Origin of the sequence: Micromonospora sp. NPDC048898, from assembly GCF_043198035.1 — a bacterium.
Taxonomy (GTDB): domain Bacteria; phylum Actinomycetota; class Actinomycetes; order Mycobacteriales; family Micromonosporaceae; genus Micromonospora.
Genome location: NZ_JBICUF010000022.1, coordinates 1 through 57,671 on the forward strand (window position 1 = coordinate 1; position 57,671 = coordinate 57,671).

A 57,671-nucleotide genomic window follows, 5' to 3' on the forward strand; every position below is an offset into this window, starting at 1 on the left:
ACATCCCCAACCACATCGCCGCCATCAACGGACCAAACTCCACCATCATCTCCGGCGACACCACCACCATCACCAACCTCGTCACCCAATACCAAAACCAAGGCATCAACGCCAAACTCATCGACGTCGACTACGCCTCACACAGCCCCCACATCAACACCATCCGCGACCAAATCCTCACCGACCTTGCCGAGGTGGATCCGCAACCGGCCAGCATCGCCTTCTACTCCACCGTCACCGCACAACCCATCGACACCACCACCCTCACCGCCGACTACTGGTACACCAACCTCCGCGAACAAGTCCTCTTCCACCCCACCGTCGAACACCTCATCAACGACGGCTACCGCACCTTCCTCGAATGCTCACCCCACCCCACCCTCACCACCGCCATCGACAACCCCGCCCTCCACATCGCCTCACTCCGCCGCAACGACGACACCCCCCACCGACTCACCACCCAACGCGCCATCCTCCACACCCACCACCACCCCAACACCAACCACCTCACCCCCACACCCACCCGACCGGTCAACCTCCCCACCTACCCCTTCCAACACCAGCGCTACTGGCTCGATCCCACGAAAACCATCCAGGACGCCACCGGACTCGGCCAGGAGACATCCCGCCACCCCTTGCTCAGCGCCACCATTCGGATGGCCGGAACCGGCAACGTCCTCCACACCGGGACGATCAGCCTGCACACCCACCCCTGGCTGGCCGACCACGCCGTCGGCGACACCGTCCTGCTCCCCGGCACCGCCCTGCTCGACATGGCCCTACACGCCGCCGCCCACACCACCACCCCCGCAATCGACGACCTCACCCTCCAGGCGCCCGCGGAGATCCCGCCGGGAGTGACCGTGCAGCTGCAGGCCACCACCACCGAATCGACAGTCACCATCCACTCCCGCAACGGCGACGACGAGCCCTGGGTGCTGCACGCCAGCGGCACGTTGACCGCCGCCGCCCCGGTGCCGCAAGCGCAGCCCGTCTGGCCGCCGGCCGAGGCGATCCCCGTCGACATCACCACCCTCTACGACGACCTCGCCGCCGCCGGCTACCACTACGGACCCGCCTTCACCGCCGTCACCGCCGCCTGGCAACACACCGACCACACCACCTACACCACCATCGCCCTACCCGAAGGCCTCACCACAAACGGCCACACCATCCACCCCGCCCTACTCGACGCCACCCTGCACCCCCTCGCCACCCACACCGGCGACACCATCCACCTACCCTTCGCCTGGACCGGCGTCACCCTGCACGCCACCAACGCCACCGAACTCCACGCCACACTCACCCCCACCGACAACGGCATCACCATCACCGCCTACGACCCCACCGGACAACCCGTCATCACCATCAACCAACTCGCCACCCGCCCCGTCGACCCGGCCACCCTGAGCGTCGCCCGTACCCGGGTCAGCCGGTCCGCCATCGCCTGGCGGGAGGCCGGGCCGGCGGTCCCGGCCGATCCGGCCCGGACCGATGTCTGGCCGGCGCCGGACGGCGACCTCCACCAGGTCACCGAGGCGGCCCTGCGGCAGCTGCAGACCTGGCTCGCCGAGCACGCCGACGACGACCGGCGCCTGGTGGTCCACACCCGGCCCGGCATCCTGGCCCACCGGGCGGTGACCGGCCTGGCCCGCACCGCCGCGAGCGAGAACCCGGAGCGGGTCGTCCTGGTGGAAGCTCCGGACCCGGCCGCAACAGTGCTGGTCGACGGCGAGCCGGAGCTGGCCGTACGCGACGGCCAGGTCCTCGTGCCCCGGCTCACGCGGCTCACCGACGAGCCGGACGGTTCCCGCCCGCTGGATCCGGAGGGGACGGTGCTCATCACCGGTGGCACCGGCGGGCTGGGCCGGCTGCTCGCCCGGCACCTCGCTGAGCGGCACGGGGTGACCCGGCTCGTGCTCGCCTCCCGCACCGGCCCCGCGCACCCCGACGCGGACGACCTGCGGTCGCTGGCCCGGCACGTCGAGCTCGTCGCCTGCGACACCGGGGACCCGGAGCAGATCGCCGCGCTGCTGGCCGACGTGGACCCCGCGCACCCGATCACCGCGGTGATCCATGCGGCCGGTGTGCTCGGCGACGCCACCATCGGCAGCCTGACCCCGGAGCGGCTGCACGCGGTACTGGCGGCGAAGGCCGACGCCGCCCGGCACCTCCACGAGCAGACCCGCGGCCTCGACCTGTCCGCCTTCGTGCTCTTCTCGTCGGCCGCCGGGGTGTTCGGCAATCCGGGGCAGGGCAACTATGCTGCGGCCAACACCTACCTCGACGGGCTGGCCGAGCACCGGCGCTCGCTCGGCCTGCCCGCCGTCTCGATGGCGTGGGGCCAGTGGGCGCAGGAGACCGGCCTCACCGCCCGTCTCGGCCCGTCCGAACGTCGCGGCGGGGCGATGCCCACCGATCTGGGCCTGGCCCTCTTCGACGCGGCGCTCGCGGGCGGCCCGGCGGTGCAGCTGCTTCAGCCGATCACCGGCGGGATGCTGCGCCGGGCGGACCTGCCGGCGCTGCTGCGGGAGCTGGCGCCGCCGGCGCTGCGGACAGCGGCCGACGCGGGCGCCGGCCGCGAGGGCCTGACCGCGCGACTCCAGGCGCTCGATCCGGAGCAGCAGCACCGACACCTGCTGGAGCTGGTCCGGGGCAACGTGGCGGCGGTGCTCGGGCACGCGGATGCCCGGGCGGTGCACGAGCACCGGCCGTTCAGCGAGATCGGGTTCGACTCGCTGACCGCGGTCGAGCTGCGCAACCGGCTCAACGCCGCCACCGGTCTGCGGCTGCCGGCGACGATGGTCTTCGACCACCCGACGCCGGGCGAGCTGACCGAGCGGATCGCCGGCGACCTGCTAGGCGCCCCGCTGACCCCGGCGGAGCGGCTGCTGACCGAGTTGGACGGTCTGGAGCGCACCATGTCTGCCCTGGAGGCGGCGGACGGGGACCGTACGCGGATCACGACCCGCCTCCAGACGCTGCTCGCGGCGTGGACGACCGGCGGGCCGGAACAGCCCGCGGCGGCGACCGGCGAGGAGATCCGCACCGCGTCGACGGCCGAGATCTTCGCCTTCATCGACGAGAAGCTGGGCCGGGCCGCAGCGCGGGAATGAGCGCACGAAAGGGGGCCCGGCCGCCGGCCGGGCCCCTTCTGCTGTCTCGGTCAGCGCGCCAGGACCGCGGCCTCCTGCTCGCTGAGCGGGGCGCGGCTCAGCGGGGGCCGCGTCTCGCCGCTGCGCAGGGCCGTCAGGAACGCGGGGCTCTCCAGCGACGAGACCGGCGCGGTGAGGGTGGTGACGGCGGTCAATGCCCCGCTCACCGCCGGGTTGCGGAGGGCGGCCGCGGCGACCAGGTCCGCGAACGCCTGGCGCCGGCCCGCCTGCACGGTCAGACGGGGGTCGGTGACGTCGATGCGGGCGTCCGGGTAGCAGATGTCCTGCGAGGTGGAGAGCAGCCAGGGCGTGTCCACGACGGCGGCGATGGCCTGCTGGGCGGCGCGGGCCAGGCCGGGCTTGAGGCCGATGTCCCGCAGCGCGTCGGCCAGGGCGGCGGCGCTCTGCGCGGCGGCGCTCATCCCGTGCCCGTGAATCGGGTTCAGCGACACGACGCTGTCGCCGACGGCGACCAGGCCCTCCGGCCAGGCCGGCGCGCGATCGGCGTGCAGGCGGCGATTCACGGTGCTGCGGGTCAGGCGTACGGGCCCCAGCGGCTCACCCACCGCAATCAGGTCGGCGACGAGCGGGTCCCGCAGTGCCCGGGCGAACGGTGCGAAGGCGTCATCGTCCGCGGCCGGCTCGGCGCCCCGGGTCCCGGACAGGGTGATCAGCCAGGTGCCGTCCTCGATGGGCAGCACGAGGCCGTTGCGGCCGGGGGTGCCGGCCCGGTGGTCGGCGTACACGCTGGCCAGCGGGAACCGCTCAGCGCCGGGGGGACGCAGGAAGGGCCGGGTGGCGTAGGTGAGCCCGGTGTCGACGGTCTCGACGGGCGGCGCCGGCACGCCCAGGGCCTCGAGCCAGCGGGGCAGCCGGGAGCCGCGGCCGGACGCGTCGACGACGATGTCGGCGGCCAGCTCGGTCTCGGCGCCGCCGGGTTCGCGCACCCGTACGCCGGTGACCCGGCCGGCGTCGCCGGTCAGGGCGACGGCCTCGGTGCCGGCGCGGACCGTGATACGACCGCTGGCGAGGGCCCGCTCGCGCACCACGGCGTCGAGCAGCGGGCGGGCACACGTGATCGCGTGGTTGTCCGACGGGAACCGGTGCTGCCAGCCGTACGCCGTGTGCAGCAGCATGTCCGCCTTGGCGCTGATCAGATGGGCACCGGCCCGGCTGAGGGCGGCGACGGAGCCGGGCGCCAGCCGGTCGATCGCCCGCGCGCCACCGGACCACAGGATGTGCGCGTGCCGGCCCTGCGGCACCCCCTTGCGCGGTTCGGCCCCGGGCGGGTATTCGTCGCGTTCGACGACCGTGACCTGCTCGACGTGCTCCCGCAGCGCACAGGCCGCGAGGATGCCGCCGAGCCCGCCGCCCACCACGACACCGTGTCCGTTCTCCGCCATGTCGCCTCCGACGTGCCGCCCAAGGGTGGCCGGATGCCGCCCCCCTCACCGTGCCGGATCGGACTTGGGGCCACCTTCCGCTGGTCTAAAGCCGGCTCGCCGGCGGGCCCTGAAGCGGGTCTGAAGCGGGCCTTGAGCTGCGCTGAAGCGCTATCGGCCGAAGCGTGGTGACGCGCCTACGCTACCGGCGACGGCGCGGAGCGCGCTGCGCCCAGCAGGCCCGACGGAGGCGACCGTGCCCATCGAGATCCTTCTCCCGCGATGCGTCTCGAGCGGGATGTGCGCGCTGACCGCCCCCGAGGTGTTCGACCAGGACGACGATCTCGGCCGCGTCGTGCTGCTGCGCCGGGATCCGGGCCCGGACCTGGCCGACGCCGTACGGGACGCCGCCGCGTCCTGCCCGGCCCAGGCCATCCGGCTGCACGACCCGGCCCCCGCAGCCCAGCCCCCCGGCGTTAGCCCTGCTTAAGCCGGGCCGATCAGGGTGGACGGCGAGGGCGTGGCTCGACGGCGTTTACGCATCCCGCCGATCCCGGGCGCGCCGCTGGCACGGTGACGAAGGGAACCGAGATGACCGAGACAGTCCCGGCGCCGGGACGGCTGCCGACGCAGCGGCAGCGCCCCCTGGATCCCCCGGACGAGCTGAGCCGGTTGCGCGCCGAGCAGCCGATCAGCCGCCTGGCCTACCCGGACGGGCACCTCGGCTGGCTGGTGACCAGCCATGCCGCCGGTCGCCGCATCCTCAGCGACCAGCGGTTCAGCGGCCGGGGTGACCTCAAGAAGGTGCCCTTCGACCTGCCCAGCGGCGCGCGGCCATGGACGACGGTGCCGCCCGGCTGGTTCATCCACATGGATCCGCCGGACCACACCAAGTACCGGTCGCTGCTGACCGGGCAGTTCACCGTGCGCCGCATCAAGCAGCTGGAGCCGCGGATCGAGGAGGTGGCCGCCGAGCACCTGGACGCGATGGAACGGCACGGCCCGCCGGTGGATCTGGTCCAGGCGTTCGCGCTGCCGATCCCGTCGCTGGTGATCTGCGAGCTGCTCGGCGTCCCGTACGCCGAACGCCCCCACTTCCAGGGGCACTCCCTGGCCGTGATGCGGCTCGACTCGACCGCCGAGCAGATCGCGGCCGCGTTCCAGGCCATTTCGGCCCTCATCTTCGGGCTCGTGCAGCGCAAGCGGGCCGAGCCGGCCGACGACCTGATGAGCGGCCTGATCTCGACGGGTCAGCTCAACGACCAGGAACTCACCGGCATCGCGATGATGATGCTGATGGCCGGGCACGAGACGACCGCCAGCATGCTCTCGCTCGGCACCTATACCCTGCTGCGCCACCCGGACCAGCTCGCCCGGCTGCGGGAAGATCCGGCGCTGTTCGACGGCGCCGTCGAGGAGCTGATGCGCTTCCTGACCATCGCCCAGTTCGGGGTGCCGCGCACGGCGCTGGAGGACGTGGAGATCGACGGTCAGGTGATCCGGGCCGGCGACGCGGTGACCGTCTCACTGCCGGCGGCGAACCGGGATCCGGAACGGTTCGACGACCCGGACGAGCTCGACGTGACCCGGCGGGCCACCGGCCACATGGCCTTCGGCTACGGCATTCATCAGTGCCTCGGCCAGCAGCTGGCCCGCAGCGAGATGCGGATCGCGTACGCCGCGCTGTTCCGCCGGTTCCCGGCGCTGCGGCTGGCCGTGCCGGCCGAGGAGGTGCCGATGCGCACCGGGGCTTCGATGTACGCCGCGCAGGAACTGCCGGTCACGTGGTGACTCCGGGCGGCACGATCCGGATGGCCGGGATCGGCACCGCCGCACCGGGTCCGCCGATCGACAACGCCACGCTGGGCAAGCGGATGGGCATGGGCCCGATGTGGGAGCAGTGGGTGGAGTCGTTCATCGGCACCAAGTTCCGCCACCTGGCGGTCGACCTGGCGACCGGCGAGCAGCGCCACACGCTGGCCGACCTGGGCGAGGCCGCCGGGCGGCGGGCGCTGGCGGCGGCCGGCCTGGACCCCTCCGACGTGGACCTCATGGTGATGGGCACGGCCATGCCGGACAAGCTCATGCCCACCACGCTCAACGAGATCGCCGACCGGCTGGGCATCGACGGGGTGCCGACGTTCCAGCTCCAGTCCGGGTGCTCGGGCGCGGTGCAGGCGCTGGAGGTGGCGTGCCACATGCTGAGCGCCGGTGCGCACCGGACGGCGCTGGTCCTCGGTGGCGACGTCTCCGCCAAGCTGGTCGACCCGGACATGGACGCCGGCGCGCTGCCCCCGGCCCAGCTGGTGAACCTGGTGCTGTTCGGCGACGGCGCCGGCGCGGTGGTGCTGACCACCGAGGATGGCCCCGGCCCGCTGGTGCGTGGCGTGTTCACCCGGCTCACCGGACGGAACAAGGCCCCCGGGCAGACCCTTGACTGGTTCGGCGGCAACCGGCGCTTCTCCGGCCCGCCGGTCACCGAGGACTACAAGGCGATCGAGGCGGCCGTGCCGGTGATGGCGGTGTCCAGCCTGGCGGAGGTGCTGCGGCGGACCGGCTGGGGGCACTCGGAGGTGTCCTTCGTGCTGCCGCCGCAGCTGTCCGGCCGGATGACCGCGAAGATCGTGGCCGCGCTGGGCGTGCCGAACGCGGTCGAGGTCTCCTGCGTGGAGGAGACCGGCAACAACGGCAACGCGCTCGTCTATTTCCAGCTGGAGCGGCTGCTGCCCCGGATGGCCCCGGGCGACCGGGCCGTCGGCGTGGCCATCGAGTCGAGCAAGTGGATCGAGTCGGGGTTCGCGCTCGAACAGCGGTGAACTCGACCAGCGGTTATCGACGTCGATGCTGTGACCAGCGGCAACTGGTCACAGCATCGACTTCGGGGGGGCGGGGCAAGGTCACATGGCGAGGTCACGCCGGCGGAACAGCACGAAGCCGGCGCCCGTCAGGAGGGCCGCCACGGCGAGCAGCACGACGAGCGGCTGGACCGCCACGTCGGCCACCGGCGCGGGCGGGGTGTGGCTGAACGGCGAGATGTTGAGGATCGCCTGCGGCAGCTTCAGCAGCGCGCCGATCTGGCCGAGCAGCAGGCAGATGCCGAAACCAGCCCAGGCGATCGCGGCAGTCAGCCGGGGCAGCAGCCCGAAGGCCGCCACGACGAACCCGACCAGGGCGAGTGCCGCCGGGGTCTGCACCAGCGCGGCCACCGTGAGGTCGCCGACGTAGCCGCCGACATCGCCGACCACCAGGCCGTAGAACAGGCCGGTGCACGCGCCGGCCAGGGCGAGCAGGAACACGGTGCCCGCCACCACGATCGCGACGTGCGAGGCGAGCCAGCGGGGCCGGCTGACGGCGGTCGCCAGCAACGGTTCGAGCGGGCCGGATTCCTCCGACCGCAGGCGCAGCAGCGCCTGCACGGCGTAGCCGCCGATGGCCAGGCCGAGGAGCCCGAACACCGCGGCGAAGTAGTTGTCGATGAGGTTGGCGCCGCCACCGCCGAGCTGCTCCACGATCTCGGCGACCGTGTCGCTGCTCTCCACCACGTCGCGGACGGCGTCGCCGACCGCGCCGAGGGCCAGGGCGACGACGATCATGCCGACGGACCAGCCGAGCAGGGTGCCCCGCTGCAACCGCCAGGCCAGGCCGAGCGGGCTGAGCAGTCCCGGCGGCGCCTGCGGCGGGCCGGGCCGGGTCTGGGACAGGCCGAAGCCGACGTCCCGGCGGGTCGTGAGGACGAAGGCACCACCGACGGCGAGCGCCGAGAAGCCGAGCATCAGGCCCAGGACCCACCACTTGTCGTCGTCGAAGGGCCGCACCTGCTGGGCCCAGCCGATCGGGGACAGCCAGGACGCCCAGCCGCTGATCACCTTGGTGCCCTGCTCGGTGACGTGCCCGGTGACGTCGCCGATCGAGCGCAGCAGGAAGGCCACCCCGACGAACCCGGCGGCCAGCCCGTTGGCCGAGCGGGCGCCTTCGGGGATCTGTGCGCACACCGCCGCCGCGGATGCGAACGCGATGCCCGCCAGCGCGATGGCGGCGCCCTCGGCGAACGCGCCGGCCGCCGGCAGGTCGGCGGCGATCAGCGCGACCGCATTAAGCAGGCCCAGCACCACGTTGGCCCCGATGACCAGCAACAGAGCGGCGGTGAGGGCCGCGTGCCGGCCCACGACGGCCGAGCCGATCAGCTCGGCGCGGCCGGTCTCCTCGTTCTGCCGGGTGTGCCGGATGATCGCGAACAAGCTCATGAACGCGGCGCCGAGCACCACGATCAGCAGAGTCTGGCTGGCCGCGACCGCGCCCAGGCCGGACCCGGAGATGAGGCCGTTGAAGACCAGCAGCACCGGGCTCTCGGCCGAGGTGACGGTGAAGGCGAGCCGCGCGGCGTCGTCGCGGTAGAGGTCGATGACGCTGACCGTGCTCGCGTACTGCACCAGGGTGAGCACCACGAGCCAGATCGGCAGCTGCAGCCGGTCGCGGCGCAGCGCCAGGCGCAACAGCCGGCCGGTGCCGGTGAAGGGGCTCATCGCACGGCTCCGGCGGGCGTCTGCGCGTTCTGCTCGGCGTTGCTGTAGTGGCGCATGAAGAGCTCCTCGAGCGTGGGCGGGGTGCTGGTCAGCGACCTCAGCCGGAACTGGGTGAGGTGGCGCAGCACGTCGTCGAGGTGGCTGTTGTCCAGGTCGAAGGTGGCGCGGGTGCCGTTCACGCTGAGGTCGTGCACGCCGGCGAGCCGGGCCAGGCCGGTGATCGGCAGCTCGGTCTCGGCGGTGACCGCGGCGCGGCTCAGGTGCCGCATCTCGGAGAGGCTGCCGGTCTCGACCGTGCGCCCCTCGCGGATGATGCTCACCCGGTCGCACAGGCGCTCGATCTCTTCCAGGATGTGGCTGGAGAGCAGGACCGTGCGGCCGGCCGCCTTGGCGTCGCTCACGCAGTCCTGGAAGACCACCTCCATCAGCGGGTCGAGGCCGGAGGACGGCTCGTCGAGGATGAACAGCTCGACGTCGGAGGCGAACGCCGCGACCAGCGCGACCTTCTGCCGGTTGCCCTTGGAGTAGGTGCGGGCCTTTTTGCGGGGGTCGAGGTTGAACCGCTCCAGCAGCTCGTCCCGGCGGCGTTTGTCGATGCCACCGCGCAGCGACGCGAACAGGTCGATCGCCTCGCCGCCGGAGAGGTTGGGCCACAGGTTCACGTCGCCGGGCACGTAGGCCAGCCGGCGGTGCAGCGCCACCGCGTCGTTCCACGGATCGGCGCCGAAGAGCCGGGCCTCGCCCGAGGTGGCGCGCAGCAGACCCAGCAGCACCCGGATGGTGGTCGATTTCCCGGCTCCGTTGGGCCCCAGGAAACCGTGCACCTCTCCCTCCTCGACACGCAGGTCGAGGCCGTCCAAGGCACGGGTGACACCGAACGTCTTGACGAGCTTGGACACATCGATCACGGTAGTCATGACCCCATGGTATAGTTCCTTCATGAACTTGTAAATAAACTACACTCGGTAAAGATAGGCCGCGCCGCGGGCCCGAGCGGGCCCCTTCCTGGCAGAAACAGCGCTACCTGGAAGGATGGGCACATGTTGGATGCCGCAGAAAATGGCGCGAGGCGTCCGCAGCAGGACGAGGTGGCCCAGTTCATCGAGAATTTCGCGCTGAACCTGGCCGGCCTCGGCTTCCCGCGCATGGCCGCCCGCGTGTTCGTGGCCGTCCTGGCCTCCGCCACCGGCACCCGCACCGCCGCTGAGCTGGCCGAGACTCTGCAGATCAGCCCGGCCGCGGTCTCTCAGGCGGTGCGCTACCTCAGCCAGCTCGGCCTGGTCGTCCGCGAGCGGGCGCCGGGCGAACGCCGCGACCACTACCGCCTCTCCCACGGCATGTGGTACGAGATGTTCGCCCGCCGCGACTCGGTCTTCATCAAGCTCGAGAAAGACCTGGAGAGCGGCATCGCCGCGCTAGGCCCGGAGTCCCCGGCCGCCCGGCACCTCGACGAGACCCGGCGCTTCTTCGCGTTCATCCGCACCGAGATCCCGCTGCTGGTGGACAGGTGGCGCGCGCTCAACAGCCCCGCTGCCGGCCAGGAGCAGCCCGGCTGACCGCGGGGCTCACCCGCCGAGCGCCCCCGGCGCGGCGAGCACCTGCTCCGCCAGCCGGGCCGCCAGCAGCGCGCGCACCCGGCCGCCGGACTGGTCCTCGTGCACGAAGAAGTGGTTGCCCGGCACCCCGACCAGCTCGAAGCGCCCACGGGTCAGCCCCGCCCAGGCCAACATGTCGGCCCCCGCGACCACCTCGTCACCGGTGCCGTGCAGCGCGGTCAGCGGCACGGCCGGCAGCGCCTCGCCGGGCTGCGGCCGATGGCTCCACACCAGACGCAGGTCGTGGTACCCGGGACCGTCCGTGGCGGCGTCCACCTTGGTGGCCAGGGCCGCGCCGAACTCGTCCCGCAGTGCCGCCTGGAAGACCTCGGGCCGCTCCCGGCGGGCCCGGGCCACCTCGGCGCCGTCCGGGAGCCCGGCCAGACCGATCGTGTCCAGCACCCGGGACAGCCGCGCGACCAGCGGGTTCGGGCCGTCGGCGGGCGCGCTGAACGCGCCGACGAACACGTGGCGCAGCAGGTCGCCGTACTCCGCGGAGAGCCGGTGAGCCAGCCGGTACGCCAGCAGGCCGCCCATGCTGTGGCCGTAGAACGCGAACGGGCGGTCCAGATGCGGCTTCAGCGCCCGGGTGAGCACGTCGACCGCCTCGTCCAGATCGTCGATCGCCCGCTCGTCGGCCCGGTCCTCGCGACCGGGCAACTGCACGGGGTGCACCGCCACCCCGCCCGGCAGCTGCTCCGGCCAGTGCCGGAAGAGCGACGCGCCGCCACCACCGTAGGGCAGGCAGAACAGCCGGACCGCGTCCGCCGGGCGAACGATCCGCGGCAGCCAGCGCCCGCTTTCCGTCTGGTAGTCCCGGGGTGGCTCGGCCGCACCCGTCCGGCCGGTGTGCGCCAGCACGGCGTCGCGCAGGCCGGTGAGCGACGGCCCGTCGAGCAGCAGCTCCACCGGCAGCTCCACGTCGAGCTCGGCGCGGACCCGGCGGCGCAGCTCCAGCGCCGCCAGCGACTCCATCCCGGCGTCGGCCAGCGGGACGTCGGGGTCCAGCTCACCGGTGGGCAGGCGCACGAGCTCGGCGACCAGGTCGCGCAGGTAGCCGTCGAGCGCCTCGGGCCGCGGCCGGGTGCGGGCGAGGCCCGTCCCGGTCTCCGCCGGCGGCGGGTGCGAGGCGGGGCCGAGCAGCCGGATCTCCGCCCCGCCGACGGTCACCACCGGCGCACCGCCGCTGTCGACCAGCTCGTACGACGCCCGCACGGCGCCGTCCCCCGGCGGGCCGGTCAGGCGGACCCGGCACCACAGCGGTCCCGGGGCGGGCGGCTCGGCGGAGAACCGCACGTCGTCGGCGCGGCTGGTCAGGAACAGCTCGTCGTCGGCCACGGCCGGGCCGGCGACCAAGGCGTACAACTGCATGCAGGCGTCCAGCAGGCCGGGCGGCACGGGCAGCGTCCGCCCGGTGGCCGGCCCGCCGGGCGGGCGGAACCGCGCGAGCACCTCGCCCTCGCCCGTCCACACCTCGTCGGCCCACTCGACGGACGGGCCCAGCGCCACGCCGCGACGGCGCATCCCGGCGTTGAAGGCGGCCCCGTCGAGTCCCCGCCCCGCCGGCGGGCGGGGCGGCGCGACGTCCGGCAGCGCACCGGACGAGCCGGCCCGCAGTCGCCCGGTCACGTGCCGGATCCACCGGGTGTCCCCCGTCCCCCGGCTGTGCGTGGCGAAGGCCGCCCAGCCGTCCACCGGCGGCTCCACCACGATCTGCACCACCCGGTCGCCGTCGACGGGGCGCAGCGCCTGCTGGAACGCGACGTCCGTCAGGCCGAGCGGGGCGTCGAAGGCATCACGGGCCACCGTCGCCAGCAACTCCTGGTGCCAGCCGACGTGCAGCACGCCGGCGGTGTCTGCGAGTTCCGGCAGCGCGCCCGCCACGATCGTGGCCTGGAACAGCCGCTGCGGCAGCGGCGACCCGATCTCCCGCAGCCCGAGCCCAGCGACCCGGGCCAGAGCCGCCGGGGCCAGAGCCGGCTCCGATGGCGCCGGGCGCGGCGAGAGCCGGCGCAACGGATGCGGCGGCAGGGGCAGGCGCCGCCGGGCATGCCCCTCGTCGACCGCTGTCCAGTCGATGTCGCCGCCGGCGGTGTGCCGGGCGGCCAGGGTCTCGAGCAGGCTGAGCCACGGGGCGGACCCGGTCACCACGGACCAGCCGGGCGCGGGCTCGCCGCCGATCCGCAGGTACTGGCCGTACCCGTGGTCCTCGAGCGTCTTGCGGGCGACGTCGGGTGGTGTCGCGCCGTCGGCGGCGACCCAGTCGGCGGCCCGGCTGCCGGCCGGGACGGCGCTCGCCCCGGCCCCGCGCAGCAGGCGCGTGCGGGGCGCCGGGAACGTCGCCTCGGGAACGGCTCCCGTGCTGCGGGCCAGGAGCAGTCGCACGGCCGTGGCCGGATCGAAGATCCCCGCGACGCTCGCAGCCGCGAGCTCACCCGGGCCGGCGCCGGCCACCGCGGCGGGCCCGACACCCCAGCCGCCGAGCATCCGCGCCAGGGCGATCTGGGTGATCACCGCACGCGCGTCCGGTCCGGTCGCGCCCGGCTGATCCGCCACCTCGGCGGCGATCCGGTCCCAGGCGTCGCGGAACGGCGCGCTCACCGGCCGCAGCGCGGCGGCGATCGCGTCGGCCTCGGCCGGGGTGGCGCTCAGGTGCAGCAGCAGCCGGCCCGGCGGGCCGGCCCGGGCCGGCTCCGGCAGGTCGCGCAGCCGGGCGACCGCGTCGGTCACCGACGAGGTGATGAGGGCAACCCGGCACGGGTACGCCGCCCGGCGCGCGTTGACCGTGTGTCCGACGTCGCCCACCGCCACACCGGGGTGCTCGGTGATCCAGTCGGCCAGGCGCGCCGCGACGGTCCGCACCTCGTCAGCGTCGCGGGCCGACAGGGCCAGCACGTGCGCCGGACGGTCCACTGCGGACGGTGCCGGGGGTTCCGGCGGCGCCTCCTGCAGGATCAGGTGGGCGTTGGTGCCACTGAAACCGAACGAGCTGACCGCGGCCACCGCCGGCCCCGGGCGGTCCGGCCACGGCCGGGTACGGTCGCAGAACGCCACCGGCAGCCGCCCGGCGTCCATCCGCGGGTTGAGCTCCGTCAGGTGCAGGTTGCCCGGGACGACCCGGTGGCGCAGGGCGAGCACCGTCTTGATCAGGCCGGCCACGCCGGCGGCTGCCTCCAGGTGACCGATGTTCGACTTGACCGCGCCGATCAGCAGCGGGTCGCCGGGGTCCCGCCCGGCGGCGTACGCCTCGGCCGCGGCCCGGACCTCGATCGGATCGCCGAGCGGGGTGCCGGTGCCGTGCGCCTCCAGGTAGCCGACCTCGGCGCCGGAGGTGCCGGCGGCGGTCAGCGCCGCCGTGATCAGCTCCCGCTGGGCCGGGCCGCTGGGGACCGTCAGGCCACCGGTGCGGCCGTCGTGGTTCACCGCCGAGCCGCGGATCAGAGCGAGCACCGGCGCACCGGCGGCGCGGGCGTCACCGGCCCGCATGAGGGCGACCATTCCGCACCCCTCGGACCGGCCGTAGCCGTCGGCCGTCGCGTCGAAGGTCTTGCAGCGGCCGTCCGCGGCGAGCGCCTCCATCCGGGACAGCGCCACGAAGACGGCCGGCGAGAGCAGCGCGCTGACCCCACCGGCGAGCGCGGCCGTGCACTCGCCCCGGCGCAGACTCTCCACCGCGAGGTGCACCGCGACCAGCGACGACGAGCAGGCCGTGTCGACCGCCAGGACCGGGCCGCGCAGGCCCAGCGCGTGCGCGACGCGCCCGGCCGCGATGCTGATCGCCGATCCGGTGGCGGTGTACGGCCCGGCGGCCGCAGCGGGCCGGGGCAGCAGCGCGTTCTCCGAGCCGGAGATGCCGGCGAACACCGCGATCCGCTCGCCGGCCAGCCGCGGTGACACCAGGCCGCCGGTCTCCAGCGCCTCCCAGCCGCACTGCAGCAACAGGCGCTGCTGGGGGTCCATCTCCGCGGCCTCGGCCACCGAGATGCCGAAGAAGTCGAAATCGAAGGCGTACGGGTCGTCCAGGAAACCGCCGTGCCGGGTGTAGCTGGTGCCGGGCTCGTCGCGGCGGGTCGCGTGGTAGCGGGCCACGTCCCACCGGTCGGCCGGCACCTCGGCGATCGGGTCGGCCCCCTCGGTCAGCAGCCGCCAGAAGCGTTCCGGATCGTCGGCGCCGCCGGGGAACCGGCAGCCGAGTCCGACCACCGCGATCGGCTCGGCCGCCCGGGACCGCAGCGTCTCCACCTCCGAGCGCAGCCGCCGGATCGCCTCGACCGAGCGGGTCAGCAGGGTTGAGTCGCTCATCTCGCCGTCATCCCTTCCACGTCAGCATCCGAGCTGTTCCAACATGTCGCGCAGCTCCCGCTCGACGGCGTCGAGGGACGGCCCGGCCCCGGCGACCGGCGGCTCGATGCGCAGGACCCGGTCCAGCCGGGTCCGGTCGGCGCGGACCACGCCGACCTCCGGGACGCCCAGCCGCAACGCGGCGTCGAAGGTTTCCAGCCCGGTCGCCGTCTCGATCTGTTCCAGCCCGAGCCGGCGGCTGACGAAGCCCTGCGTCTCCTCGTCCACGCGCATGCCGCCGTCCCGCCAGAACGGCCAGGCCACCGCGATGCTGACGCCGCTGCGGGCGCCGTCGCGACGCAACCGCTCGCGCTCGCGGGCGAAGGCGGTGAGGAAGCGGCTGGCGTACGCGTAGTCGCTCTGCCCGGGGTTGCCGGCCAGCCCCGCCAGCGACGAGAACACCATGAAGAAGTCCAGGTCGTCGCCGCGGGTGGCGGCGTCCAGATGCCGCGCCCCGTCGATCTTCCCGGCCAGCACGTCGCCGGTCTCGGCCAGAGTCTTGCTGAGCAGGAGGCCGTCGCGGAGCACGCCGGCGGAGTGCACGATCCCGGTGATGCCACCCCACGCGTCCCGGGCCGCGCCGACCAGGCGGGCCACGTCGTCCGGGTCGGCCACGTCGGCCTGCTCGTAGCGGACGTCGGCGCCCAGCTGACGGATCCGGTCGCAGGCGGCGACGCGGTCCGCCTCCAGCGGCGACCGGCCGGCCAGCAGCAGGCGCACCCCGGCCGCGCGGCGGGCCAGATGCTCGGCGAAGACCAGGCCGAGCCCGCCGGCGCCCCCGGTGATGAGGTAGACGCCGCCGTCGCGGATTCGCACCGCCGGCTCGTCCGGCACCGTCGTCAGCTCGCGCAGCCGGCGCACCCAGCGGCCGTCCTCGTCCTGCCGCACCTCCGGCTCGGCGTCGGCCAGCCGCAGCTCGGCCAGACAGGCGCGCACCGGGTCCACCCCGGCGTGGACGGTGACGACCTGGTAGCGCAACCTCGGGCTCTCGTGGCCGACGGCGCGGGCGAAGCCACCGAACGCCTCGGCCGCCGGTTCCGGCGCCGCACCGGCGTACGTCTGCAACCGCAGCAGCCGCACCGGATCGGCCGGGCGCCGCCGCAGCAGCTCCTGGCTGAGCAGGAACGCGGACCGGAACCCGGCCTCGGCGCCGGACCAGGCGTGCACCACCACCCGCGGCACCCCGCCGAGCCCGTCCAGCAGGGCCGCGTAGTCGTCGGGCTCCTCGGGCCTGATCCACCAGGTGTCGCCATCGCCGGCCGGCCCGATGCCCGGCCGCACCGTGATCACGCGTACGCCCGGCAGCCCGGCAGCCAGATCCGTCAGCTCGCCGTCCTCGGCGAAGACCACGACCGGCCCGGCGATCGCCGCGGAGGCGCCGCCGGCCGGGCCCGGCTCCCAGTCCGCCGCATACCGGACGGTCTCGACCGTCGGGTCCGGCGCCGCGGGCGCGGGCGCGGCCGGCTCGGGCGCCTGCAGGTCCAGGTGGTCGAGCAGGTATCCGGTCAGGTCGTCGATGCACGGATAGTCGAAGGTGACGCTGGCGTACAGGTCCACCCCGAGCGCCTCCTCGAGCAGGTTGCCGAGCCGGACCGCGAGCACCGAATCCAGCCCGAGATCGAAGAAGCCGCGCCGGCGGTCCGGCGGGGCGTCGGCGGGAAACTCCAGCAGCCGGCCCAGTTCGGTCTGCAGGCGTCCGGCGAGCACGTCGAGGCGTTCGCTCTCCGGAGTGGCGGCCAGCAGGGCGGGCAGGTCGGTGGCGGCCGGCGGCAGGGCCGGCTCGGTGCGCTGCTCCGGCTCGTCCAGCCAGTACCGCTCCCGGGCGAACGGGTAGGTGGGCAGCGACACCCGCCGCCCGGCCGGGGCCGCGCCCTCGGCGTTCCCGGCGGTCACCCCGGGGGCCGCCAGCCCCTGGGCCGCGACCGCCGCGAACCGCTGCGCCGCCTCCGCGACGGTGGCCGCCCGGAAGGAGACCGTGCACTCCAGCATCTCCCGGCCGGTGGCCAGCGTGTAGGCGACGTCGGCCAGGTGCAGTCCGGCGCCGCGCCCGCCCAGGTGCTCGGCCATGCGGGCGGCATAGGCCCGCAGGCGCTCCGGATCGCGCGCGGAGAGGGTCAGGATCTGCGGCCGGTCGTCGCGGGCCGGGCTCGCCTGCGGCGGGGCCTCCTCCAGCACCACGTGGACGTTCACCCCGCCGGCGCCGAACGAGCTGATCCCGGCCCGCCGCGGCTGGGAGTTCCGGCGTTCCCAGGGGGCGAGGTCACGCTGCACGTGGAACGGCGTGGCCGGCAGGTCGAGCCGGGGATTCTCCCGGTCGGCGTGCAGCAGGGAGGGCACCAGCTCGCCGTGCGACAGCTGCAGGGCCACCTTGGTGATCTGGGCGATTCCGGCTGCCGCCTCGGCGTGGCCGATGTTCGCCTTCACCGACCCGATCGCGCAGTACCCGCGCTCGGCGGTGTACCGGTCGTGCGCGTCGGTCAGCCCCCGTACCTCGATCGGGTCGCCCAGCGCTGTGCCGGTTCCGTGGGCCTCCACATAGGAGAGCGTGGACGGTTCGACGCCTGAGTCCCGGGCCGCGGCGTGGATGAGCTCGGTCTGCGCGACGGGGTTCGGGACGCTGTAGCCGTACGTCCGGCCGTCGCTGTTGACCGCCGAGCCCTTGATCACCGCGTAGATGTGGTCGCCGTCGGCGACCGCCCGGTCCAGCGGCTTGAGCAGCACCGCGCCGACCGCCTCGGCCGGGACGTAGCCGGTGCCGCCGTCACCGAACGCGTGGCACCGGCCGTCGCTCGCGAGGAAGCCGGCCTCGGCCAGCATCACGTACTTGCTGGGGTGCAGCGAGAGGTTGACCCCGCCGGCGAGCGCCGCCGTGCACTCGCCGCGGCGGATGGCGGCGCAGGCGAGGTGGATCGCGTAGAGCGAGGAGGAGCAGGCGGTGTCCACCGCGACGCTGGGGCCGCCGAGGTTGAACAGGTAGGACACCCGGTTGGCGACCGAGAAGGTCTGCGAGGTGACCGGCCGCCAGGTCCCGCGCTCCAGGTCGCCGCCCGCGAACATCTGATAGTTGTTCCAGGTCACCCCGGCGAAGACGCCCACCGGGCCGCGGCGGTCGCCGGCCTGGTCGTCGCCGAGCCCGGCCCGGGTGTATCCGGCGTCCTCGAGCGTCTCCCACGCCGTCTGGAGGAAGAGCCGCTCCTGCGGGTCGAGGAAGCGGGCCTCGCGCGGGGAGATGTTGAACAGCTGCGGGTCGAACTCGTCGACGCCGTCGAGGAAGCCGCCCCACCGGGGCCAGTCGGCGCCGAAGCGTTCGCGGGCCATCTCCTCGTACCTGTCGTATCCGGGCCGCCCGGCCGGGATCTCGGTGACGCAGTCCCGGCCGGCGCGCAGGTTGTCCCAGAACTCGGCGGTGTTGGCGGCCATCGGATAGCGGCCACCGATCCCGACGATCGCGATGTCCTGAGCGCCGGCCGGTGCGGCCGGGGATGGCGCGACAGGCGCCGGGGCGGGCGCCGCGACGGCCCGCTCGGCCAGGTGCTCGGCGAGCGAACCCAGGTTCTTGTGGACGAAGAGCGTGGTCGCCGGCACCGGGCCGTACTGCTCCTCGAGGCGGCGGCGGAGCTGTTCGAGGACCAGGGAGTTGAGGCCGAGCTCCTCGAAGCCGGCCGCCGGGTCGACCTCGTCGCGCCGCCAGCGCAGCGTGTCGGCCACCGTGTCGATCAGGTGTTCCCGGACCTCGGCGACGCCGCCACCGGCGGGCCGGGAGGGCAGCGCGGACGGCGCCGCCGGCAGGGCCGCGGCGACGGCCCGGCCCGCGGGAACCAGGCGGGTCAGGTCAGTGGGACGGATCCGGCGGGGCTCGAACGGGTACGCCGGGGCCGGCACCCGCCGCGTCCCGCGCTCGGGATACAGCCGGTCCCAGTCGATGTCCGCGCCGGCCGCCCAGAGCAGCGCCACCCGGTCGGGATCGCCCGCGGCGGCGAGCACGTCCATCAGGGCCCGGTGCTCGGCGCCCTCGGCGAACAGCCGGGTCAGGCCGCGGGCGCCGGCCGCGTTGCCGGCATGCCAGCGCCCGGCCTGACCCTCCGCGAAGGCCAGCAGGGTGTCGTGCAGGTCGTCCAGATCCCCCGCCACGACCGCGAGCCGCTCGTCCATGGCCCCGCGGCCGGTCTGCAGCGTCGCGGCCAGCTCGGGCAGCCCGGCCCCGGCCGGCGCGCCGGCCGGGGCGTTCCGGTCCAGCCAGGCGATCATGCTGATGGCGTACGCCCGCAGCGCCTGCGGTGTCCGGGCGGAGAGCGTGACGATCTGCGCGCCGCCGGTCTCCTGCGCCGGGAGCGGGGCGGGCGCCTCCTCCAGCACCACGTGGGCGTTGGTGCCGCCGAAGCCGAAGGAACTGACCCCGCACCGGCGCGGCAGCTCCGCGTCGCTCTCGTCGCGCATCCGCGGCCAGTCCTCGGGTTCCCCGGTGATCCGCAGCGGGCTGCCGTCGAGCCGGATGAACGGGTTCAGCTCGGTGAAGTGGCGCAGCCCGGGAAGCCGGCCGTGCCGCATCGCCAGCACGGCGGCGACTAGGCCGGCCAGGCCGGCGGCGGCCTCGAGGTGACCGATCGCGGTCTTGACCGAGCTGATCCGGCAGTGCGCGGACGTCGGCGCGTCGTGTCCCCACTCCTGATACATCCGGGCGAACGCCTTGCGCAGGCCTTCGACCTCGATCGGGTCGCCCAGGGTCGTCCCGGTGCCGTGCGCCTCGATGTAGCCGACCGTGGCCGGGTCCAGGCCGGCCCGCTGCCAGGCGGTCGCGATGAGGTCCGCCTGGGCCTCGGGGTTCGGGGCGGTCAGCGAGGCGCTCCGGCCCCCGTGGTTGACGGCGGTGCCGCGGATCACCGCGTAGACGTGGTCGCCGTCGGCCTGCGCCCGGTCCAGCGGCTTGAGGACGACCGCGAGGACGCCTTCGCCGCGCACGTAACCGTTCGCGGCGCGGTCGAAGGTCCGGCACCGGCCGTCCGGCGACAGCATCCCGGCCTTCTCGAACGAGACGTACGGCGTCGGGCTCATCAGCAGGCTGGCCCCGCCGACGACCGCGGTGTCGCACTCGGCGTCCCGCAGGCTGCGCACCGCCCGGTGCAGCGCGACCAGGGAGGAGGAGCAGGCGGTGTCGACGGCCTCGCTGGGCCCGCGCAGGTCGAGCAGGTGGGACAGGCGGTTGGGCAGGATCGAGTGCGCCAGGCCGGTGGCGGTGTACGGCCGCGCGCCACCGCTGCTGTGGCTCAGCACCTCGAGGTAGTCCATCGATCCGTGCCCGACGAAGACGCCGGTGCGCGAGCCCGCCAGCGTGCCCGGGTCCCGGCCCGAGTCCTCGATCGCCTGCCAGGCGACCTGCAGGAAGAGCCGCTGGTGCGGGTCCATGAGCTCGGCTTCGGCCGGGGAGATGCCGAAGAAGCCGCAGTCGAAGTCGTCCACCCCGGACACGAAGGCCCCGCGCCGGCTGCCCGGGCCGGGCTCGGTCCAGTCGTCCCAGCGCCCGGCCGGCACCGATCCGACCAGCTCGTCGCCGTCGAGCAGGCGCTGCCAGAACTCGTCGACGCTCGCGGAGCCGGGCAGCACCGCGGCGATCCCGACCACGGCGATGCCGGAGTCGGCGGAGGCGGCCGAGGCGGCGGGCCGAGGTGTGGGAGCGGGCGCCGGCTCCCGCCGGACCGGGGCCGGCGGCGCCGGCGGGGCGTCCGCGTACCGTTTCTCCAGGACGGCGGCGTGGTCGGCGAGCAGATGCCGGAGGAACGCGTCCAGGCTGACGAACTCGAAGAACACCGACGGGCTCAGGTCGACGCCGAGGTCTTCGCGCAGCCGGTCGGCGAAGCGGATCAGCTTCACCGAATCGAAGCCGAGGTCGCTGAGGTCGCTGTCCGGGCTGACCCGTCCGGCCTCGACGCCGAGCACCTCGGCGACCACGGTGACCACGTCGGCGCGCAGCCTCTCGGCGACGCTGCCGATCCGCGGGCGGGACGCGCGGCGCCGCTTCGGGGCAGCGCCGGCCTCCCGCGGCGCCGCCTTCTCCGCGTCCTTCTCCGCGTCGCGGCGGATGGCCCGGACCAGCCCCGCGACCACGCGCCCGGGACCCAGCTGGTCGATGTCGGCCACGCCTCGGCTCAGCAGATAGCGCACCGAGTCCGTCCAGCGCACCGGGCTGGTCAGCTGCCGCACCAGCAGCTCCGCGATGTCGGCGCCGTACGGCTCCGCCGTGACGTTGGCGATGACCGGGAACCGCGGCGGCGACAGGTCCGCGGCGGCCAGCTCGGCGGCGAAGTCGTCGGCGATCGCGGCCATGTACCGGGAATGGAACGGCCCGCTGACCCGCAGCACGGTGTACAGCCCCGCTCCGGCGCGCTCGAACACCTCCCGGGCCCGCTCGAGGGCGTCGGCCGGACCGGCCAGCACCACCTGGGCCGGGTTGTTGTCGTTGGCGATGTCCAGCTCGCTCAGTCCGTGCTCGGCGAGCAGCTCGGCCACCCGGCTCCGGCCGAGGCCCGCGACGGCCGCCATCCCGCCGCCGGTCACGGTGGCCATCAGCGCCCCGCGCCGGCGGACCAGCCGCAGGCCGGTGGCGAAGTCGAAGGCGCCGGCCGCGTGCAGCGCGTTGTACTCGCCGAGGCTGTGCCCGGCCGCGAAGTCCGGCTCCGGACCGCCGTCCCGACGGTCGGCCAGCTGGGAAAGCGCATTGACCACAAACAGCGCCGGCTGTGTGTACTGGGTGTGCCCCAGCAATTCCTCGGGGTCTTCGGCACACAGTCGGGCGAGCGAGAAGCCGAGGATCTCGTCCGCCTCGGCCACCAGTTCCGGGAATTGCTCGAATAGCGACGCGCCCATTCCTCGGCGCTGCGAACCTTGGCCGGGGAATACGATGGCACGCACAGATCCAGCACCTCACGACGATGGAGGCGAGCGGTCGGCCCGCACACGACGAAGCCACCGGGGTGGGTGACCCGACCACGATGACCACTGGCACTAACGTGCCGACAAAGCACTGCTAAACCGTCTCTTGACGCGATGGCGCCCGGCGGTCATGGTCGTTTTTCAGATGCGCCGTGCATTGTTCGAGGAGAGATGATGACCATAGCCACGACCGTCGCCGCCGTGCATCCTGATCGGGCCGGCTTCGAGCTTGTGCCGGTGCCGGGACCGGCGACGATGAGCCAGGCTCCCACCATCGGCGCGGCCCTGCTGGACCTCGCGGACCGGCATCCGGACCGCCCGGTCAGCTACGTCGAGGAGTCCGACGGGCGCCTCGTCCGGCTCACCGCCGCCGATCTGGTCGAGCAGGCCGCCGCCGCGGCGACCACCCTGGCCGAGTACGGCGTCCGGCCGGGCGACCGGGTCGGGGTGTGCATGGACACCAGCGCCGAGGCGCACGCCGCGCTGCACGGCTGCTTCCTGCTCGGCGCCGTACCGTTCGTCTCGGAGCCGCCGCTGGCCACGATGCGCCGGCAGCGCTGGGTGGACCGGCTGCGCCTGCTGATCCGCCGGGCCACGCCCACGGTCATGGTGGTCGAGGCGCGGTTCCGCGACGCGGTTGCCGAGCCCTGCCGGGAGGCCGGCGTCGAGATCGTCGTTCCCCCCTTCGAGGGGGGATATCTCCCGGCCGGCGCGCGGGGCCGGACCGACGACATCGCGCTGCTGCAGTTCACCTCCGGCACCACCGGCGACAGCCGCGGCGTGACCCTCACCCACCGCGCGATCCTGGCCAACGTGCGGTCGATGGGCCAGCACGTCACCCGGGCCGGCGACCTCGCGGTGAGCTGGCTGCCGCTGCACCACGACATGGGCCTGATCGGGCTGCACCTGATGCCGCTGCTGCACGGCATACCCGCCGTCGCGATGCCGCCGATGGCGTTCGCCCTGCGCCCGGAGCGCTGGCTGCACGCCATGCACCGGTTCCGCGGGACGTTCACCTCGGCGCCCAACTTCGCCTACCAGATCTGCGCCACGAAGATCCCGGACAACCGGCTGGAGGGTCTCGACCTCAGCGCGTGGCGGGTGGCGGGCAACGGCGCCGAGGTGGTCAACGCAGCGACGTTGCGCCGCTGGTACGAGCGGATGGCGCCGTTCGGCTTCCGGGAGGAAGCGCTCATGCCGTGTTACGGGATGGCCGAGATCGGCCTCGGGGCCACCATGCACGAGCTGGGCCGGCCGCTGCGGGTGCTGGCCGTACGGCGGGACGCGCTCGCCGCGAGCGGGCAGGTGGTCCCGGCCGGCGCCGACGACCCCGACCGGCAGGAGCTGGTGTCGTCCGGGAACACCCTCGCCGGTGTGGAGGTCACGGTCGTGGACGACGACGGCAACCCCCTGCCGGACCGGGTGCAGGGAAACGTGCTGCTGCGCACCGACTCCATGATGGAGGGCTACTACGGGCAGCCGGACGAGACCGCCAAGGTGCTCACCGACGGCGTGCTGCGCACCGGCGACCAGGGTTTCCTCGACGCGGGCGAGCTGTTCGTCACCGGACGCGTCAAGGACATCATCATCATCGCCGGCCGCAACTACCACCCGTACGTCTTCGAGACGGTCGCGGCGACCGTCGCCGATGCCCGGCCGGGCGGGGTGGCCGCCGTCGGTGTGCCGGCCGGGGAGCTCGGCACCGAGACCCTCGTGCTGGTCGTGGAGTCACAGCAGCACAGCGACCCCGCCTCGGTGGCCCGGCTGCGCGAGGCGGTGACCGCCGCGGTCAGCGCGGAGACCGGGCTGCGGCCCGACCGGGTGGAGATCGTGCCGCGGGGCGCCCTGGCCAAGACACCGAGCGGCAAGCTCCAGCGGCGGCGGATCGCCGCCGCCCTGCGCGAGGGCACACTGGGCTGACCCCGGGTGGTCGACGCCCCGTCAGCCGGCCGGGGCGTCGTCCCCGGCGCCGTCCACCGCCGGCTTCCCGCTCAGCATCTGATCGACGTAGTCACCGAAGAGCCCGACCACGTCGTCCAGGGCCAGCTCGGCGATCGGGCTGGCACAGACGACGTAGCGGGCAGTGACCAGGCCGACCACCAGCGTGCCGACGAGGGCCGCCCGCAGGTGCGAGTCGGGGGCCGAGAGCCGGACGGCCAGCGGCAGGAGCACCTCGCCGCTGACCACCTCCCGGAACATGCGCGAGGCGTCGGCGTGCTCCATCGACGAGCGGAACACGCCGAGCAGCAGCGGCCGGATCGCCGGGTCCTCCCAGCGGACCAGGAACGCCCGCAGGAAGGCCCGGCCGAGCTTCTCCTCGCTGCCGGCCAGCACGTCCGGCAGGAACGACTCGGGACGCATGGATTCGCGGATGACCAGCGAGAAGATGCGGTCCTTGGCCCCGTAGTGATGCATGACCAGGGCCGGGTCCACCTCGGCTCGGTCGGCGATGGCCCGGATGGTGGTGCCCCGGAACCCCCGTTCGGCGAAGAGATCGACGGCGGCGAGCCGGATTCGCTCGCGCCGGTCCACCCCCGGTCCGGGCGACGCGCCCATGAGGCCCCCCTCCTATCGCTGCGGCACACCGCCGGCGACTGCCGGAACCGCCGAGGCCGGGACCAGGACCAGGACCGGCCGATAGGGACGGATGCGCTCCACGACAAGAAAGACTATCCACGCCGCCACCGCCCAGGCGGCCAGGGTCAGCAACGGTGCGCTGATGTTCAGGCCGTCGAAGTACAGAACCCGCCGCAGGAGGGTGACCGAGCTGCCCATCGGCAGGTACTGCGAGACGGCCGCGTGGAAGGCGGGCAGGAAGTGCTGCTCGACCGGCCCGCCCGAGCTGGAGACGCCCAGCGGGAGCACCACGAGTGCGGCGAGCGCGACGCCGAGGATGCCGAACACCGTCTGGCAGGCGGCGACCACGCCGACCACGGTCAGCGACAGCAGGATCGAGATGCCGAGCAGAGCGGCGAAGTTCCCCTCCAGGGCGCCGATCACCGGGCCGGCCAGGACCGCCCCGATCACCCCGGAGACCACCGCATAGGCGAAGCCGAGCAGCAGGCGGTCGCGCGCCGGTCGCCGGCCGGCCAGCAGTGCCAGGGTCGCCTGGAAGAGCAGCGCGCCGACCACCAGCGCGATGCACAGCAGCACGCCGCTGAGGCCGCGCGAGTCGTTGCCGGGCAGTGGCGCCACATCCTCGATCGGCCCGGCCCCACCGGCGGCCTGGGCGATCGCCTGGAAAGCCGTGGTGACGCCCTGCCGCGGCGCGTCGCCGGCGGCGCCGGCGACAAGCAGGGAGGGCGGCCCGCTCTGCGCCAGCACGATGGCGCCCAGGACGTCCTGACGCCGGAGCGCGTCGCGGGCCTGCTCCACCGAGGAGAACGTCTCGACCTCGAAGGCGCCGGGGACGCGCTCCTCCAGCCGCTGGGAGATCTGCGCGACCGCCGGTGGCGGGCCGACGACGCCGAGCGGCACGTCGTGCGGCACCGGATCGCGCAGGGCCGGAATCATGAGCCCGGCGAACGCGATGACCAGGAACAGTCCGATCACGACCGGAGCCAGCAGCATGCGCCGGACGGCGCCCGGTGGCTCGGGTGGCGCAGGTGTGGACGGGTCGGCCTGGCTGTGATCCGTGGTTCCGGTTGCCATGAGATTGCCCCCAAACAGACAAGCGTTACGATCGGGTCGTTGAGACTCAACAGCTGTTGAACATTCTCCGGGACCGGCAGGACCGGTGCAACCGCACCCCCGGCAGCCCTCTACGCACGGAGGTTGACATGAGCCACCCCACCGACGCCCGAGCCTCGACCTGCGTGGTGGCCGGCGGAGGACCGGCCGGCATGGTGGCCGGCCTCCTGCTCGCCCGGGCCGGCGTGCAGGTCACGGTCCTGGAGAAGCACGACGACTTCTTCCGCGACTTCCGGGGCGACACCGTGCATCCGGCCACTCTGGAGGTCATGCACGAGCTCGGGCTCCTCGATGAGCTGCTGGAGCTCCCGCACACCAAGGTCCCGCAGACCACCATCAACGTCGGCGGGCGCGGCTATCAGATGATCGACTTCCGGCACCTGCCGACCGTCTGCAAGTTCCTGGTGATCATGCCCCAGTGGGACTTCCTGAACTTCCTGGCCGAGAAGGCCCGTCGCTACCCCGGCTTCACCCTCGAGATGGGCACCCGGGCGGTCGAGGTGCTGCGTTCCGACGCCCGGGTCACCGGCGTCCGCGCCCGCAACGCCGACGGCGAGTTCGTCATCCAGAGCGACCTGGTCATCGCCGCGGACGGCCGCGACTCCACCCTGCGCGCCAGCGCCGGGCTGCGGCCCCGCGACCTCGGCTCGGCCATCGACGTGCTGTGGTGGCGGCTGCCCAAACACGACACCAGCGCGCCCACCCTCGGCTACCTGCGGCACGGCCAGATCCTGGTCACCATCGACCGCGGCGACTACTACCAGTGCGGCGCCATCGTGCCGAAGGGTGCCTTCGACCGGATCCATGCCCGCGGCCTGGCGGCCTTCCGGGCCAGCATCGCCCGGACCGCGCCGCCGCTGGCCTCCGTGGTCGGCGAGCTCACCGGCTGGGACGCGGTGAAGCTGCTCTCGGTGCAGGTCAACCGCCTGCGTACGTGGCACCGTCCGGGCCTGCTCTTCATCGGCGACGCGGCCCACGCGATGTCCCCCGCGGGCGGGGTCGGCGTGAACTACGCGATCCAGGACGCCGTGGCGGCGGCGAACGCCGTCGCGGTGCCGCTGCGCGAGGGACGCCTGCGCTCGGAACACCTGGAGGCGGTCCGCAAGCGCCGCTACCGGCCCGTCTCGCTGATGCAGGCCATCCAGGTGCGCCAGGCCCGTCAGCTGGCCCCGCTCGGCGACGAGACGGCCCGCCGCGACCCGATCCGCCTGATCGCCATCGCCAGCGTCTTCCCGCCGCTCAAACGCATCATGGGCCGGGTGGTCGGCCTGGGCTTCCGCCGCGAGCACGTGACGTCGCCGGACGTCGGCGCCCGCACCGCTTAAGCCGTCCGTTAGCCGCTCCGGACACAGTGTCTCCGGCGCACGGTCCCCACCTCACCCCGACCGACCGGCGCTGGGGAGTGCCATGCGACGGCTGCGCTCGATCCTCTACCAACTCGCCCAGGCCGGCCTGTGGCTGGCCCCGATCATCCCGGTGGAAATGCTGCTCGCGGCCCGCCGCGCCGAAGAGGAACGGCGGCGTTCAGCCGAGCCGTCCGGCCCGGTGCGGGCGCCCGCGCCGGCCCACCCCGAGCGGCTCGACCCGCGCCCGCCGACCGAGGCGGAACGCGAGCTGTGGATCAGGTCGGGCCTGGTGCCGCCCCCGCTCAACCGGCCGGCGACCGCACCAGGCCCCATTCGCCGGCGTATTCTTCAGCGAACATTCTGGCGGTAGGGCCGCGGGAGCGACGTTCGTCGATGGTCGCAAGCCGCAGCTCGTCGGTGAACGCGGTGCGGGTTCCGTGGCCAGGAGCGCTGTGCAGGAGGTTGATCAGCCAATGCGAGAACAGAACGGCTTTCCAGATCTTGGGCCGCCGATCGGCGGTGTCATTCGCTAGCGGCTGTTCATCGTCCTTTCCGTAGTACTCGGCCAGGGCCGAGGCCAGCACCTCGGCGTCGGCGATGGCGAGATTCATCCCCTTGCCGCCGGCCAGGGAGATCGTGTGGGCGGCATCGCCCAGCAGGAAGACGCGTCCGTGCTGCATGGACCTCGATGAGTGGTCCGACCGGCCGTCGCCGCTGGGAAGGTGGAGCCGGGCATCAGCACCGGGTTCGTCGACCTGGACCGGCTGCTCAACGGGTGGCAGCTCTGTATGGCCGGGCTCGTCACGTCGGGCGGCGACACCGGCCGCGACAACAGCCGCGGCCGCGCCACGACCGATCCGGAACAGTCGACCAGCCCGCATATTCGACGACGACGCCACGCGCCTGCAACGAGATCCGCGCCTCGTCGGTTCACCGACGGTCGGCAGCGGGTCGGTGGATCGGGCCATGCAGCGTGTGGAGAGGTCGGCCGGTGCCTCCCCACCGTCGTGCCACCAGTTCTGCGGCGATGCTCACCGCGGTCTCCTCCGGGCTGCGGGCACCCAGGTCCAGCCCCATCGGTGCGGCGAGTCCGCCAAGGTCGACGTCGGCGACCCCGGCGTCCCTGAGCTGTGTGATCCGATCGTCGCGTGTCCGTCGGGAGCCCAGCACGCCCAGGTAGGCGACGGGCAGGCGCAGAGCCACCTCCAGCAGCGGGATGTCGAACTTGGGATCGTGGGTCAGGACGCAGAGAGCCGTCCGGTCGTCGACACGTCCGGCCTGGGCCTCGGCGCGTAGGTAGCGGTGAGGCCAGTCGAGCACGACCTCGTCCGCGTCCGGGAACCTGCGCGCGTCCGCGAAGAGGGGACGGGCGTCGACGATCGTCGAACGGAATCCGAGGAACGATGCCATCCGGGTCATCGCCCTCCCGAAGTCGGTCGCACCAAAGATGATCATGCGGGGCGGCGGCAGGACACTGCTGACGAAGAAGGTGAGGTCCTCCCGGTGGCGCTGGCCGTCGTGGCCGTACCGGAGGATGGTGGTTCGCCCGGCCGGGAGCAGGCCCCGCACGTCCTGGACGACGGCCGCCTGGAGGCCGACATCACCCAACGTGCCGATGGTCCGGTCGGGCAGCAGGACGAGTCGCTGACCGAGCCGCCCCTGCGGGTCGCCCCCGTTGACGTCCACGCACGTCGCCACGGCCACCGGTGTGCCGGACCGGATCGCCGCGGCCACCTCGGGCAGGGCGGGGAAGCTGTGCCTGTCGATCCGCTCGACGTAGACGTCGATGGTGCCACCGCAGATCAGGCCGACAGCGAACGCGTCCTCCCCGCTGACGCCGTACCGCTGTAGCACCGGCCTACCGGTGTCGATGACGTCGCAGGCCAGCTCGTACACCGCGCTCTCGACGCAGCCACCGGAGACGTTGCCGGTGACCGTCCCGTCGGGGCCGACGAGCATGGTGGCACCGGGCGGCAGCGGCGCCGAGCGCCACGTGGCGACGACCGTGGCCAGCCCGACCGGCCGGCCGTCCCGCCACCATCGACCGAGGTCGTCGAGCACGTCACGCATCACACCCCACCTGCCGGTCGGCTGGTTCGTCGACGTCGACACCGTCGGCCAGGTCGTCGCACGCCACGCCGATCAGGGTGGTCGCGTGGGTGGTGAGGTACGGGCGGGCACCGACGTCGGCGACCGCCATCCTCGCCACGCCGTCCCAGTGGCCGCGACCGAGAAGGACCGGATGCCCCCGTCTCCCGTGGTAGGTGGCGACCGCGATGACCTGTTCGTGGGCATGGGTCGACAGGCGGGCGACGGCCGCCGCGGTGATGCCGGGAGTGTCGACGAGCAGCACCATCGCGGCGCTGACGCTGCTCTGCCGGAGCGCGTCGAGCCCGCGACGAAGGGACGACCCCATCCCGGTCCGCCAGTCCTGGTTGACCACCAGGATCGCCGTGCCGAGGTCGGCGGTGGCACGTACCTCGTCGACGGCGGCACCCAGGACGACCACGACCGGGTCGCAGCCTCCATCCGTCAACGTGCGGTGGGCGATCTCCACGAAGAGGCGGCCGTCAGCGACCGCGAGCGCCTTGGGCAGCCCGTAGCGCCGGCCGGCGCCGGCGGCCAGCAGCACTCCCCCGACACCACCGGTCACGGTGCCGACCAACGCCGACGGACGGTGTCGAGGCCGGTGGGGGTGATCTCCCCGAGCAGGCGCAGCCGGGCCATCCCGCCGTCCGGGTACGCGTCGAGCCGCACCCAGCTCACCGCGCCCACGTCCTCGACGAGGAAGCGGTGCCGGGTGTCGGGTTGCAGTCGAGTCACCGGCAGCAGGTCGAACCACCCGTCCGGGTCGTCCGGGTCGCCCGCGCTCCCGCGCACCGCGGCGGCACCTGGCGCGTTTCCCTTGAAGTGGCTGGTGTCCAACTCCGCGACGCGGACGACGCCGGGAGCGGCCAGACGTACGAGGACCCAGTCGTTGCCGTCGTCGCGACGACGGGCGGTCTCCCAGCCCTCCCCCATCGAGCGCGCCCGGCCCGGCGCGATCAGATTGTTCGGCGTGCCGTAGAACATGTCACTGCACCCGACGACGAGACCCCCGTGCTCCAGTGCCGCGAGGTCGACCAGGCCACCCGTGAGGAACCGCGGGTCGGGGGTCACCTCGCCGTGCACCCGCAACCGGGCCACTCCGCCGTCCGGGAAGATCGACAGTCGCACGTGGGTGATGCGGTGTCCCGGGTCGACGGGAAAGACGTTACGGGTGTCGCCGGCAAGCGCCGCTCGTGGCACCAGCGGCACCCAGGCCGCGTCGGCAAGGTGCTCCGGCGAGGGATGCCCGTCCACCCGACAGCCGTCGATGGCCGCGTACGGCGGGTAGTTGCCGGTGAAGTGGCTGGTGTCGACGACGATCGTGCGGACGATCCCGGGGACTCCGAGGCGCACGATGGCGTGGTCGTGGCCGGGCGTGCGGCGTCGACGGGTCTCCCAGCCCTCGTAGATCTGCCCCTTGGGGCCGAAGGTACGTGGGGTGAACGTCGGTGGGTTCGGGTCGACGAGGTGGTCGCTCGGGGCGAAGAACTCGTCGTTCGCGTGGACGACCCCACCCGACAGGGCACGGGAGGCGAGGTCCGGCAACGTGATCGGTGTGGTCATCGTGCGCTCCGGGAGAGTAGACGCCCACGTGGCGGGCCGTCCGGCGACACCGGTTGGCCGCGAAGCCACACGGCGTGCACGACGCCGTGCATCGTCCGGCCGGCGTACGGGGAGACGGGATGACGGTGGCGGAGCGTGGCGGGGTCGACCACGAAGGACTCGTCCGGTGCGAAGGCGACGAGGTCGGCGTCGAAGCCGACGGCGATGCGACCCTTGGTGTCCAGGCCCGCGATCTCGGCGGGACGCTGCGCCATCCACCGGACGACGTCCGCGAGCCGGTGCCCGCGGTCGCGGGCGCTGCTCCAGATGGCGGGCAGGCCGATCTGTAGCGAGGAGATGCCACCCCAGGCGGCGGCGAAGTCACCGCTCGGCGGTCTCTTCAGCGCCGGCGTGCTGGGTGAGTGGTCGGAGACGACGCAGTCGATGACGCCCGCGTCGAGGGCCGCCCAGAGCCGGTCGGAGTTGCCGTGGTCGCGGATGGGCGGGCAGCACTTGTACTCCGTCGCCCCGTCCGGCACGTCCTCGGCGGCCAGACAGAGGTAGTGCGGGCAGGTCTCCACGGTGACGCTGACTCCCACGCCCTTCGCCGCGGCGATCAGTGGCACGGCGTCCGCCGACGACAGGTGCAGGATGTGGACCCGGGCGCCGGTGCGCAGCGCGGCGTCAAGCACCCAGCCGATGGCCTCCGCCTCGGCGGCCGGTGGCCGGGACGCGAGGAAGTCCGCGTAGCGACGCGAGGAGGGGGCGACGGTGATCGCACCCGGGCTCTCGGCATGCACCAGGAACAGGGCGTCGACCGCGCCGAGGGCGGTGTCGAGCGCGTCCGGGGCCAGTGGTGGAAACTCGGGGACACCAGAGTCGACGAGGAAGCACTTGAACCCGAAGACGCCGGCGTCGTGCAGCGCCTGGAGGTCGGCGACGTTGTCGGGTACGGCGCCGCCCCAGAACCCGACGTCCGCGTGGATCGCGCCCTCGGCGGCGCGGCGCTTGGCGGCCAACGCCGGCACCGTCACGGTCGGCGGGACCGAGTTGAGCGGCATGTCGACGAGGGTGGTGACCCCACCGGCGATCGCGGCCCGGGTCGCCGAGGTGAATCCCTCCCACTCCGTACGTCCGGGTTCGTTGACGTGCACGTGCGTGTCGACGATGCCGGGCAGCAGCGCCAAGTCGCCGAGGTCGGTGACGGGCCCGGCGGGCACGTCGTCGTACCCCGTCACCGCCGCTATCCGGCCGTCGGCGAGGCAGACCATGGCTGGTCGCTCCCCCTGCGCGGTGACGACGCGTCGGGAGCGCAGGATGACGTCGTAGGTCACAGCACCTCCAGGGTGGCTCGATCGACGCTGACCTCGTCGGGGTCGAACGCGCCGCAGTCCAGGCCCCGACGCAGATGACCAGCGAGCGCACGAGCGGTCGCCGGTTCCTCCAGCACACCCTCGCTGCGACGCGTCAGGTACGCGGAGAGCCGCGCCACAGTGGCGTCCAGGCTCTCCCGGAAGAATGCGTAGGTGGCGGCGTACCGGGTGGGCAGGTGCGCGGGGTGCAGATCCCAGCCCTGGTAGAAGCCGCGTTCGAGGGAACGTCGTACCAGGCGTGTGTGCAGCCGCCAGGCCGCGTGCACGGCGTCCGGGTCGCCGACCGGAAGCACATTTGTCGAGCCGTCGGAGAGGCGCACGCCGGTGCCGGCCGCCGCCACCTGCATGACGGCCTTGGCATGGTCGGCGACGGGATGATCCAGCGACTGGTGGGCGGCGGCGATTCCGCACGCGGCGCTGTAGTCGTAGGTGCCGTAGTGCAGCCCGACGCACCGTCCCCCGGCCGCCGTGATCATGCGGGGGACGGTGGCCGTGCCGTCGGCGCCCAGCACCGCCTCGGTGGTCTCGATCTGCAGCTCGAAGCGCAGGCTCGCGCCCGGCAGCGCGTACGCGGACTCCAACTCCTCGCACAGCAGGGCCATGGCCGCCACCTGTTCCACGGCTCGGACCTTGGGCAGGGTGATGACGAAACCGGGCGGGGGTGGGCCGAGTGCGTCGAAGAAGACGTCGAGGGTGCGGACGGCGCGGTCCCGGTCGGCGCGGTCCAGGCTCTTGCAGCGCAGCCCGACGAACACCGGCCTCGGGCCGTCGCGGAGCGCCGTTGCCGCGGCACGCGCCGTCTCGTCCTCCTCCGCGTCGTCGCGGACGCCGTACCCGTCCTCGAAGTCCAGCCGAAGGTCCTCGATCGGTTCGGTCGACAGCTTCGCCAGCACGCGGTCGCGCAGGCCGGTGGGAAACGGCAGCGGTGGGAACCGGTCGAGGGCATCGACCGCCTGCTCACCCCACTGTCGACACAGGTCGGTGGTGAACCGGTCGGCCGGCACGTACACGGTGTGCACCGGTTGCCGGCCGGGACCGTCACCCGGGTAGCGCCTCTGCAACACGGTGTCGACGGGGGTGAGCCGGCGGTCCAGTTCGGCCGTCACCCGCGCGGTCAGTCGGCGCGCCATCAGTCGATGACCTCGTAGGCGGGCACGGTGAGGAAGTCGACGAATTCGTCAGCCAAGGCACCCCGCTCGAAGAGCGTCCGGGCCTGCGGCCACCGCCCCGCCTGGTAGGCGTCCGCGCCGACGGCGTCGCGGATCGCCGCCAGTTCCTCGTCCTCGATCCGCCCGACGAGCGCCGCGGTCACCGCCTCGCCGCTGTCGGCCAGCCGGACCCCCTGGTGCACCCACTGCCAGACCTGGGCGCGGGAGATCTCGGCGGTGGCCGCGTCCTCCATGAGGTCGTTGATGGCGACGGCGCCGACGCCCCGTAGCCATGCCTCCAGGTACCGCAGCGCGACCGAGACGTTGGTCCGCAGCCCCGCCGAGGTGACCTCGCCGCCGACGACGGTGAAGTCGAGCAGCTGCGCGGCCCGCACGGTCACGTCGTCGCGCGTCCGGTCCAGCTGGTTGTCCCGCGGCCCGAGGACGCCGTCGAAGACCTCCTGGCAGACCGGCACCAGCTTGGGGTGGGCGACCCACGAGCCGTCGAAGCCGTCGTTCGCCTCGCGCTCCTTGTCCGCGCGCACCCGCCCGAAGGCTGCCGCGTTCTGCGCGGCGTCACCGCTGGGAATGAACGCCGACATACCGCCGATCGCCGCTGCGCCGCGGCGGTGACAGGTCGCGACGAGCAATTCGGTGTACGCCCGGAGGAACGGCGCGGTCATCGTGATCGCCGCGCGGTCGGGCAGGACGGCGCGCTCCCGGAAGGTCTTGATGATGGAGAACAGGTAGTCCCAGCGACCCGCGTTGAGCCCGGCGGCGTGCGATCCCAGCTCGTACAGGATCTCGTCCATCTCGAACGCGGCCGTGATGGTCTCGATGAGCACGGTTGCGCGGATCGTGCCGCGGGGAATGTGGAGCGCGGCCTCGGCGTGGTCGAAGACGTCGTTCCAGAGCCGGGCCTCCCGGTGGCTCTCCAGCTTCGGCAGGTAGTAGTACGGGCCGGAGCCTCGCGCGATCGACTCATGGGCGTTGTGGAAGACGTGCAGGCCGAAGTCGACCAGGGCACCGGCGGTCGGCGACCCGTCGACGGTCAGGTGACGCTCGTCGAGGTGCCAGCCGCGGGGGCGGACGACGATGGTGGCGAGCCGCCGGTCGGTGCGCAACGCGTACCGCCGCCCGTCCGGCGCGTCGTAGGTGATCGAGCCTCGGACCGCGTCGTACAGGTTGACCTGCCCGGTCACCACGTTCGCCCAGTGGGGTGTGTTGGCGTCCTCCAGGTCGGCGAGCCAGACCTTCGCTGTCGAGTTGAGCGCGTTGATGGCCATCTTGCGATCGGTGGGTCCGGTGATCTCCACCCGGCGGTCGGACAGACCGGGCGGTGGCGGGGGTACCGTCCACTCCGACTCGCGGACCTCCCTCGTCTCGGGCAGGAAGTCGAGCAGGCCGGTCCGGGCGATCTCCGCGCGCCGTTGCCGCCGACGGGCGAGCAGCTCCGCGCGGCGGGCGCCGAAACGCCGCTGGAGATCCGTGACGAACTCGATCGCCTCCCGGCACAGCACTCCCTCTTCGGTCATGTCCGGCACATCCGCTCCTGTCTCCGCTGTGCACTGCCATCCGGCGTTCGTCGTCAGGGCTTCAGATCCGCAGGCGATCAGCCGCGCGCCGAGCGCGGACCAGCAGATCCCGTTCGTCGACAGTGGCCAGGCGGCCCCTCTCAACGACCGGCCGACCGCCGACGAGGAGCAACTCCACAGGCGCCGGTGCGCCGAACACGAGTGCCGCCACCGGATCGGCGATGTCGGCGTGGCCCAGCCCGTCGATACGCCAGAGCGCGATGTCGGCGAGCTTGCCCACCTCGATCGCGCCCAACTCGTCCTCGCGCCCCAGGCAGCGCGCACCCCCACGGGTAGCGAGAGCGAGTGCCTCCCGCGCCGTCAACGCGGTCGGCCCACCCCGCAGCCGCGCCACCAGCAGCGCCTGGCGAAGCTCCGCGACGAGTTGACCGGCCTCCTGGGAGGCGGCGCCGTCGACGCCGAGCCCGACGGGCACACCGGCGTCGAGCAGGTCCCGGACGGGGGCCAGGCCGGCGCCGAGGCGGGCGTTGGAGCTGGGACAGTGGGCCAGGCCGGTGCCGGTCTCGGCGATCCGCTTGATGGCCTCGGCATCGAGGTGGACGCCGTGCGCGAGCCAGACGTCGGGGCCGAGCCAGCCGAGCCGTTCGGCGTACTCGGCGGGTGTGCACCCGTGCGTGGCCCGGCAGTAATCCTCCTCGTCGACCGTCTCGGCCAGATGGGTGTGCAGCCGTACTCCCCTGTCCCGCGCCAACGCGGCGGCCTCCCGCATCAGCCGTTCACTCGCGGAGAACGGGGAGCAGGGGCCGACCGCGACGCGGACCATCGCGCCCGGTGACGGGTCGGAGAAACGGTCGATCGCGTCGGCGGTCGCCGCGAGCGCGGCGTCGGTGTCCTCCACGAGATCGTCCGGCGGGAGGCCCCCGGCCGAGGCGCCCAGGTCCATCGAGCCGCGGACGGGATGGAAACGCAGACCCACCCGGCCCGCCTCCGCCACCTCGGCGGCGAACAGGTCACCGGCGGCGGCGGGAAAGACGTAGTGGTGGTCTGTGGTCGTGGTGCAACCGGACAGCGCGAGCCAGCCCAGCCCGGCGCCGACGGCCGCCGACACGTCCTCCTCCCGGATGCGCGCCCACATCGGGTACAGCTCGGTGAGCCAACCGAACAGGTCGGCCTGCTGGGCGAGGCCCCGGGTCACCCACTGGTAGAGGTGATGATGGGTGTTGACCAGTCCCGGCGTGGCGAGGCAGCCGGTGCCGTCGACACGCCGGACGGGCGCGCCGTCGTCGATCCGGTCCGCGGAGCCGGCCCCGACAGCGGCGATGCGACCGTCCTCGACGAGGATGTGGCCCCGCTCGTGTTCGCGGCCGACGCCGTCGACAGTCGCGATCGCGCAGCCCTCGATGAGGAGGCGGCCCGACGAGGCCGAGGTCACAAGTTCCACCACGACTCCTCCCACCGTGGGGCGTCGTCGCGGCGCACCGCACCCTCGATCAGCCCGTACGGGCGGTCGGCGGCGTAGAAGACCTCGTTCGGGTTGTCGAGCCCGAACGGTGTGAGGTCGACGAGGAAGTGGTGTTTGTTGGGCAGGGACATCCGCACCTCGGTGATCTCCGGGCGGTGTTCGAGGACCCGCTGCCCCATCGCGTACAGCGTCTGCTGCAGGGACAGGCTGTACGTGTCGACAAATGCCTCGACCAGGTGCCGCCGCGCCTCGGCGAACGAGGCCGCCCAGTCGTCGCTCTCGCTGGAGGCATGCCGCCAACGGCCGTCCACCGCCGTGGCCAGGATCCGGTCGTGCGCCTCGGGGAGCGTCGTGTACTCGTCCCGGACGAAGCCGAAGAACTCCGAGCCGGTCGTGTTCATCAGCACCATGCCGGTCAGCCCGGAGACGACGACCGTGTCCGGTCCGTCCACAGTGACCGTCGCCGTCCGTGTCTCCGCTGCGGACCGGGTGAACGAGTGCCCACCCACGCGGTTCCAGGCGTGCTGTTGGAGGTGGACGATCGCCCGGGTGATGACGGGCTGCGAGTCGACGAAGTGTCGCGCCAGGCGCAGCCCGAACTCCTCGATCTCGCCGATCCCGTGACGCCGCGCGAACGCGTACACCGTGTTCTTCTGACTGTCGGTCGGCAGGACCTTGGTGTTGTCGCCGGTGAGGTGCGTGTCTGCCAGGTCGCCGGCGAGCGCGACGCTGACGGTGAGGTCGGTCAGCCGATGGCGCTCGCCGTCGCGGACGACGTGGACCAGCCGCACCTCGGCCTTTCCATACTGGTGGGTGCCGAGAACAATGTCCATCGGGGTCAGCTCCCTCGATATGTCGAATAGCCGTACGGGCTCAGCAGCAGGGGCACGTGCAGGTGACGCCAGGCGTCGGTGACCACGAACACCACCGACACCTCCGGAAAGAACGCCCCGAGGCCGAGATAGCCAGCGGTGTCGAAGCAGAGCCGGTACGTCCCTCGCACCCAGCGCCGCTTCGGCACCCAGTTCCGCAAGCGCCCGTCCGCGTCGGTGTGCCCCGCCGCGACGTCGATCCACTCGTCGCCAGCCCACCGGTACAGGTGGACCAGCACTCCGTCGGCCGGTTCGCCCCGGGCGGTGTCGAGGACGTGCGTGGACAGACTCATTCGTTGGTCAGCTCCGTCAGTCGCAGCACGGCTATGCGCGTCAACTCCGCCCGAACCACCTCCCGCTCGACCGCTGTCTCGTTGGCGAGCCGGGTCTGGGCTGCGGCGAGGATCTCCGCGGCGGTTCGCCCATTCGCGAAGATCAGGAAGAGGTGACCGAAGCGGTCCTCGTACGCCTGGTTGGCCGCACGCAGAGCGACCCGGGTCGCCTCGTCGCTGTCGGCGACGCCGGCCTGCTCTCGCCGGGACCAGGCCGCGTCACGTCCGTCGCCGTCGGCCCGTTGTCCGATCCGGGGGTGCGCCGCCAGCGCCTGGGCGATGTCCGGCCAGGAAAGCTCGGCGAGCACATCCGCCGCTGTGGTGAGAAGCGCCTGCTGGTCGGGATGGGGGCGGGCGTCGGTCACGGCACGCGCCCAGGCGGGCGATGCGCAGCAGGCCAGCAACTCCCGTTCGGCATCGCGCGCCGACAACTCGTTGAACCGTGTCAGACGCTGACTCACCGGGACCTCCCCTCCGTGCTGCGGCGGCGGTAGTCAAACAGCGCTGTGGGCGGCCGAGCATTGGGCAGGGAAACCGAATTTGAAACATTTCCGCCCTAGGGTCTCTGGAGCTTCCTCCAAGGCATGGAGGTGTCGATGCGCCTCAATGACGTCCTGGCCCAGCGCAATCTCCGATTGACCATGCTCAGCGGCCACCATCAGGGCGACCGGGTTGTCCAGCAGTTCTTCACCACGGATCTGCTCGACCCGAGCCGATATCTCTCCGGCGGCGAGGTGGTGCTCACCGGGCTGATGTGGCGACGCACCCCGGAGGACTCCGAGGTGTTCGCCGCGGCGGTGGCCCGAGCCGGCGTCAGCGCGGTCGGCGCGGGGGCAGCCGCATACGGGACCGTCCCGGTCGACCTCGTCGAGGCGTGCGCCCGCCACGACGTCCCCGTGTTCGAGGTGCCCGTCGAGGTCTCCTTCACCGCCATCAGTGACGCCATCGGGGCGACCCTGCGCATCGAGCAGGCCACCGGGCTCGCGGCGGTCGTGAACCGGCACCAGGGCCTGATCGCCGCCCTGACCGAGGACGCCCAACTCGCCGACCTGCTGCCCTCCGCCGCCGCCGACATCCCCTGCTGGGCGCTGTCCGCGACCGGCCGGCTCATCGCGGGGACGTCTCCGCTGGCCGACGACCTGCGTGCCCGCCTGGCGCGCACGTTCCTGACCGCACCTCGCCTGCCACACGTGCTCAGCGTCGCCCGAAACCGACGATATTCCCTCTTTGCCGCAGGCACCCACCCCGGCCGGCGCCTCGACGCCTGGTTCCTGGCCTGTGCCGGCGACGTGACCACCTGGGACCACGACCGGCGACAGGCCGTCGAGGGCCTGACCACCCTGCTCGCCCTCGAACGGGCCCACCTCGACCGACATCTTCGCGTCGAACGACGCCTCGCCGCGCACCTCCTCCAGCCCCTCCTCGACGGCGCCGCGCCCGCCGAGATCGCGCCCCGCCTCGAGTCGTGCCGCCTCGACCCGGACGCCACGTTCCTGGCACTCACCGCAGGGACCGCCGGGGGGTCACCCACCACCGACCTGGCGCTCACCATCGTCGAGGAGCTCGCGCGGCCACTGGCACCCTCCGCCGCGATCGCGGAGATCGGCAGCGAGGTCCACGCGATCATCCAGCTCACTCCCACACCCGACGGCTCAGCCCCGGCCGACGTCGTCGCGCGGATCCGCGACGCGGCGCGGGCGCTGACACCGGGCCTCAACGGTGCCCGGATCGCCATCGGGACCAGCACCCCGGCGATCGGGGTCGCCGCGCTGGACGGCGCTGTCGAGGAGGCACGCCACGCCCACCGCTACGCCCTGACCCGCCCGGAGCAGGTCGCCGTGGTCGCCAGCGGTGACCTGTCCTCCCACGCGCTGCTGCTCGCCGCCGTCCCGGCCGAAGCCCGGCGAGCCTTCCACCGTCGACTGCTGCGCCCCCTGGCCGAGTACGACCGCTCCCACAACGCGCGCCTTGTGCACACACTCGACACGTTCCTTCGCTGCGACGGGTCGTGGACCCGCACCGCGAAACTGCTGCACGTCCACGTCAACACACTGCGCTACCGCATCCAGCGCATCGAACAACTCACCGGTCGTCAGCTGCGCCGCTTCGACGACCGCGTCGACCTGTATCTCGCACTCGAACTACAACGCCACTGAGCCGGACGTGTCAACGGCTCCGCTGTGCGAAAGCCCAACTTCCGGCGGTGCCCGTACGCCAGCGTTCGTGGCCTGAGCCAATGGGATGCGACGAGCCGCGCTGCTGAGATGGCTGGCAGGTGAGCCGACCAGGTTCGCGGGACGGGGTGTGGTGGTGGATCTGAACACGGTGCAGGCGGTGGTGGCGGCCTCGGCCGCCGGTGCGTGGCGGCCGGGAGACGCGTGGCTGGCCGGTGGCACGTACCTGTTCTCCGAGCCGCAGCAGCACCTGCGTCGGCTCCGCGATCTGGCCGACGAGGGTTGGTCGCCGCTGACCCTGACACCGCACGGGCTGGAGATCGCCGCGACCTGCACAATCTCCGAGCTGGCGACGTTCACCACGGCACCGCGCCCGATGATCCAGCGGGAGTTGATCCGGCAGTGCTGCGCGGCGTTCCTCGCCTCGTTCAAGATCTGGAGCGTGGCGACCGTGGGCGGCAACCTGTGCACGGCACTGCCCGCCGGTCCGATGATCTCGCTCGGCGCCGCCCTGGACGGTATCTGCCTGCTGCTGACCCCCGACGGTGGCCGGCGTGAGCTTCCGGTCGCCGAGTTCGTCACCGGCATCGGCACGACCGCCCTGGTCCCCGGGGAGTTCCTCCGTTCGATGACCCTGCCGGCCCCGGCGCTGCGCTGCCGTGCCGCGTTCCGAAAGGGATCGTTGTTTCCGTTCGGCCGGTCCGCCGTGTTGCTCATCGGTCGCACCGACCCGGTCGACGGGTCGTTCGTGCTCACTGTGACCGCGTCGACGGTGCGGCCGGTGCAGCTGCGGTTCGACACCGTACCGTCGGCGACCGTACTGCGGCAGGCGGTCATGGATGGCATTCCCGCCCAGCAGTACGTCGACGACGTGCACGGGATGCCTGCGTGGCGACGACATCTCACTCTCGTCTTCGCCGAACAGATCCGCACCGAACTCGCCGAGTGGAACGCGTCGTGAACGATCGCGCCGTCGTGGTCGACGGCGAAATCTGCGCCGAGGCACCGCGACCCGGGCAGTGCCTGCGCACCTACCTGCGCGAACGAGGCCGTTTCGGGGTCAAGAAGGGTTGCGACACCGGCGACTGCGGCGCCTGCACCGTGCACCTGGACGGCCTGCCCGTGCACAGCTGCGTGTACCCGGCGGTCCGCGCCCAGGGCCGCAGGGTGGCCACGATCGAGGGTCTCGCCACGGCCGCCGGGCTGCACCCGGTGCAGCAGCGTTTCCTGGACGCGCAGGGCTTCCAGTGCGGCTTCTGTACCGCCGGGTTCATCATGACCACCGCCGCGCTCGACGACGACCAACTCGACTCGCTGCCCGAGACGTTGAAGGGCAACCTGTGTCGCTGCACCGGCTACCGGGCGATCGAGGACGCGATCCGCGGCGTCCGTCATGTCGAGGAGCCGGGTCCGGGCGCGTCGGTGGGGGTGAATCTTCCGGCACCGGCCGGGCCACAGGTGGTCACCGGCACCGCCCGGTACACCTTCGACGTCGAGGTGCCCGGCCTGCTGCATCTCAAGGTGCTGCGCTCGCCTCATCCGCACGCGCGGATCCTGTCGGTCGACGCTCGCGACGCCCTCGCGCTGCCGGGCGTGCACGCGGTGCTGACCCACGCCGACGCTCCCGATCGGCGCTACTCGACGGCGCAGCATGAGCACGCGAGTGACGACCCGGCCGACACCAGGGTCCTCGACGACGTGGTGCGTTACGTGGGGCAGCGGGTCGCGGTGGTGGTCGCCGACTCCGAGGCCGCCGCCGAGGAGGGGTGTCGGCACGTCACGGTCCGGTACCAGGTGCTACCGGCGGTCACCGATCCCGAGGAGGCGATGACCCCGGGCGCACCAGCCCTGCACGGCGACAAGGGCGCCGAGGCGGGCATCGCCCGTCCGGCCGACAACGTGGCCGGCGAGGTGCACGCCGAGGTTGGTGACGTCGACGCCGGCCTCGCTGCCGCCGACCTGTTGTATGAGCAGACGTTCCGCACCCAGCGGGTGCAGCACGCCAGCCTGGAGACCCACGGGGCCCTGGCGTACGTCGACGACGACGGCCGGCTGACCGTACGATCCAGCACCCAGACCCCGTTCCTGACCCGCCGCGCGCTGTGCCGGCTGTTCGATCTGCCGGAGGAGCAGGTCCGGGTGGTCGCCGGGCGGGTCGGCGGGGGGTTCGGCGGCAAGCAGGAGATGCTCGTCGAGGACCTCGTCGTCCTCGCCGCGCTGCGTACCGGCCGCCCGGTGAAGCTGGAGTACACCCGTGCGGAGCAGTTCACCGCCGCCACCACCCGCCACCCCTTCACCATCCGTGTGACAGCCGGCGCACGCCGCGACGGCACCCTCACCGGCATCCGTCTCCGGGTCGTCTCCAACACCGGCGCCTACGGCAATCACGGCCCCGGCGTACTGTTCCACAGCTGCCACGAATCACTCTCGGTGTACCGGTGCCCGAACAAGAGAGTGGACGGTTACGCCGTCTACACCAACACGGTGCCCGCCGGGGCGTTCCGCGGATATGGTCTCGGGCAGGTCAGTCTCGCCGTCGAGTCAGCACTCGACGAGGTGGCCCGGCGTCTCGACATCGACCCGGTCACCGTGCGCGCCCGCAACATCGTCCGGCCCGGTGAACCCCTTGTCGCTCCCGCCGGTCACGACAGCGACCTGAGCCTGGGCAGCTACGGGCTGGACCAGTGCCTGGAAATCGTCGACGCCGCGGCACGGGAGGACACCGGCCCCCCCGCCCCCTCGGGATGGCTCACCGGGCAGGGCATGGCGATGTCGATGATCGCCACCGCACCACCCGGGGGACACTACGCGGACGCACGTGTCACCCTGCTCTCCGACGGGCGCTACGAGGTGAGGGTCGGTACCGCCGAGTTCGGCAACGGCAGCACCACCGTGCACCAGCAACTCGCCGCCGAGACGCTGGGCACGACACCCGACCGGGTCGGCATCCGCCAGTCGGACACCAACCTGGTCCGCCACGACACCGGCGCTTTCGGCTCGACCGGCACGATCGTCGGGGGTACCGCGGTCCTGCGCGCCTGCCAGGCGCTCCGCGAGCGGCTGCTCACCCTCGCATCCGAGCACAGCGGCGTACCGGTCACCGACTGCCGGCTCGGCACCGACGCCCTCGACTGCGCCGGCAGCCGCCTGCCCCTGCGGGACCTGTGGGAACACACCCACGCGACCGGCCAGCAGGTGGCTGCCGACGGACACTGCGCAGGCAGCCCACGCTCGGTCGCGTTCAACGCGCAGTGGTTCCGCATCGCGGTCGATCCCGTAACGGGGGAGATCCGGATTCTGCGCAGCGTCCACGCGGCCGACGCCGGCACGGTGATGAACCCGATGCAGTGTCGTGGCCAGGTCGAGGGCGGCGTCGCCCAGGCCATCGGCGCCACCCTCCACGAGGAGGTACGTGTCGACGCCTACGGAGTGGTGACCACGGCCGCGTTCCGCCAGTATCACCTTCCGACCTTTGCTGACATACCCCGGACCGAGGTCCACTTTGCCCGGACCAACGACGCCACCGGACCGCTCGGGGCGAAATCGATGAGCGAGAGCCCGTTCAACCCGGTCGCTCCCGCGCTGGCCAACGCGCTGCGCGACGCTACCGGCATCCGCTTCACCGACCTGCCACTCACCGCCGACCGGGTCTGGCTCGCCCTCGACGAGCGTCGTCGCACAGCGGACAGGGATGACCTCGGGCACGATGATCGGCACACCCGTCCGGCACGATGAAGCGAAGATCCTGCCATTTGTACAAATAGGAGTATTGATGCGATTCCCATCAATCCGTACAGCCCTGACCTCGGCTGCCGCGGCACTTGTCGTGCTGGGCGTCGCCCCGCTCCCGGCGCATGCCGCCGAGACCGAGGCAGATCCTCGGCTTCAACGACTTCCACGGCCGTCTTAAGGCACCCTCCGCCGGAGTTGGCGGAGCGGCACAGATGGCCGGCATGATCAAGCAACCGAAGGCGGAGCTACTCGACCGCTACGCCGACGCTAACGCCCGACCCAATTGATCGAACGCGGGTGACCCGGGGCGGCGCCGAGGTCGTCACCCTTGCGCCCCGGCGCTGTCGAGCGCCCCGTCCCGAGCTGCGGCGAGCGCGATCCGCGCCGCCCGGTCAGCGGCGGCCTGATTCACCGGTTCGCCAGTGACTGTCAGCTGGAAGTAGCTCGGTGCGGTGAGGGTTTTGATCAGTTCTTCCGGATCAATGGTGGCGGGGATTTCACCTCGTTCGACGGCGCGGGTCACCACCGGGGCCGCGCGGCGGGGACCGTGTTCGAAGAGCTGTCGCCGGGCATCGGCGATCCCCGTTATAGGGGCGACGTCGGTGAATGTGGCGGCGAAGATGGTCTGGCCGTTCGGGCTGGTCACCTATGGGGGCATCGACGTCTCGCGCTTGCACGCGGAGTTCCTCAGCACCTGCGAAGTTGTGGCGGAATGGTGCTTCCAGGACACCGGCCTCGTTCGTGCTCGGGTGTCGTAGTGGTGGATCTGGCTCTATCACGGCAGAAGCTTCAGCGCGGTTGGCCGAAGCGCCTTAGAGTCCATCTCTGTCGAAGATCCCCGCCGTGGGCACCGGTTCGTGTCCTTGGCGCAGCCAGCATCGGCTGGCGCGCCGGCCGATGCCGGCGCTTGCGCCGCCAGCAGGCCGAGCGCGTCCGGCGCGGCCCGCTGGCGGACCGCCTCGATCCAGAAAGCGAGCGATTCGGCAGCCATCCCGGCCGGACAGGCGGGCCATCCCACCGGTGTGCTCGTCGAAGCGAGGAGGCGGCTATCCATGCTGGGCGAGGAGGTCTTCAAGCTCCTGACGTGCTGCCTTGCTGCTCTCGTCGCCTGTCCCGTGTATCCGGTCGCGGTCAGAAAGGATCTCCTGAAACTGCCTCAGTGCTTCGTGCCGATTGCCGTGCTGGCCGTGATAGCGCGCAAGGTCCCAGCGGGCGTCGAGAACGTCTGAGTGCTCGGCACCCAGCGCGCGAATCAGGTGCGGTAGCAGAGCTTGGAGTACGTCGATAGCCTCGCCGAGATGGCCGCTTTCGGCGAGGTGCCTCGCCAGGCTGCGTCGGGTTGACAGGGTGTTGGAGTGATCGGCGCCGAGTGCTCGCTCTTCGTCGGCGAGGATGCTGCGGCTCTGACGAACCGCTTCGGCGGGATCACCCATTTCGGCGATGATGTTCGCTATCGTTCCTCGGGTGGCCAGTGTGTTCATGGCGTCGTGACCCAGGCACCGTTCCCGGCCGCAAAGAATCCGGCGGAATTGGTCGAGAGCCCCTGGAAGGTCACCTCGACACCGTCTGCACGAGGCAAGGTTGTGCCGCATGACCTGCAGATACTCATCCTCGGGCGGCAGGTCTTGCTCGGCCTCTGCCAGCAGCTCGTTGAAGGCCACCTCCGCCTCGTTGATGCGCCCCGAGGGCATCTGATAGAAGGCAATCTGATGTCGCAAGGACCGATTCTGCCCTGGGACGCCACTCTTGTCGTCTGCCACCTTCAACGCGTTGCTCAGCAGCTCCAACGCCCTCAGGTAGTTGCCCCGGTCGGCCATAGCGCTCGCGCGGGACACGACGTCGTCCACTGTGCCCGAATCGACTACGACGTGGAATGCCGTCCGCACCCGCCAATACGCCTCGGACGCACCCGCGCAGCTTGCGATGGCTCGACTCGGGCTACGAGCAGGTTCCACGTCTGGGGCGGGATCGGCGCGAGGTCCACCTGATCGATGAGGTAGTCGAAGGCAAGGTAACACTGGTCCTGATCGTCTGCTCCGGCCGGGATGAGAAGGCTGCTCGCTCCGTGCACTGGACGCAGCGCCCATTCCCAAGCTTCGTCGATCGATTCGGGCCTCAGCGTGTAGCCACCGTGCACCAGGGGGTAGTGATGATGCAGGTCCAGCAGCAGGTCGCGAGGCACCGGATCGTCCAGGCCGGCTCGGCGGCAGTCAACGGCGGCGGCAACGAGCGCGGCCCCGCGCGGGTGTCCACCCGGCACCCAGGCGTTACGCCAGTCAGCCAACAACTCAGGGCCTGCGGCAAGAGTCTCGGCGATACCGAACGTCTTCGCCTTGTCGCAGCGCTAAGGCTACCCGGATGACCACGACCTCGCCCTCGTCCGGCAGATCCCGGCCTGCCAGCAGTCGCAGGAGGGTGGACTTCCCGGCGCCGTTCTCACCGACCACGGCGGCCCGCGCATCACCGTCGGCGCCGTGACCCACGCCGACGTGCACGTGACCGTGGAAGCAGGGCGACCCCCAGGATGTGACGACGTTCGTAGCCACCGAGCAGGCGTGAATCCACGCTGTACACCGGATTGTCGCCGAGAAGAAGTACCTCCTCCTCGGGAACGGGCGAGCCGACGGGAACCGGACCGGCCGGGATCGGGGCCGCGTCTCCGGCGAGCGCGACGACCCGCTTGATGACGTACGCGTCGGGGATGGCCGGATCGACCAGCAGGACGACGTCGCCGCGACGGACCCGATCCGGTCGCCGCCGCAGGACGAAGACCGTCTGCCCGGACCGTAGGGTCGGCTCCATACTCCGCCCGGTGACGACGACACCGAAGAGCCGTCCGGTGACGACGACCGCGCCGAGCAGACCCACCATCGCCGTCACCAGACCGAACGATCCCCAGATCGCCGCGCTCACGGGAGGATCTCCACTACGTCGTCGAAGCGCACGATGGCGATCGCCAGGCAGAACGCCGTTCCGAGCGACATGGCCAGCCCCGCCGGGTGGACGCCGGACTCACCGACGACCGCGGCCGTCAGTCCAACAGTGGTGATGAGGAGCAGCAGTCCGTTGCGCGCCAGATGCCTGCCCCGCACCGGCGACGAGCGCCCGAAACAATTGCAGGCCAGGCCGAGCCGTCGTCGTAACACGAGCACGACGAAGCCGCTGAACGCGGCGAGCAGGCCGAAGGCGAGGCCGTACCCCATCCACCGGAACGGGGAAAGCTGCGAGACGGCCGCCCCTGCCTCCGCCGTGACGACAACAACGGCCACGACATGGGCCCGACGGTTCGATCGGAGGAAGGCGGTCAACGACGAGCGGAAGGCGGTCCACCGGGCGTGGTCGCGCACCTTTCCCCAGACGGCCGCTGCGAAGGTGAGGGCGAGAACCGCCCGACATGCGATGTCCACGTAACTCATCGGGCCCCCTATCGGCCTACATAACCTCTGGCCTGCACCGAGAACAGGCGTGCATACTGCCCGCCTGCTGCGACCAATCGATCGTGTGGGCCTTGTTCCACCAACCTGCCGTTCTCGATCACACCGATGATGTCCGCGCTTCGTACCGCGCTGAGTCGGTGTGAGATCAGCACGCTGGTTCGCCCGGCACGCAGCGTGCGAAGCGCGGAATGGATCTCGTACTCGGCCTCAGGGTCGAGGCCGGAACTGGGTTCGTCCAGGATGAGCACATCGCGTGGTCCACGCAGCAGACCGCGGGCGAGAGCGACCCGCTGCCACTGCCCGGTGGAGAGGCTGAGGCCGGACCCGAGGCTGCCCGTGTCGCCGGGGAGTCTGCGGCTCAGCATCGTGTCGTACGACTGGGGCAGCGCGCTGATCATGTCGTGCACTCCGGCCTGTCTGGCGGCCTCGGCGAGCCGGCTCCGGTCGGGCAGCGCCGAGATGTCCCCCAGCCCGATGTTCTCGGCCGCGGTCAGGTCGTACTCCATGAAGTCCTGGAAGACCGCCGACATCCGTGACCGCAGGCTCAGCGGATCCAACGTCCGTAGGTCCAGACCGTCCCAGAGGATCTGACCTCGGGTGGGGTCGTAGAAGCGGCAGAGGAGCTTGATCAGGGTGCTCTTCCCGGCGCCGTTGGGGCCCACGAGGGCCGTGGTCGCGCCGTGCGGAATGACGAAGTCGAGTCCGCGTAGCACCCAGGGCAGGTCGGGCGCGTACCGGAACCAGACGTCCCGCAGCTCGATCTGGCCGCTCAGTCGGGGCGTGGTGACCGCCCTGGCGGGAACCGGCAAATCCGAGTCGTCGTGGATGACGTCGAGATAGTGCGCGAACATCAGTAGGGATTCGTGCGCGAGTCCGTAGTACTGGGTGAGGAGGGCCAGCGCGGCCTGCACCCCGGCCAGCGCGGCGATGAACACCGCAATGTCACCCACCGTGACGGCGCCGGCGTGCGCGGCCCACACGGTCCACAGCAACCCGGCGCCGGCCACCGTCGCGGACAGCACCGACAACGTCCCCTGCGTCAGCAGCTCGGATCGATCGATCTTCCTGGCACGCTCGTTGGCCGTCGTCAGGTCCGACAACAACCGTTGCCGGAAGAAACGGGAGAGGTCGAAAAGCCTGATCTCCTTGGCCGCACGGACGTCCAGGAGCAGTTGACCGAACCACGCCTCGCGCCGCATCACCGGGCTCATCTCGGTCAACATCCCGGCCCGGCGACGGGCCAGCGCGATCTCGGCCAGCAACGCCGGCACGGCCGCCAGCACCACGGCGAGCGTGAGTGTCGGATTGAGATAGAGCAGCGAGCCGAGGAAGCCGGCCAGGGTGAGGGCCCCGCGCCCGGTGTTGACGAGACCGTTGACGACGCTGCCGGGCGCGGATCTGCCGGCCTCCTGCGCGAGTCGCACCCGGTCGTGAAACGACCGCTGCTCGATGCGGCCGAGCCCGACGTGCCTGGCCACCGCCGCGAAGAGCTGCTCCCTGCTCCGCAGCGCGATCCGGCGGTCCGTCTCGACCCGGAGGTACGTGTTGACGTGCTCCACCCCGGCAAGGAGCAGCCCACTCGCGGCCAGCCCGACAACCGCCCAGACGATGTCACTCCACTCGCCTCGACCCGCCACGGAGTCGATGACGAGTTTGGTCGTCCACGCGGTGAGCACGGGCAGGACGGAGGCGATCAGTGCGAAGACCACGTATCCGGCCAGGAGCAGGGGGGCTGCCTGCCAGCCCAGCAGCAGCGCCTGGCCGGCATCCGACCGCCGCGACCGGGTTCTCATTCCGTAGCTCTGACGAGCAGCAGCTTCTTCGCCTCTCCGGTGCCCAGGAGTTCGTCGAGGCTGGCGCCGACCGCGGTCACCCTGCCGTCCGTGCCGACCAGGCACATGGCGGGCACCGCCTTCAACTGGAAGGCGGTGCCGAGCGCCCCGTCATGCCGCTCGACGACGACCTCTGCCGTCTTCTCCAGATCCCGTACCAAGGACTGGGTCGACTGGCTCGGGTCCGCCACCACGACCGCGATCACCTTGCCGTCGGCCCAGCCCATGGTCCGGGTCGTGAAGTCGGAAAGCTGTTCCAGGCAGGACGAACAACCGGGTGAGAAGAAGGCGACGAGCGATCCGGGGGGCAGATCGCGCCGGGTCAGCATGCGACCCGACGTCGTGAGTGCCTCGAACTCGGGAATCGTTTGTCCGATGCCGAGCATCGATGGTTGCGGTGCGGCGTCGGCATCGGACAACCGCTGGCTGTGTTCGCGTAGGCGGGCCATGATGGCGACGGCCAGCAGGAAGTTGACCAGGCCGAGCAGGGCGACCAGGACAACCGCGACGGTGAGATAGGTCATTGTGGGAAGCTCCAATCGCCGGTGAGCGGGGCGACGGATCGCGCCCCGCTCAGTCCACTTCTCCGGGCTAGCAGGACACGCACTGGCCGGTGCACAACCAGACGCCCTGGCTGGCATCGAAGAAGCAGCGCTGTGACAACGGTCCGGTGCAGTGTCTGCAGTAGTAGGCCCTTGCCCTGATCCGTGGCACCGCCAGTGACAACAGGCGGTCACCGGCCTTTACGGCTGTGCGTAGAAGCACTTCGGCCTCCTTTGCGATCTCTCACACCGGTCGGACGATCCGGTGGTTCGACGATGCCTGGGAGTCGCACCGAGCCCGCATAGAATCTGCACAGCCGTGTTCACCACATCGGAACGGGTGGCCGATGAAGTTTCAAATTCTGGGACCGGTGCGGGTCGCCGCCGATCATCATTGGCTGAACATCGGGGGCAGTCGCTCCGAAGCGGTTCTTGCCGCACTGGTCATCGAGGCGGGTCGCATGGTCTCGATCGAGGAACTGGTGCGCTTTGTCTGGGACGACCCGCCAGCCACGGCCCGGCGGCAGGTACGCAACCGGACCACCGCGTTACGTCGGCTGCTCGTCGCGGCCGGGTTTCCACCCGGCGTCATCGTCGCCGAGGGGCATGGCTTCGCGTTGAACCCGGGCCGGGCCGCGGTGGATGTGCTCTCCTTTGACCGTTGTCTGGATCAGGCACGGGCGCGGCGGCACGACGACACCGCTGGAGCGGTCGTGCTGCTGCGTGAGGCGTTGTCCCAATGGCGCGGTCCGGCACTCGCTGGTCTGGAGGGTCAGCGGTCGCTGGCTGTCGCGGCCCGGCTCGACGAGTTGCGGCGGTCGGCGTGGGAACAGTGCTTCGACCTCGAATTACGGCACGGGCACCACCACGAGGTGCTGGCCGAGCTTGCGGACGTCGTGGGACGGTATCCGGCGCACGAACCGTTTGTCGGTCAGCTCATGCTGGCGCTGTACCGCAGTGGCAGGCAGGTCGACGCGTTGAGGCGGTATGCCGACACCTGCCGGTACCTGGCCGACGAATTCGGGGTGGATCCCGGGCCGGAGCTGCGCGATCGTTTCGAGCGGATCCTACAAAACGATCCGTCGTTGCTCCAGCAGGATCCGGACGTCGAGATTCGGCCCGGGCCCGACCCGCACGACCAGGTCGTGACCGCACCTGCGGACCCGGGCGATCGGCCGGCAGCATCGATCGTCCCGCATCAGCTTCCTGCTCGGCCGCGGCTGTTCACCGGGCGCTCGGACGAGATCGCTTACCTGGACGCGGCGGCTCGGGACGTGGACGACCGGTCGAGGACGGTGGTGGTGTCAGCCATCGGAGGCGCGGGTGGGATCGGCAAGACCTGTCTCGCCCTGCACTGGGCCAACGCGAATCTCGACCTCTTTCCCGACGGCCAGCTCTACGCCGACCTGCGCGGATTCGGCCCGGACGCCGAGCCGGCGTCGCCGGCCGCGCTGGTACGCACCTTCCTCGATGCCCTCGGCGTCAACGCGAACGATCTGCCGGCCGACGAGGACGGCCAGGCAGCGCTCTACCGTAGCCTGGCGGCCGATCGACGCATGCTGATCATGCTGGACAACGCCCGGAGCAGCGCGCAGGTCGAGCCGCTGATACCCGGCGGCTCGGCCTGCACTGTGCTGGTGACCAGCCGGAGCCAACTCGCCGCTCTGGCGGTGACCCATGGAGCCCACCCGCTGGTTCTCGACGTCATGCCCGAATCGGAGGCGTGGGATCTGCTGACGGACCACCTCGGACAGGAGCGGGTGGCGAGGGAGTCCGGGGCTGCCGCAGCGATAGTCGACTACTGTGCCGGTCTGCCCCTGGCGCTGGGCATCGCCGCGGCCCGTGCGGCCGTCCAGACACATCTTCCGCTGCACTCCCTGGCTCAGGAGCTTGGTGACACGACCGCCCGACTGGACGCGTTCGACGCGGGGGATCTCAAGGTCAATCTGAGGGCGGTCCTGTCCTGGTCCTACCAGGCGCTGTCCGCGGATGAGGCGGAGGTCTTCAGGCTGCTCGGCCTGGTCTCGTCCGGGGACATCGGCCTGCCGGCGGCGGCGAGCCTCACCGCGAGGCCGATGCCGAGGGTCCGCGAGCTGCTGCGTCGGCTGACCGCGGCGTCACTGGTGTCGCAACCGCTGCCGGGACGTTACCGCCTGCATGACCTGGTACGGCTGTACGCCGCTGAGCAGGTAAACCGGCGTGACCCGGCGTTCCGGCATGCCGCGCTGCGGCGGCTGGTCGACTTCTACCTGCACACCGCCTACGCCGCGGATCGTGCCCTGGATCCCCGGCGACCACCCGTCGAACTCGGTCCGCCCGCGCCGGGATGTGTTCCCCACCAGGTACTCGGCGCCGCTGAGGCGATGACCTGGTTCGACCTGGAGCACTCCCATCTGGTCGAGGCGCAGCGGCTGGCCGTGGCACACGGCTGGCACCGGCCGGTCTGGCAGTTGGCGCGGACCCTGGTGACCTTCCACGCCCGGCGGCGGCCCCTGAGCGCAGTCGTGGTCTGGCGGGCAGGGGCTGCCGCGGCGGACCGGGAGGGCGAACCGGAGGTGCGGGCCATGGCGTACAGGTTCCTCGGTCAGGCCTGTAGCCGCAGCCACCTCGGTGAGTCGTTCGACCATCTGCGTACGGCGCTGCGCTGGGCCGAGCGGGCGGGAGACACCGCGGAACAGGCCCGCGCACACTACGCCCTCAATGTGAGTTGGTATCGCCATGGTGAGCTGCGGCGTGCCCTGAAGCACGCGGATCAGGCACTGAGGCTCTTCCAGCGATTGGGCGAACCGGTGGAGGAAGCACGCGCCCTCAACGCGATCGGCTGGCTCCACGCCCATCTCGGCCAGTTCGAGGAGGGGCAGGCCGCGTGTGAGCGCGGGTTGGAGCTGATCCGACGACACCACCATCCGGACCTCGAGGCCGACACCGTGCACACCATGGGATACCTCGCCCAACACACGGGACGGCACACCGAAGCGCTGGCTCGTTTCGGCCAGGCATTGAAGATGTACCAGCGAGTAGACAACACCCGTGGCGAAGTCGACTCACTCAGTAGCCTGGGTGAGGTGTACACCAGCGTCGGTAGACATGCCGAGGCTCGGGAGGTGATGCGGCGGACGATGGATCTGCTCCACGCGCAGCATCGCTTCGTGGAGGCGGCGGGGCTCCAGGACCGGATCGCCGACGGTGGCTCCGGATGACAGCGGGGCTGGCGATCATCGCGTGAGTGTCAGCTGCCCGAGGTCCTGGGCGCATCGGGTGAGCGCGACGTAGAGGCCGTTCCAGCCGCGCGGCTCAGCGGCGACGCCCTGCGGGTCGACGAGCAGCGTCGCGTCCCACTCCAATCCCTTGGCCTGGGTTGCGGTGAGCACCGGCACATCACTCAGCAGGAGGCGGAATTCGGCGATACGGTGCGCGGGAACGCCACCTACACCCGTGACCAGGGTGTGCGACACATGATCGCCGCCCCGGATCTGAGCACCGGCAAACGCTGGCGCGAGTTCCTCGCTCCAGCGTGCTCTCGGTAGTCGAGCGCAGCACCGACCAACCCGGCATATCAGATCTTCCATCCTCACTGTCTGCCGTCGACCCGCCCTCCGAGGAGCGGGTCGCCGCCCGGCCTGCCGTGTCAAGCGGACCTTGACGCACGGTCGGACGCTGGCGGGTCGGGCGGTGGTCTGCTCGGCTCGCCTGGGTCGTCGGCGGGCGGGAAGGTCAAGCGCAATCACCCACGGACCGCGAGCCGCCCGCGTTGTCCCACCATCTCGGAGCCCGAGCGCCCCGCCGGAGGCGCAGTAACCACAACCGGTTCGCCATCCGCGACCCGCCGCGCAGACCCGGCGTGCCCTCCCCGCGCCGCGTCACTCGGGCGCGGTGCGGCCGGCTGCCGGCGACGAACCTGCACCATTTACCGCCACGTACTACATCGCCAAGCCCGCCCAAGCCCCGGACGTCTCAGACATCCTCGAGCGACTCGGCACCGACCGCAGGCGACGTCCCACACCCGCATTGCCCAACGATGCGCAGGGATGACGAACCTGGTTGCCGACCCCGGTAAATGGGGGGTTTTCGGGGGCGGTTCAAAACTCCATAGACAAACTTAAAGCCCTGACCAACGTTTCCGCTGGTCAGGGCTTTTTGTCTGTCGGGACGGCCGGATTCGAACCGACGACCCCTTGACCCCCAGTCAAGTGCGCTACCAAGCTGCGCCACGTCCCGCCCCCGCGCGGTTTCCCCCGCGGCAGCCGGTACAGCTTAGCGCAGCAGCCTCGGCTCGTCCGCACAGGCCCCACCTGCGTTGCGACGTTACCGAACCGCCCACCGCACAGCCCCTAAAGCGTCCTAGGAGGGTGGGGTAGGGAAATGCCGGATGGGCCACGGCGAGGGCCCATCCGGCATTTTCCGCGATCAGGTCAGCCGTGCGCCTTGCCTCGGCCGCCGGGGCCGAGCTTCTTGCGGGGGCGGACCGAGATTTCGATGGGGCTGCCCTCGTACCCGAATTCCTCGCGGAGCTTGCGCTCGACGAAGCGCTGGTACCCCGCGTCGAGCGGGCCGGTGGTGAACAGCACGAACCGTGGCGGTGCCACTCCGGCCTGCGTCGCGAACAGGATCCGCGGTGCGCGACCGCCGCGCACCGGGTGCGGGGTGGCCTGCACCAGCGCGGTCAACCACTGGTTGAGCTGCGCGGTCGGGATCCGGGTTTCCCAGCTGGCCAGTGCCTTGTTCAGGGCCGGGGCCAGCTTGTCCACGGCACGGCCGGTCATCGCCGACAGGTTCAGCCGGATCGCCCAGGGGATGCGGCGCAACTCCCGGTCGATCTCCTTGTCCAGGTAGTAGCGACGGTCGGCGTCGACCAGGTCCCACTTGTTGAACGCGATGACCATGGCCCGGCCGGCCTCGGTCACCATCGACAGGATCCGCTGGTCCTGTTCGCTGATCGGCTCGCTGGAGTCCAGCAGCACGACGGCCACCTCGGCGGCCTCGATGGCACCGGCGGTGCGCAGGCTGGCGTAGTACTCGGTGCCGCTGGCCTTGCCTACCCGCTTGCGCAGCCCCGCCGTGTCGACGAGCTGCCAGGTCTGACCGCCGATCTCGACCAGGCTGTCCACCGGGTCCACAGTGGTGCCCGCCACCGAGTCGACAACCGCCCGATCCTCACCGGAGAACCGGTTGAGCAGGCTGGACTTGCCCACGTTCGGCCGCCCGACAAGCGCCACCCGCCGGGGTCCGCGCGGCCGGTTCTCGACGATCGCCGGCGCTTCCGGCAACGCGGCGAGGATGGCGTCCAGCAGGTCGCCGGAGCCGCGTCCGTGCAGCGCGGAGACCGGGAACGGTTCGCCGAGGCCGAGCGACCAGAGCGAGGTCGCCTCCATCTCGATGGAGGTGTTGTCGGCCTTGTTGGCCACCAGGATCACCGGCTTGGCGCTGCGCCGCAGCATCTTCACCGCGGCCTCGTCGACGTCGGTGGAGCCCACCATGGCGTCGACCACGAAGAGGACCACGTCGGCGGTGACGACCGCCGTCTCGGCCTGCGCCGCGATGGCCGCGGCCCGGTCCTTCGCGTCCGGTTCCCAGCCGCCGGTGTCCACCACGGTGAACGCCCGGCCGTTCCACTGCGCGTCGTACGGCACCCGGTCCCGGGTCACACCGGGAACATCCTCGACGACCGCCTGGCGGCGGCCGATGATCCGGTTGACAAGCGTGGACTTACCCACGTTGGGGCGGCCGACGACGGCCACCACCGGCTGCGGCCCGCTCGGTTCCTCGACGGCGACGTCGGGCTCCCGCAACTCGACCCAGCCCGCACCCTCGCTCATGCCGCTCCTCCGCTTCGCTCCGGACCGCCATGAGGGACAACCACACCGAACTCACTCATGCCACACCCCGCTCGGTGAGCAGGTGCCGCAGCCGCGCCACGACCTCGTCGATGCCCAACTCGGTGGTGTCCAGCACCACCGCGTCCGGTGCCTGGGTCAGCGGGTTGACCTTGCGGGTCGAGTCGAGACGGTCCCGGCGCGCCAGGTCCGCGGCGGTGGCCGCCACGTCGGCGGCGTCCTCGGCGCTGCGTCGGGCCGCACGGGCCGCCTCGGACGCGGTCAGGAAGACCTTCAGGTCCGCATCCGGGGCGACGACCGAGCCGATGTCACGACCCTCGACGACCATCCGGCCCGCGTTGGCGATCATCTCGCGCTGCCGGGCGACCATCAGCTCACGGACCGCCGGCACCGCGGCGACGGCGGAAACCGCGCCGGTCACCTCCGGGCCCCGGATATCCGCGTCCACGCCCACGCCGTCGACGGTCACGGCGTACCCCTGCGGGTGGGTGCCGATGTGCAGCTTGACCTCGCCGGCGACCTTCGCCACCGACGCGGTGTCGGTGAGGTCCACGCCGGAGCGCAGCACGGCCCACGTGATCGCCCGGTACATCGCCCCGGTGTCCAGGTAGCGCGCACCGATGACCGCGGCGAGGCGCCGCGACACGGTGGACTTACCCGAACCGGACGGCCCGTCCACAGCGACCACACATCGCCCGGTCCGTACGTTTTCCTGCACCGTGTCCTCCTCAGCCCGTACCTCACGGATCGCCCGGTGAGTGGCGCCGCAAGCGGTCGTCAATCGTCATCAATCATGCCCGCGGTCCCTGGCGGACCCGCGCGCGCCGCCGCCGGAGGCGACCCACGCCACCTCCGACTGCCGCGTCCCGGCCGTCGGTGGAGCCTACCGGCAGCCGTACCCGCAACCCCCGGGGTCAGTCACCCACCGCGTTGAACAGGGCGGCGACCTCGGCGTTCGTCAACCGCCGGATCCGCCCGGTGCGCAGGTCACCCAGCCGGATCGGCCCGATGGAGGTACGCACCAGACGGGTGACCGGGTGCCCGACCTCCTCCATCAGCCGCCGCACGATGTGTTTGCGGCCCTCGTGCAGGCTCAGCTCGACCTGGGCGCTCTTACCCAGAGTGTCCACCACCTTGAACGAGTCGACAGTGACCGGCCCGTCCTCCAGCTCGACGCCGGCCAGCAGCCGCTTGCTCAGGTTGCGCGGGATCGGCCCGACCACCTCGGCGAGATACGTCTTCAGCACCTGGTATGAGGGGTGCATGAGCTTGTGCGCGAGGGTGCCGTCGTTGGTGAGCAGCAGCAGGCCCTCGCTGTCCGCGTCGAGCCGCCCGACGTGGTAGACCCGCTGCTCCAGCCGGGCGCCGATGAAGTCGGACAGCTCGTTGCGTCCCTTTTCGTCCGCCATCGTGGTGACCACCCCGCGCGGCTTGTTCATCGCCACGTAGACCAGGCGGACGTCAACCTGGAGGCGCTCGCCGTCCACGTGGATCACCGCGGTGGCCGGGTCGACCTTGTCGCCGAGCTTGGCGACCCGCCCGTCCACGGTGACCCGGCGGCGGAAGATCAGGTCCTCGCAGGCACGCCGGGAACCCACGCCAGCGGCGGCGAGCACCTTCTGCAGGCGCTCAGCCCCCTCGAAGACAGGGGCGTCGGGTTTGGGGGAACGGTTATCGGGTCGCATCAGCAAGCTCTTCTACGTCGTCGGGCAGGAAGGGTGCGAGGGGCGGCAGCTCGTCGACGGTGTTCAGCCCGAGCTTTTCCAGGAACAACGTGGTGGTCCGGTAGAGAAACGCCCCGCTGTCCTGTTCGGTGCCGCACTCCTCGACGAGGCCGCGGGTGACCAGCGTACGGATGACCCCGTCGCAGTTCACACCCCGGATGGCCGAGATTCGCGAACGGGTCACCGGCTGCTTGTAGGCGACCACGGCGAGCGTCTCCAACGCCGCCTGGGTCAGCCGCACCGATTGCCCGTCCAACACGAACCGTTCGACGTACGTAGCGTATTCCGGCCGGGTGTAGAGCCGCCACCCGCCGGCCGCCCGCCGCAGCTCGAACCCGTGCCCGGCCGCGGTGTAACCGGCGGCGATCTCGTCGAGCATCGGCCCGACCCGTTCGGCGGGCTGCTCGAGCACCTGCGCCAGGACCAACTCGCTGACCGGCTCGTCGACTACCAGCAGGATCGCCTCCAACGCGCCGCGCAGCTCGGCGTCGGACAATTCGGGCGCGGGTTCCGGCGCGGCCGGCACCCGCCGCCGTCCCACAACCTCCCGACGGGGTACGCCCCGAGCCCCACCCGACTCCCCCACCCCCGAGCCGGTCCCCGCCACCGAACCAGAGCCCGGCCCCGACTCCGAGCCCGACTCCGTCGAGCCCGAGCCCGACGCGTTCGCGCTCGGCTCGGCGAAGATCTTGGAAGGTTTCGGCCCCTGGAGGAGCGCTTTCCCTCCAAGATCTCCCTGATCCGACAGCGGAGCCGACTCGTCCGGCGGGGCGTCGGGGGTGTTCGCGGCGGCGGGCGGGCGAGGGCGGTCCCACGGGGGGACCCAGGCGGCAGCCTGGTCGGCCAGCGAGTCCCGGCGTTCCTCGTCACTCATCCCGCGCACCCTCCGTCATTCTCACCCCGTCCGGCCCGCCGGCCTCCCCCACCGACTCCGGCCCAACCCGCACCGACACAGGCTCAGCCCCAGCCGACTCAGACCCAACCCTCGCCAACGCAGACCCAACCCCCGCCGACTCGAACCCAACCCCGGCCGACTCAGGCCCAACCGCCGCTGACTCAGCCCCCGCCAACGCAGGCCCAACCCC

Annotated in this window: 42 protein-coding genes, 1 tRNA gene and 1 pseudogene (1 of these 44 running past the window's edge); 12 read left to right on the forward strand and 32 right to left on the reverse strand. The window is 72.0% G+C overall.

Annotated elements, in window-relative coordinates; translation table 11 throughout:
* A partial coding sequence (locus ACGFIQ_RS33020) for an SDR family NAD(P)-dependent oxidoreductase (protein WP_393249739.1) occupies positions 1-3,116 on the forward strand: 3,116 nt, incomplete at its 5' end.
* Between the two features lie 50 nt (positions 3,117-3,166).
* Here ACGFIQ_RS33020 and ACGFIQ_RS33025 read toward each other — a convergent pair.
* Positions 3,167-4,558: an NAD(P)/FAD-dependent oxidoreductase gene (locus tag ACGFIQ_RS33025; protein WP_393249741.1), complete on the reverse strand. Its 1,392-nt coding sequence runs from the start codon at positions 4,556-4,558 to the stop codon at positions 3,167-3,169.
* Positions 4,559-4,793: 235 nt separating this feature from the next.
* Here ACGFIQ_RS33025 and ACGFIQ_RS33030 point away from each other — a divergent pair, with 235 nt between their 5' ends.
* From ACGFIQ_RS33030 to ACGFIQ_RS33040, 3 genes are all read left to right on the forward strand, one after another.
* Positions 4,794-5,027: a ferredoxin gene (locus tag ACGFIQ_RS33030; protein ID WP_393249743.1), complete on the forward strand. Its 234-nt coding sequence runs from the start codon at positions 4,794-4,796 to the stop codon at positions 5,025-5,027.
* Positions 5,028-5,128: 101 nt separating this feature from the next.
* The gene (locus tag ACGFIQ_RS33035; RefSeq protein WP_393249745.1) at positions 5,129-6,328 is read left to right on the forward strand and encodes a cytochrome P450; all 1,200 of its coding nucleotides are present in this window, start codon (positions 5,129-5,131) and stop codon (positions 6,326-6,328) included.
* Positions 6,322-7,353 (forward strand): 3-oxoacyl-ACP synthase III family protein, encoded by a 1,032-nt coding sequence (locus ACGFIQ_RS33040; RefSeq protein WP_393249747.1) that lies wholly within the window; start codon positions 6,322-6,324, stop codon positions 7,351-7,353. The genes ACGFIQ_RS33035 and ACGFIQ_RS33040 overlap by 7 nt, the downstream gene beginning before the upstream one ends.
* 81 nt (positions 7,354-7,434) lie before the next feature.
* Here the strand turns inward: ACGFIQ_RS33040 and ACGFIQ_RS33045 are convergent, their stop codons facing one another.
* On the reverse strand, positions 7,435-9,060 hold the full coding sequence (locus ACGFIQ_RS33045) for an ABC transporter permease (RefSeq protein WP_393249749.1): 1,626 nt from the start codon (positions 9,058-9,060) through the stop codon (positions 7,435-7,437).
* Positions 9,057-9,977 carry an ATP-binding cassette domain-containing protein gene (locus tag ACGFIQ_RS33050; RefSeq protein ID WP_393249751.1) on the reverse strand — a complete coding sequence of 307 codons (921 nt, stop codon included), beginning with the start codon at positions 9,975-9,977 and terminating at the stop codon, positions 9,057-9,059. Before ACGFIQ_RS33050 ends, ACGFIQ_RS33045 begins: the two co-directional genes overlap by 4 nt.
* A gap of 123 nt (positions 9,978-10,100) precedes the next feature.
* On the opposite strand from ACGFIQ_RS33050, the gene ACGFIQ_RS33055 reads away from it, so the two are divergent.
* Entirely contained in the window at positions 10,101-10,616 is a 516-nt protein-coding gene (locus ACGFIQ_RS33055; RefSeq protein ID WP_393249753.1) for a GbsR/MarR family transcriptional regulator, read from the forward strand.
* A 9-nt stretch (positions 10,617-10,625) separates the two neighbouring features.
* Here ACGFIQ_RS33055 and ACGFIQ_RS33060 read toward each other — a convergent pair whose 3' ends face one another.
* Positions 10,626-14,957: a beta-ketoacyl synthase N-terminal-like domain-containing protein gene (locus tag ACGFIQ_RS33060; RefSeq protein WP_393249755.1), complete on the reverse strand. Its 4,332-nt coding sequence runs from the start codon at positions 14,955-14,957 to the stop codon at positions 10,626-10,628.
* Positions 14,958-14,978: 21 nt separating this feature from the next.
* Complete coding sequence (fabD, locus tag ACGFIQ_RS33065) at positions 14,979-21,902, reverse strand: ACP S-malonyltransferase (RefSeq protein ID WP_393249757.1); 6,924 nt, start codon at positions 21,900-21,902, stop codon at positions 14,979-14,981.
* A gap of 195 nt (positions 21,903-22,097) precedes the next feature.
* Here fabD and ACGFIQ_RS33070 point away from each other — a divergent pair, with 195 nt between their 5' ends.
* Complete coding sequence (locus ACGFIQ_RS33070; protein WP_393249759.1) at positions 22,098-23,843, forward strand: AMP-binding protein; 1,746 nt, start codon at positions 22,098-22,100, stop codon at positions 23,841-23,843.
* A 21-nt stretch (positions 23,844-23,864) separates the two neighbouring features.
* Here ACGFIQ_RS33070 and ACGFIQ_RS33075 read toward each other — a convergent pair whose 3' ends face one another.
* Both ACGFIQ_RS33075 and ACGFIQ_RS33080 read right to left on the reverse strand, forming a co-directional pair.
* Positions 23,865-24,479, reverse strand: a complete 615-nt coding sequence (locus tag ACGFIQ_RS33075; protein WP_393249761.1) for a TetR family transcriptional regulator — start codon at positions 24,477-24,479, stop codon at positions 23,865-23,867.
* Between the two features lie 12 nt (positions 24,480-24,491).
* Positions 24,492-25,574 (reverse strand): hypothetical protein, encoded by a 1,083-nt coding sequence (locus ACGFIQ_RS33080; RefSeq protein ID WP_393249763.1) that lies wholly within the window; start codon positions 25,572-25,574, stop codon positions 24,492-24,494.
* Between the two features lie 128 nt (positions 25,575-25,702).
* Between ACGFIQ_RS33080 and ACGFIQ_RS33085 the strand changes: the two genes are divergently transcribed.
* Positions 25,703-26,938, forward strand: coding sequence for an FAD-dependent oxidoreductase (locus ACGFIQ_RS33085; RefSeq protein ID WP_393249765.1), 1,236 nt, complete (start codon positions 25,703-25,705; stop codon positions 26,936-26,938).
* Positions 26,939-27,095: 157 nt separating this feature from the next.
* Positions 27,096-27,329, forward strand: coding sequence for a DUF6059 family protein (locus ACGFIQ_RS33090; RefSeq protein ID WP_393249851.1), 234 nt, complete (start codon positions 27,096-27,098; stop codon positions 27,327-27,329).
* Here ACGFIQ_RS33090 and ACGFIQ_RS33095 read toward each other — a convergent pair.
* The 11 genes from ACGFIQ_RS33095 to uraD all read right to left on the reverse strand — a co-directional run bounded on the left by ACGFIQ_RS33095 (position 27,262) and on the right by uraD (position 37,772).
* Complete coding sequence (locus ACGFIQ_RS33095) at positions 27,262-27,858, reverse strand: FAD-dependent monooxygenase (RefSeq protein ID WP_393249767.1); 597 nt, start codon at positions 27,856-27,858, stop codon at positions 27,262-27,264. The two genes, ACGFIQ_RS33090 and ACGFIQ_RS33095, sit on opposite strands and share 68 nt — an antisense overlap.
* Before the next feature lie 31 nt (positions 27,859-27,889).
* Positions 27,890-29,029 (reverse strand): XdhC family protein, encoded by a 1,140-nt coding sequence (locus ACGFIQ_RS33100; RefSeq protein ID WP_393249769.1) that lies wholly within the window; start codon positions 29,027-29,029, stop codon positions 27,890-27,892.
* Positions 29,022-29,612, reverse strand: a complete 591-nt coding sequence (locus tag ACGFIQ_RS33105; protein WP_393249771.1) for an NTP transferase domain-containing protein — start codon at positions 29,610-29,612, stop codon at positions 29,022-29,024. Before ACGFIQ_RS33105 ends, ACGFIQ_RS33100 begins: the two co-directional genes overlap by 8 nt.
* A complete protein-coding gene (alc, locus tag ACGFIQ_RS33110) occupies positions 29,609-30,610 on the reverse strand; it encodes an allantoicase (RefSeq protein WP_393249773.1) in 1,002 nt (333 codons plus the stop codon). Before alc ends, ACGFIQ_RS33105 begins: the two co-directional genes overlap by 4 nt.
* A complete protein-coding gene (gene allB / locus ACGFIQ_RS33115) occupies positions 30,607-31,923 on the reverse strand; it encodes an allantoinase AllB (protein ID WP_393249775.1) in 1,317 nt (438 codons plus the stop codon). The genes alc and allB overlap by 4 nt, the downstream gene beginning before the upstream one ends.
* Complete coding sequence (locus ACGFIQ_RS33120) at positions 31,920-33,092, reverse strand: DUF6986 family protein (protein ID WP_393249777.1); 1,173 nt, start codon at positions 33,090-33,092, stop codon at positions 31,920-31,922. Before ACGFIQ_RS33120 ends, allB begins: the two co-directional genes overlap by 4 nt.
* Positions 33,092-34,645, reverse strand: coding sequence for a malate synthase A (aceB, locus tag ACGFIQ_RS33125; RefSeq protein WP_393249779.1), 1,554 nt, complete (start codon positions 34,643-34,645; stop codon positions 33,092-33,094). Before aceB ends, ACGFIQ_RS33120 begins: the two co-directional genes overlap by 1 nt.
* A 61-nt stretch (positions 34,646-34,706) precedes the next feature.
* Positions 34,707-36,086 (reverse strand): 8-oxoguanine deaminase, encoded by a 1,380-nt coding sequence (locus tag ACGFIQ_RS33130; RefSeq protein WP_393249781.1) that lies wholly within the window; start codon positions 36,084-36,086, stop codon positions 34,707-34,709.
* Complete coding sequence (gene pucL, locus ACGFIQ_RS33135) at positions 36,074-36,940, reverse strand: factor-independent urate hydroxylase (RefSeq protein WP_393249783.1); 867 nt, start codon at positions 36,938-36,940, stop codon at positions 36,074-36,076. The genes ACGFIQ_RS33130 and pucL overlap by 13 nt, the downstream gene beginning before the upstream one ends.
* A gap of 5 nt (positions 36,941-36,945) precedes the next feature.
* Complete coding sequence (uraH, locus tag ACGFIQ_RS33140) at positions 36,946-37,272, reverse strand: hydroxyisourate hydrolase (RefSeq protein WP_393249785.1); 327 nt, start codon at positions 37,270-37,272, stop codon at positions 36,946-36,948.
* Positions 37,269-37,772 (reverse strand): 2-oxo-4-hydroxy-4-carboxy-5-ureidoimidazoline decarboxylase, encoded by a 504-nt coding sequence (uraD, locus tag ACGFIQ_RS33145; RefSeq protein ID WP_393249787.1) that lies wholly within the window; start codon positions 37,770-37,772, stop codon positions 37,269-37,271. Before uraD ends, uraH begins: the two co-directional genes overlap by 4 nt.
* A gap of 135 nt (positions 37,773-37,907) precedes the next feature.
* Here uraD and ACGFIQ_RS33150 point away from each other — a divergent pair, with 135 nt between their 5' ends.
* The 3 genes from ACGFIQ_RS33150 (at position 37,908) to ACGFIQ_RS33160 (ending at position 43,220) form a co-directional block, all read left to right on the forward strand.
* Entirely contained in the window at positions 37,908-39,467 is a 1,560-nt protein-coding gene (locus ACGFIQ_RS33150; RefSeq protein WP_393249789.1) for a helix-turn-helix domain-containing protein, read from the forward strand.
* A 154-nt stretch (positions 39,468-39,621) separates the two neighbouring features.
* A complete protein-coding gene (locus tag ACGFIQ_RS33155; protein ID WP_393249791.1) occupies positions 39,622-40,446 on the forward strand; it encodes an FAD binding domain-containing protein in 825 nt (274 codons plus the stop codon).
* The gene (locus ACGFIQ_RS33160; protein ID WP_393249793.1) at positions 40,443-43,220 is read left to right on the forward strand and encodes a molybdopterin-dependent oxidoreductase; all 2,778 of its coding nucleotides are present in this window, start codon (positions 40,443-40,445) and stop codon (positions 43,218-43,220) included. The genes ACGFIQ_RS33155 and ACGFIQ_RS33160 overlap by 4 nt, the downstream gene beginning before the upstream one ends.
* Before the next feature lie 319 nt (positions 43,221-43,539).
* Here the strand turns inward: ACGFIQ_RS33160 and ACGFIQ_RS33165 are convergent, their stop codons facing one another.
* The 7 genes and pseudogenes from ACGFIQ_RS33165 to ACGFIQ_RS33195 all read right to left on the reverse strand — a co-directional run bounded on the left by ACGFIQ_RS33165 (position 43,540) and on the right by ACGFIQ_RS33195 (position 49,010).
* Complete coding sequence (locus ACGFIQ_RS33165) at positions 43,540-43,863, reverse strand: TetR-like C-terminal domain-containing protein (protein WP_393249795.1); 324 nt, start codon at positions 43,861-43,863, stop codon at positions 43,540-43,542.
* A 400-nt stretch (positions 43,864-44,263) separates the two neighbouring features.
* Complete coding sequence (locus ACGFIQ_RS33170; RefSeq protein WP_393249797.1) at positions 44,264-45,064, reverse strand: tetratricopeptide repeat protein; 801 nt, start codon at positions 45,062-45,064, stop codon at positions 44,264-44,266.
* A gap of 513 nt (positions 45,065-45,577) precedes the next feature.
* A pseudogene (locus tag ACGFIQ_RS33175) lies at positions 45,578-45,664 on the reverse strand (ATP-binding cassette domain-containing protein); the annotation flags it as partial.
* Between the two features lie 13 nt (positions 45,665-45,677).
* Entirely contained in the window at positions 45,678-46,130 is a 453-nt protein-coding gene (gene lepB / locus ACGFIQ_RS33180; protein ID WP_393249799.1) for a signal peptidase I, read from the reverse strand.
* Positions 46,127-46,633: a MauE/DoxX family redox-associated membrane protein gene (locus tag ACGFIQ_RS33185; RefSeq protein WP_393249801.1), complete on the reverse strand. Its 507-nt coding sequence runs from the start codon at positions 46,631-46,633 to the stop codon at positions 46,127-46,129. Before ACGFIQ_RS33185 ends, lepB begins: the two co-directional genes overlap by 4 nt.
* 8 nt (positions 46,634-46,641) lie before the next feature.
* Complete coding sequence (locus ACGFIQ_RS33190) at positions 46,642-48,447, reverse strand: ABC transporter ATP-binding protein (RefSeq protein WP_393249803.1); 1,806 nt, start codon at positions 48,445-48,447, stop codon at positions 46,642-46,644.
* Positions 48,444-49,010 (reverse strand): TlpA family protein disulfide reductase, encoded by a 567-nt coding sequence (locus ACGFIQ_RS33195; RefSeq protein WP_393249805.1) that lies wholly within the window; start codon positions 49,008-49,010, stop codon positions 48,444-48,446. The genes ACGFIQ_RS33190 and ACGFIQ_RS33195 overlap by 4 nt, the downstream gene beginning before the upstream one ends.
* Positions 49,011-49,237: 227 nt before the next feature.
* On the opposite strand from ACGFIQ_RS33195, the gene ACGFIQ_RS33200 reads away from it, so the two are divergent.
* On the forward strand, positions 49,238-52,228 hold the full coding sequence (locus ACGFIQ_RS33200; RefSeq protein WP_393249807.1) for a BTAD domain-containing putative transcriptional regulator: 2,991 nt from the start codon (positions 49,238-49,240) through the stop codon (positions 52,226-52,228).
* Between the two features lie 15 nt (positions 52,229-52,243).
* On the opposite strand, the gene ACGFIQ_RS33205 is transcribed toward ACGFIQ_RS33200, so the two are convergent.
* The 7 genes from ACGFIQ_RS33205 to ACGFIQ_RS33235 form a co-directional block, all read right to left on the reverse strand.
* On the reverse strand, positions 52,244-52,483 hold the full coding sequence (locus ACGFIQ_RS33205) for an ATP-binding domain-containing protein (RefSeq protein WP_393249809.1): 240 nt from the start codon (positions 52,481-52,483) through the stop codon (positions 52,244-52,246).
* Positions 52,484-53,172: 689 nt separating this feature from the next.
* A tRNA-Pro gene (locus tag ACGFIQ_RS33210) sits at positions 53,173-53,246 on the reverse strand.
* A 194-nt stretch (positions 53,247-53,440) separates the two neighbouring features.
* Complete coding sequence (gene der / locus ACGFIQ_RS33215) at positions 53,441-54,844, reverse strand: ribosome biogenesis GTPase Der (protein ID WP_357080589.1); 1,404 nt, start codon at positions 54,842-54,844, stop codon at positions 53,441-53,443.
* Between the two features lie 55 nt (positions 54,845-54,899).
* The gene (gene cmk, locus ACGFIQ_RS33220; RefSeq protein ID WP_393249811.1) at positions 54,900-55,580 is read right to left on the reverse strand and encodes a (d)CMP kinase; all 681 of its coding nucleotides are present in this window, start codon (positions 55,578-55,580) and stop codon (positions 54,900-54,902) included.
* Between the two features lie 196 nt (positions 55,581-55,776).
* Positions 55,777-56,547, reverse strand: coding sequence for a pseudouridine synthase (locus ACGFIQ_RS33225; protein WP_088947533.1), 771 nt, complete (start codon positions 56,545-56,547; stop codon positions 55,777-55,779).
* Positions 56,534-57,460, reverse strand: a complete 927-nt coding sequence (scpB, locus tag ACGFIQ_RS33230; protein WP_393249814.1) for an SMC-Scp complex subunit ScpB — start codon at positions 57,458-57,460, stop codon at positions 56,534-56,536. The genes ACGFIQ_RS33225 and scpB overlap by 14 nt, the downstream gene beginning before the upstream one ends.
* Positions 57,453-57,671 carry the end of a segregation and condensation protein A gene (locus ACGFIQ_RS33235; RefSeq protein WP_393249853.1) on the reverse strand. Its footprint extends 876 nt past the window's final position, so the window shows 219 of its 1,095 coding nt (coding positions 877-1,095); its start codon lies off the right edge, out of view; its stop codon occupies positions 57,453-57,455. The genes scpB and ACGFIQ_RS33235 overlap by 8 nt, the downstream gene beginning before the upstream one ends.

Excerpts from the sequence above, each read along its gene's own strand:
- ACGFIQ_RS33025 (WP_393249741.1), bottom strand. The coding sequence starts at position 4,558 with ATGGCGGAGAACGGACACGGTGTCGTGGTGGGCGGCGGGCTCGGCGGC.
- ACGFIQ_RS33035 (WP_393249745.1), top strand. The coding sequence starts at position 5,129 with ATGACCGAGACAGTCCCGGCGCCGGGACGGCTGCCGACGCAGCGGCAG.
- ACGFIQ_RS33045 (WP_393249749.1), bottom strand. The coding sequence starts at position 9,060 with ATGAGCCCCTTCACCGGCACCGGCCGGCTGTTGCGCCTGGCGCTGCGC.
- ACGFIQ_RS33050 (WP_393249751.1), bottom strand. The coding sequence starts at position 9,977 with ATGACTACCGTGATCGATGTGTCCAAGCTCGTCAAGACGTTCGGTGTC.
- ACGFIQ_RS33055 (WP_393249753.1), top strand. The coding sequence starts at position 10,101 with ATGTTGGATGCCGCAGAAAATGGCGCGAGGCGTCCGCAGCAGGACGAG.
- ACGFIQ_RS33060 (WP_393249755.1), bottom strand. The coding sequence starts at position 14,957 with ATGAGCGACTCAACCCTGCTGACCCGCTCGGTCGAGGCGATCCGGCGG.
- ACGFIQ_RS33070 (WP_393249759.1), top strand. The coding sequence starts at position 22,098 with ATGACCATAGCCACGACCGTCGCCGCCGTGCATCCTGATCGGGCCGGC.
- ACGFIQ_RS33075 (WP_393249761.1), bottom strand. The coding sequence starts at position 24,479 with ATGGGCGCGTCGCCCGGACCGGGGGTGGACCGGCGCGAGCGAATCCGG.
- ACGFIQ_RS33080 (WP_393249763.1), bottom strand. The coding sequence starts at position 25,574 with ATGGCAACCGGAACCACGGATCACAGCCAGGCCGACCCGTCCACACCT.
- ACGFIQ_RS33085 (WP_393249765.1), top strand. The coding sequence starts at position 25,703 with ATGAGCCACCCCACCGACGCCCGAGCCTCGACCTGCGTGGTGGCCGGC.
- ACGFIQ_RS33090 (WP_393249851.1), top strand. The coding sequence starts at position 27,096 with ATGCTGCTCGCGGCCCGCCGCGCCGAAGAGGAACGGCGGCGTTCAGCC.
- ACGFIQ_RS33100 (WP_393249769.1), bottom strand. The coding sequence starts at position 29,029 with ATGCGTGACGTGCTCGACGACCTCGGTCGATGGTGGCGGGACGGCCGG.
- alc (WP_393249773.1), bottom strand. The coding sequence starts at position 30,610 with ATGACCACACCGATCACGTTGCCGGACCTCGCCTCCCGTGCCCTGTCG.
- ACGFIQ_RS33120 (WP_393249777.1), bottom strand. The coding sequence starts at position 33,092 with ATGGCGCGCCGACTGACCGCGCGGGTGACGGCCGAACTGGACCGCCGG.
- aceB (WP_393249779.1), bottom strand. The coding sequence starts at position 34,645 with ATGACCGAAGAGGGAGTGCTGTGCCGGGAGGCGATCGAGTTCGTCACG.
- pucL (WP_393249783.1), bottom strand. The coding sequence starts at position 36,940 with ATGGACATTGTTCTCGGCACCCACCAGTATGGAAAGGCCGAGGTGCGG.
- uraH (WP_393249785.1), bottom strand. The coding sequence starts at position 37,272 with ATGAGTCTGTCCACGCACGTCCTCGACACCGCCCGGGGCGAACCGGCC.
- ACGFIQ_RS33150 (WP_393249789.1), top strand. The coding sequence starts at position 37,908 with ATGCGCCTCAATGACGTCCTGGCCCAGCGCAATCTCCGATTGACCATG.
- ACGFIQ_RS33185 (WP_393249801.1), bottom strand. The coding sequence starts at position 46,633 with ATGAGTTACGTGGACATCGCATGTCGGGCGGTTCTCGCCCTCACCTTC.
- ACGFIQ_RS33190 (WP_393249803.1), bottom strand. The coding sequence starts at position 48,447 with ATGAGAACCCGGTCGCGGCGGTCGGATGCCGGCCAGGCGCTGCTGCTG.
- ACGFIQ_RS33195 (WP_393249805.1), bottom strand. The coding sequence starts at position 49,010 with ATGACCTATCTCACCGTCGCGGTTGTCCTGGTCGCCCTGCTCGGCCTG.
- der (WP_357080589.1), bottom strand. The coding sequence starts at position 54,844 with ATGAGCGAGGGTGCGGGCTGGGTCGAGTTGCGGGAGCCCGACGTCGCC.
- ACGFIQ_RS33225 (WP_088947533.1), bottom strand. The coding sequence starts at position 56,547 with ATGCGACCCGATAACCGTTCCCCCAAACCCGACGCCCCTGTCTTCGAG.
- scpB (WP_393249814.1), bottom strand. The coding sequence starts at position 57,460 with ATGAGTGACGAGGAACGCCGGGACTCGCTGGCCGACCAGGCTGCCGCC.